This window comes from Massilia cavernae (assembly GCF_003590855.1).
GTDB lineage: Bacteria > Pseudomonadota > Gammaproteobacteria > Burkholderiales > Burkholderiaceae_D > Telluria_A > Telluria_A cavernae.
In genome coordinates this window covers 114,956-155,652 of sequence record NZ_QYUP01000119.1, presented here as the reverse complement: position 1 = coordinate 155,652, position 40,697 = coordinate 114,956, and the positions used below count along the sequence as shown (strand labels likewise).

The window sequence follows — 40,697 nt, the reverse complement described above, 5'->3', positions numbered from 1 at the left end:
GGGTCATCGCGCGCCAGCATCCGGGCGAAACGATGGCGGAATGGTTCGTCGAAGGCATGCTGGACGCCCTGCTCGACCCGGCCGATCCGTTCGGCCGCCAGCTGCTGAAGGAATCGGTGTTCTACGTGGTGCCGAACATGAACCCGGACGGCTCCGTGCGTGGCAACCTGCGCACCAACGCCGCCGGCGCGAACCTGAACCGCGAGTGGAATACGCCGACGATGGAACGCAGCCCTGAAGTCTTCATGGTCAAGGAAAAGATGAAGGAAACCGGCTGCGACCTGTTCCTCGACGTGCATGGCGACGAAGGCCTGCCTTACGTGTTCGTGGCGGGCAGCAGCGCGCTGCCGACCTTCACCGCGGAACAGCGCGCGGCGGAGAAGAAGTTCTCGGACGACTTCAAGATCGCCACGCCCGACTTCCAGGACGTGCACGGCTACGGCGAAACGCCTTACACCGCGGAGACCATCACCATGGGCTCGCCGCACATCACCCACGCCTTCGGCTGCCTGTCGCTGACGCTGGAACTGCCGTTCAAGGACAACGCCAACGATCCTGACGCGCAGACCGGCTGGGACGGCGCGCGCAGCGCCCGCCTTGGCGCGGCCGTGCTGCAGCCGATCCTGCAATCGCTGCGTTCGCCAAAGTAAGCCCCGCCGCCCGCAACAAGTAAAACGCCCCGGACCAGCCGGGGCGTTTGCGTTCTGCGTGGACCGCTTACTTGCCGCGGCTTGCGCGGATCATGAAGTCCTGCAGGCTGGCTTCGGACACCGAGGCCCACATGTTCTGGTCGCGGCGGAAGCGCTTCCATGGTTCGTAGATCTTCTTGAACTTCGCGTTCTTCGCGGCTTCTTCATCCATCACGATGGTCGCCTGCTTGTAGCACGCGTCCATGATGTCCTTCGAGAAGGTGCGCAGCTTGACGCCGTTCTTCAACAGGCGCGCCAGCGCAGCCGGGTTCTTGGAGTCGTACTCGGCCTGCATCACCACGTGCGCTTCGTAGGTAGCCACTTCCAGCGCCGCCTGGTATGCCTTCGGCAGCTTTTCCCATTCCTTCACGCCGACGTAGAACGAGAAGTTCGCGCCCGCTTCCCACCAGCCCGGCGAGTAGTAGAACGGGGCCACCTTGATGAAGCCCAGTTTTTCGTCGTCGTACGGGCCAACCCACTCCGCCGCGTCGATCGTGCCTTTTTCCAGTGCGGGATAAATGTCGCCGCCGGCCAGTTGCTGGGGCACCACGCCCAGGCCGGACAGCACCTTGCCGGCGAAACCGGCAACACGCATCTTCAAACCTTTCAGGTCGGCGACCGATTTGATTTCCTTGCGGTACCAGCCGCCCATCTGGGTGCCCGAGTTACCGCCCAGGAAGTTGACGATGCCGTAGCCACGGAAGAATTCGCGGGTCAGCTCGCGGCCGCCGCCCTGGTCGAACCAGCAGGTGTGCTGGCGCGAAGTCAGGCCAAACGGAACGGCGCAATCGAACGAGAAGGTGGCGTCCTTGCCGAAGTAATAGTAGGAAGCGCTGTGGCCCATCTCGACCGTGCCGGCCTGGACCGCGTCCATGACCTGCAGGCCCGGCACGATTTCGCCGCCGGCGAAGGTGCGGATGTTGAATTTGCCACCGGTCAGCTGCGATACGCGCCTGGACAGCGTGTCGGAGGCGGCGAAGATGGTGTCAAGCGACTTTGGGAAGCTGCTGGCGAGGCGCCAGTTAATGGTAGGCAGCGACTGCGCGAGCGCAGGGGAAACGACAGCAGCGGCCGACGCGCCCACCGCAGCCTTCTTGATAAAGGAACGACGTTCCATGTTTTCTGTCTCCTAAAGTTTTTATATCACCGGCAATAGACCAGCTCAGACCTAGTGTATTGCCCAAGGAATAAGCTTGCAACGAAAATATGGAAGCGCAGCAAGTGAATGGCAAAGGCGTGGCTTTCCCTTACGCATAGCTTACATTTGCACGCTTTTGTGGCCTTAAAACAAAAAACGGCAAGCCCTGGAAAGGTACTTGCCGCTTGATTGACCGGATAAAACAGGAAACTCAGCTTCCCGCCACCACCATCTTCTCGAGCAGGATCGATCCGGTCGACTTGTTCCCGCGCGTGAGCACATCGCTGCCGATGCCGACGATCTGCTGGAACATATCCTTCATATTCCCCGCAATCGTGATCTCCTCGACCGGATACTGGATCACGCCATTCTCCACCCAGTAGCCGGACGCACCGCGCGAATAGTCGCCGGTAACGTAATTGGTCCCCTGCCCCATCAATTCGGTGACCAGCAGCCCGGTTCCCATCTTGCGCAGCATGCCCGCGAAATCGTCGCCCTTCTTCGTCAGCGACGACGACATGGTCAGGTTATGCGAGCCACCGGCATTGCCGGTGGTCTTCATGCCCAGCTTGCGCGCCGAATACGACGACAGGAAGTACCCCTGCAGCACGCCGTTTTCAACCACGTTGCGGCGTACCGTACGCACGCCTTCTTCGTCGAACGGCGCCGAACCGATGCCGCCGATGACGTGCGGGTCCTCGACCACCTGGATATGCGAGGGGAAGATCGACTGCCCCAGCGAATCGAGCAGGAAGGTCGACTTGCGGTACAGCGCACCGCCGGACGTGGCCTGCACGAAGGAGCCCAGCAGCCCGGCCGCCAGCGGCGCCTCGAACAGCACCGGGCAGGTGCGGGTGTCGAGCTTGCGCGCGTTCAGCCGCGCCAGCGCGCGTTCGGCGGCATAGCGGCCGATGGCTTCCGGTTTGGACAGTTTTTTTGGATCGCGCACCGAGGAATACCAGTCGTCGCGCTGCATCTTGGCGCCCTTGCCGGCGATCGGCGCCACCGACATGGTGTGGCGCGAGAATGGGTAGCCGCCGGCGAAGCCGCGCGAATTGGCGGCCACGAAGTGCGACTGCTGCACGTAAACGCTGGCGCCTTCGCTGTTGGTGATGCGCGGGTCGACCTCGAAGGCCGCCGCTTCGGCGCGCTGGGCCAGCGCCACCGCCTCTTCGGTGGAGATCAGCCACGGATAGCACAGGCGCAGGTCGCGTGGGCTAAGTTCGAGCATGTCTTCGTCGGCCAGGCCGGCGCAGTCGTCTTCGGCGGTGAAGCGGGCGATGTTATACGCCGCTTCGACGGTGGCGCGCAGGGCGGCCGGGGAAAAATCGGAGGTGCTGGCATTGCCGCGCTTCTGGCCGATGTAGACCGTCACGCCCATGCCCTTGTCCTTGTTTTGCTCGATCGTCTCGATCTTGCCGCGGCGGACCGAAACTGATAGTCCGCTGCCTTCGCTGATCTCGACCGCGGCGTCGGTGCCGCCCTGTTCCCGGGCAAAGCCCAGGACATCCTGCGCGAGTTGCTGAAGCTGGTCCTGGCTATGGATAAAGACGGAATCGTTCATGTCGTGTTTTTCTCGGCTATCCGGTTAAACGGGTATGATAGCAGTCGTTTACTGTTTTTACCGGGAGGCCGTGCGCCTGCCCTTATTCCCTATCATGCCAAATCCAAACCGCGGTGCCTGCGGGTTCCAGTCCAATGAGTTCGAACAAGAGTACGAACGCCCATCCAAATCTGAGCTGAAGCGCCAGATGAGTGAGCTGCAGAAGCTTGGCGAAGACCTGGTGGCCGAACCGCGCGACCGCGTCAAGCGCGTGCCGATGCCGGACGACGTCAAGGATGCGATCCTGATGTGCCAGACCATCACCAACCACGAAGGCCGCCGCCGCCAGATGCAGTTCGTCGGTAAAAAAATGCGCACGCTGGACGAGGAAGAAGTCGCCGTCATCCGCCGCACCATCGAAAGCTGGAAAGGCCTGTCGAAAGCCGACACCGCCGCCCTGCACGCGCTCGAACGCCGCCGCGACAAGCTGCTGGCCGACGACAACGCCCTGACCACCCTGCTCGCCGAACATCCCGAACTCGACATCCAGCACCTGCGCGTCCTGATCCGCAACGCACGCAAGGAGCAGGCCGAGAACAAGCCGCCGAAGGCCTACCGCGAGATCTTCCAGATCCTGAAGGACCTGTCGAAGAAAGGCGCTGCGGCGCAGGCTGGCGATGACGATGGCGAGGGCGAACCTGAAGATGACGAAGCAGACGACGAATAACGACGAGCTGGTGATCGGCCTGGTGTCGGTCTCTGACCGCGCCAGCGGCGGCGTGTACGAGGACAAGGGAATTCCCGCGCTGTCCGACTGGCTGGCGCAAGCCATCACCACGCCCTACCGCATCGAGCCGCGCCTGATCCCCGACGAACGCGCGCAGATCGAAAAGACCCTGGTCGAACTGGTCGACGCCACCCGCTGCCACCTGGTGCTGACCACCGGCGGCACCGGCCCGGCGCGGCGCGACGTCACGCCCGAAGCCACGCTGGCCATCGGCACCAAGGAAATGCCCGGCTTCGGCGAGCAGATGCGCCAGGTCAGCCTGCGGTTCGTGCCGACCGCGATCCTGTCGCGCCAGGTCGCCGTCATCCGCGAAATTCCCGACCACGCGGCGCTGGTCATGAACCTGCCCGGCCAGCCGAAGGCCATCAAGGAAACGCTGGAAGGCCTGAAGGACGCCGACGGCAAGCAGCTGGTCGGCGGCATCTTCGCGGCCGTCCCCTACTGCATCGACCTGATCGGCGGCCCCTACATCGAAACCGACCCGGCGGTCTGCCAAGCCTGGCGCCCGAAGACGGCGCAGCGCCCGGCCCCGGCACCACAAGAAGAGAACTGATGAACGAACTGCTTGAACATATCGAGATCGAGACCGCGCCCAATCCGCAGGTAGCGATCATCTGGATGCATGGCCTGGGGGCCGACGGCAACGACTTCGTGCCGCTGGTGAACGAGCTTGACCTGAAAGGCCTGCCGGGCATTCGCTTCATCTTCCCGCATGCGAAGGTGATGCCGGTGACGATCAACAACGGCTACGTGATGCGCGCCTGGTACGACATCGTCGGCACCGACATCGCGCGCCGCGAGGACGAAGGCGGCCTGCGTTCGTCGCAGCTGGAAGTCGAAGCGCTGATCGCGCGCGAAAAGTCGCGCGGCATTCCGGCCGGCCGCATCATCCTGGCCGGTTTCTCGCAGGGCTGCGCGATGGCGCTGCAGACCGGCTTGCGCCACACTGAAAAGCTGGGCGGCCTGCTTTGCCTGTCCGGCTACGTGCCGCTGTCGGCCAAGCTGCCGACCGAACGCAGCGCCGAAAGCCTGCAAACCCCGATCTTCCTGGTGCACGGCCGCCACGACGGCGTGATCCCGATCGCGCGCGCGGAACAGTCGCGCGACCTGCTCAAGTCGATGGGTTACCAGGTCGAGTGGCACGAGTACATGATGCAGCACTCGCTGTGCCTTGAAGAAGTCAACGACATCGGCGCCTGGCTCAAGAAAGTCATCGGCCCGTCACCAACCACCTGAAGGCAGCACATGAAAAAAACCGGACTGGCAAAAGCCGACGCCAAAAAATTGATGGGCAAGATGGCCGCCCCGGGCGTCACCGGTTTTGGCAACGCCGACAGCGCGGCGCTTGACCGGCGCGAACAGCGCAAGCGCGACCAGGCCCTGGGCCTGGTGCCGTTTGCGGTCAAGCTGAATGGTGACTTGATCCAGCAGATCCACGCGCTGGCGAAGGAACGCGGCACCGACCTGAACGAGACGGTCGCGGACATCCTCGCCAAGGGCCTCGCGGCCTGACCGACAGGAGAACACCATGGCAAAGAAAAAAGAGGAACTCGACGAAGAAACGATGGCGCTGATTAACTGGTGCATCGAAGTCGAGGGATTCCTGGTGGCCGGAGGCGCCACCGTGGAACAGGCCCAGGAGCACATCGAAGAACAGATCGAGTGGTTCACCGACCAGTTCTACGACGGCCTGACGCCGGAAGAAGCGGCCAGGGAAGCCCTGGCGTGAGACCTTAGCCTGATAATTTAGAAGTCTTCCCACTCCTCGCCGGCAGCTCCCGCTGCCGCCAGGCGCTTTGGCGCGGCCTTCTTCGCCGGTGCGCGCACTGCCTGCTGCGCTACCGGGCGCACTGGCGCCGCCTTCGGCGCCTGTTGCGCCTGCTGCACATCCAGCTTGAACACGCTGACCGCGTGGGTAAGGCTGCCTACCTGGTCGCGCAGCGACTGGGCCGCGGCGGCGGCTTCCTCCACCAGCGCGGCATTCTGCTGCGTGACCGAGTCCATGTCGCTGATGGCCTGGGCCGTTTCGTTTCTAAGCAGCAACGAAAACTGCTTGCAAGCTTTCGCGTGGCGTGCCAACGACGCTGTCAGTTTGCTATCACGCGCTCAAGGAAGGCGATGCGCGGGCGCGGCGGGAGCGGCCGTCCGGGCCGCGTTCATCACCATCGCGAGGAAGGTGTAGTAGCCGTTGATGGCCATCAGGTCGACCACGCCGCGTTCGCCGAACAGCGCCAGCGCGCGCGCATACACCGGGTCGCTCACGCGCTTGTGGCGATTCAGCTCGAGCGAGAAGCCGTACACCGCCGCTTCATCGTCCGCCAGAGCGCGCGGCGGCCGTCCGTGCGCGATATCATCGATGACGCCGGCGGCGATGCCCGCCTCCAGCGCGATCGGCGCGTGGATCGCCCACTCTACCTGCTGGTCCCAGTGGTGCGCCACCACCAGGATGGCCAGTTCGGACAGGCGGGTGCCGATGGCGCTGCGGTAGCGCAGGTATTCGCCCAGGCGCTGGGCGTGGTCCATCAGCTCGGGACTGCGCAGCAGCGGCACGAAGGGTCCGTACACTGCGCCGCGCGGACCGGCGATGAGCGCCTGCGCCGCGGCCTGCTGGGCGGCGCTCATGTGCTGCGGATCGATGGGGCCGAGCCTGTCCTGGGTCATGTGAACCTTCGCTGTGGTGACCGAAAAAATATTCGCATAGCTTCCGGGAAAAATCAAAAGAATCGGGCCGCTTCAAGATTATTGTCATCCATCAATCATTTTCAACACCGTGAGGATCCCAGATGACCAACATCATCCACCGCAATCTCCGGCAAAGCCCGCCCGTCGCTGTCAGCGCCAGCGGAATGATCGTGCGCGACCAGCGCTGCAACAGCTACATCGACGCCAGCGGCGGCGCCGCCGTGTCGTCGCTGGGGCACGGCCATCCCGACATCCTGGAGGCGATGCACCGCCAGATCGATATCAACGCCTACGCCCACACCGCGTTCTTCACCACCGAGGTGGCCGAGGAACTGGCGGCGCGGCTGGTGGCCGGCGCGCCGGAAGGGCTGACCGAGGCCTATTTTGTGTCGGGCGGGTCGGAAGCGATGGAGACCGCGATGAAGCTGGCGCGCCAGTACTTTGTCGAAAGCGGTGAGCCGCAGCGAACAAAGTTCATCGCGCGGCGCCAGAGCTACCACGGCAACACGCTTGGCGCGCTGGCCGTCGGCGGCAACGAATGGCGCCGGCGCCAGTTCGCGCCGCTGCTGATCGACGTGCCGCGGGTGGCGCCTTGCTACGAATACCGCGACCGGATGGAGGGCCAGACCCAGGCCGACTACACTGCCTCGCTGCTGCGCGAGCTGGAAGCGAAGATCGTCGAAACCGGCCCCGAGAACGTGATCGGCTTCTGCGCCGAGCCGGTAGTCGGCGCGACAGGGGGAGCGATACCGCCCACGCGCGGCTACTTCCAGGGCGTGCGGGCGCTGTGCGACAAGTACGGCGTGCTGTTCATCGCCGACGAAGTGATGTGCGGGATGGGCCGCACCGGCACCATGTACTCGATTTCGCAGGACGGCGTGGCGCCGGACATCATCACCATCGGCAAGGGGCTGGGCGCGGGCTACCAGCCGATCGGCGGCGTGCTCGCGCAAGGCAGGCTGGTCGACCGGCTGCGCCAGGGCAGCGGCATGTTCCAGCACGGGCACACTTACATCGGGCACCCGGTCGCGGCGGCGGCGGCGCTGGCGGTGCAGAAGGTGATCGAGCGCGACGGCCTGCTGGCGCAGGTGCGCACGCGTGGCGAGACCTTCATGGGCATGCTGAGGAATGCGTTCGGACGGCACCCGCACGTGGGCGACATCCGCGGCCGCGGGCTGCTGCTGGCGCTGGAGCTTGTGGAGGACCGAGAGACCAAACAGCCGTTCGCGCCGGAGCGCAAGCTGCATGCGGCGGTGAAGGCGTGTGCGATGGCCAATGGGCTGATGGTGTACCCGATGGGAGGAACGATCGATGGGCAGAATGGCGACCATATCCTCCTTGCGCCGCCGTTTATTGCGAGCGACGCGGATCTATCGGAGATTGTTTCGCGCCTTGTGGAATCGGTGGATGGGGCGTTGAGACAATCGTCGCCGCGTTAACGACAAACGCGTAGGGCGGATAAGCGCATGCGCATCCGCCTTGCAAGCGTCACGTTGACGCAAACACGGCGGATGCGCGCATGCGCTTATCCGCCCTACGTTTATATCTTGAACGCGACCACTTCCTGCTGCTGCTCCCCCAACCCCGGAATCCCCAGCCTGATCTTGTCGCCGCGCTTGAGGAAGCGCTGCGGCTTGCGCGCATAGCCCACACCCGGCGGCGTGCCGGTCGCGATCAAATCCCCCGGCTCCAGCGTCATGTAGCGCGACAGGTAGCTCACCAGTTGCGCGATGGTGAAGATCATCGTGCCCGTGTTCCCGGTCTGCATGCGCTTGCCGTTCAGTTCCAGGTACAGGTCCAGGTCCTGCTCGTCGTAGATCTCGTCGCGCGTCACCAGCCACGGTCCCACCGGGCCGAAGGTGTCGCAGCCCTTGCCCTTGTCCCACTGCGGCCCGGCCTCGAACTGGTAGGCGCGCTCGGACACGTCGTTCACCACGCAGTATCCCGCCACGTATGTCAGCGCATCCTCCTCGCTGACATGACGCGCGCGGGTGCCGATCACCACGCCCAGCTCCACCTCCCAGTCGGTCTTCTTCGACCCCGGCGGCAGCATGACGTCGTCGTCCGGGCCGGACAGGCAGCTGGTCGCCTTCATGAACACGATCGGTTCCTTCGGCTCCGGCAGACCGGTTTCGGCGGCGTGGTCCGAGTAGTTCAGGCCGATGCCGATGTATTTGCCGATGCCCTTGACCGGCACGCCGAAGCGCGGATTGCCGCGCACCAGCGGCAGCGTCTTGTAGTCGATCTTCGCCAGCTTGCGCAGCGCGGCAGCGCCAAGCACCGAGGCGTCGATGTCGCCAACCGCTGCGGACAGGTCGCGCAGGCGGCCCTCTTCGTCGAGCATGCCGGGCTTTTCCTTGCCCGGGCGGCCGTAACGCACAAGTTTCATTATTTGTGTTCCCTAGTTTTTACCGTTGATTTCGCTCGGCGTCCTGACATCGTCGCCCAATACGTCCTGCACATACAACATCGACACCAGCACCGCCAGCACCGCGGTCAGCGGGGTCGCCAGCGCCACGCCGGCCAGGCCGAACAGGGCGCCCAGCATCACCTGCATCGTGATGGTCAGCGCCGGCGGCAGCGATACCGTCCTCTTCTCCACCAGCGGCTGCAGCAGGTAGCCTTCGGCCAGCTGGATAAACGCGAACAGGCCGACAGTGTACAGCGCCAGCTCGGGGCCGATGGTCATGGCGATCAGCACGCCCGGCACACCGGCCATCAGCGGACCAAGGTAGGGAATGAAATCGAGCAGGCCGGCGATGATCCCGAGGATCAGCGCCAGCGGCACGCCGAGCAGCGACAGGCCGACGGCGGTGGCGGTACCGACCAGCACCATCGAGCAAGCTTTGCCGAACAGCCAGCGCGACAGGGTGGTGCCGATTTCGTCCAGCACTTCGCGCGCGCGGGCGCGCTTGTCCTTGGGGACCAGCGTGACCATGCCGTTGATGTACACGTAGGGCGAGGCGGCGAAGTAGATGCCGACGAAGGTAATGATCAGCACATTGCCCATCGCGCCGAACACGCCGGAGAAGAACAGACCGGCGCGCGGCAGCATCGAGGCAATGGACTCGCGCAGCTGCCCGGCCGACGGCATTTCGCCCACGATGCCCCTCAGGAAGCTGTAGCGCTCCAGCGATTTCTGCACCTGTTCGAGCGAACGCGGGACCATCGCGGCCATCTTGTCGGCCTGTTCGGAAATCGACGGCGCGATCAGCCATCCGCCGCCGCCGATGATCGCCAGCAGCAGCACCACCACGATGCCTAACGCCACTTGGCGCGCGACCGGCAGCTTCGATGCCAGGCGGCGGCTGGCGTCGTATAGCAGCAGCGCGAACAGGATACAGGCGAAGATCAGCAGCAGTGCGCCGGCCGCGAACCATACGGCCGCGAGGACCAGGATGAACACCAGCCCGAGGCCGTCCACCAGCGCCACCCGGTGCAGGAATTTGCGCTCGCTGCGGTCTTCGCCGCCCTTGTCGCGGTCTTCGGAAATGGAGGTTTCGTCGTCCATGGTCTATCGCAATGTCAGCAAGTAGGCGGAGATGTCGCGCGCATCGGTTTCGGTCACGTCCAGCACGGGCATCGGTGTCTGCGGATCGCCGGCCTTGGGGTCGCGGATCCAGCGCATCAGGTTTTCCTGGCTGGGTCGCAGGCGTCAGGCGCGCTCTATTGAAAAAATGCCATTATTTCTTCTTGTATTATATATATCCATCAGGCGTTCGCAGGATCCAGCCGTGCGCGTGTTTTCGATGACGATCGCAGGGCCGGCCGCGGCCATCCTCCGCGCCTTGAGCCTTGCGGCGCTGCTGGCGGCAGCCGCGTTTGCCGCGTGTGCCGGTTTGTTGTGGATGGCGCTGCGGAGGGTGCGCGCGGCCGGTGGCGATCCGGCATTGCACGACTGGGCGGCTTTGGGGGCCGGCATCCTTGCGCTGGCGGGGATAACATGGACCACCGTTCCCCTGTTCCTGCTGGATGGCTGCGGCTGACGCTTATGCTTCGCTGGCGCCGAGGTCCATCGTCACGGCGCCGGATGCGGCCGGCCGGCGCGCCATGAAGAACCTGAACAGCCCGGGTAGCTGGACTGCCACCAGCGCGCCAAACGCCACCTGGTAGGCCAGCGCGGGATAGCGCCCGGCCGCATCCGGCGCCCACATCCCGACCAGCAGTCCGAAGCCCGCCTGCACCAGGAAGGCGCCGACGAAGATCAGGAGGTTGAGGCAGGTGGCGGCACGCCCCGTCAGTGTCGGCGGCATGCTTTGCGCGACGATGGCGTATTCGATGCCGGTGATGGTGCCGATCAGCGTGAACAGCACCGACAGCAGCTGGAAACTGGGCTTCCAGTTGCAGACGATGGCGACCTGCACCACGACGAACAGCGCGATGCCGACGCCGGCCACGTCGAGCGGCTTGATGCCGCGCTTGCCGGCCCATTCCGTCACCATGCCCACCGCGATCGCGCCGAAGATCACCGCCGCCATCGACAGGTACAGCAGGTAGGCCACCGCGGCGTCCGGGAAACGCGCGACGTCGGACAGCCAGCGGCCGATCCACAGTCCCTGGATGCCGAAGAAGACAGCATGCGGCGCCAGGATCAGCGAAATCGTCTTGCGGAAGGCAGGGTCGCGGTAGACGTCGAGGATCGACTGCACCGTCGGCGCCCTGGCCTTGCCCGGCTGCACAGTGCGCGGGGACAGCGCCCAGATCAGGCCGGCGGTGCAGGCCACGCAGGCCGCCAGCAGGATGAACAGGCCGCGCCAGTCGGTGTACTGCAAGGCCATGCGCACCGGCGTGGTGGCCGATGCCGCGCCCAGGCCGCCGACCGCGATCAGGTAGCCCTGCACCGACGGCAGCCGGGTTGGCGTGATCCAGGTGGAGATGGCCTTCACCGCCGACATGAAGCAGCCGCCCAGGCCGAAGCCGATGATGGCGCGCGCCGCCACCAGCTCGGCGAAGCTGCGGCCGCAGGCGAACAGCAGGATGCCCGTTGCTGCGACCATCAGCAGCACCAGCTGCACCTTGCGCGGACCGTAGCGGTCGAGCGCTATGCCGACCGGCAGCTGCACCAGCGCGAACGAAACGAAGAAGGCGCTGGTCAGCAGGCCAAGCTGGGCCGGGTTGAGCGCCAGCGACGCGACCAGGTCGGGCGCCAGCACCGCGTTCACGGTGCGCAGCAGCGCCGACAGGTAGTGCCCGAGCGCGAACGGCAGGAACACGTAGAAGAACACGGCGATGCCAGATAGCCGCGTTCCTTGCTGGTCGGCGCCCATGGCTGGCAGGCTCCGTTCAGGCGGCCGAGTGGGTGCTGCCGCAGGACTGGCCGCCTTGCGCGCGCTGCGCAGCCACCGAGATCGGGATCACCTTGGCGGGCGGGGCGCGGTGGCCGTGCTCGTCGCCGCCGGTCTCGAAGAAGAACTTCTGCTTGCCGAAGGCCGGCACCAGGTGGTCGAGCCAGGTGGCGTTTGGATCGTACTTGGCGAAGAAGGGCTTGCGCACCCAGTCCGGATTGCGGGCCTGCAGGAACTGCAGCGCGAACAGCTTTTCGCCGTTGATGCTGACCACGCCATCGATCACCACCTTGCCGGGGAAGGCGCTCATCGACGGCCCGCGCACGGTACGGGACAGGCCCGACACCATCTGGTACGCCGCCTGGAAAATCTCGTGCGCGCGCGCCAGCGGCAGCGCGAAGTATTCGCTCGGGCCGGTGTCGCGCTCGACGAACATATAGTACGGAATCGCGCCCAGGCGCACGCCGGTGGTCCACAGCTCGGCCCAGCTCCTGGGGTCTTCGTTGATGTGGCGGATCAGCGGACCTTGCATGCGCAGCGTGGCGCCGGTGGAGACGATGCGCTTGACGGCGCGCTGGGCGATCTCGCTGCGCAGCTCCACCGCATGGTTGTAGTGGCCCATGATGGCCAGGTTCTTGCCCGCGGCGACCACCCGCTCGAACAGGCGCATCAGGTCGTCCGAGTCCTTGTCGGTGACGAAGCGCTGCGGCCAGTAGGCGACCGACTTGGTGCCGAGGCGGATGTTCTGGATGTGCGCCAGTTCGGGCGCCAGCAGCGGCTCGATGAACTGGGCCAGCGAGCGGGTATTCATGATCAGCGGGTCGCCGCCGGTGATCAGGACGTCGGTGACGTCCTTGTGGTCCTTCAGGTAGGACACCAGCTCGCCGGTCTCGCGCGCATCGAACTTCATGTCGTCCATGCCGACGAACTGCGGCCAGCGGAAGCAGAAGGTGCAGTAGGCGTGGCAGGTCTGGCCCGAACTGGGGAAGAACAGCACGGTCTCCTTGTACTTGTGCTGCAGGCCCTTGAGCGGGGCGTCGTTCACGCGCGGGACGTTGTGGGTCATCTGGCCGGCCGGGTGCGGGTTCATGCGCATGCGGATGGCGTGCACTTCCTTCGCGATCGCGGCCTCGTCCTTCTTGTACAGCACCAGCTCGCGCAGGGTCTCGTATTCCTGGGCGCGCAGCATGTCGCGGTGCGGGAACACCAGGCGGTAGATCGGGTCGTCCGGGATATTGCTCCAGTCGATCAGCTGTTCCAGCACGTATTCGTTGGCACGGAAGGGCAGCACGTGCGAGACAAGCTGCACGGCTTCCTGCAGCTCGGCCGGCATCCATTGCCACTGGCGCGCCTGGGAAATGGTCTGGCGCGTGTAGGGCTTGAATTTGGCTGGCAGGGTTTCGGTAGTCACGGCAATCTCCTGGTTGGATGGGGAACGTGGATCTCTACCGTAATTCCTAAGCAGGTAGGAATTGACGGCGCGGAGACCATCATAGACTTGCGTTCCGGCAGGTAAATTGCCAAGCATCAATTGAACTGCGGGAAGATTTTTGTCTGGAACAAGTGCTGTGGGGAAACTGAGTGGGCACATTGCGCCCGCGCGCGTGCCGCGATTGCGTTACCGCAAAAACACGCCTGTGCGTGAGCGTAGATTACGCAATGCACCTATGCAACATTTAGCCCACGCATCATTACGAGAGGAAATCGCCATGAAACTGTTCGTCACCGCAACTTCCCTGTGCCTCGCCCTCGCCGCCGGTACCGCCTTCGCTGCCGAGCCAACCGAGAAGGACGCCATCGCCATGGTCGACCGCGGCGCCGCCCTGATCAAGTCCAAGGGCAAGGACGAAATGATCAAACAGATCAACGCCAGGCACCCGGACTTCGTCCAGGGTTCGCTGTACATCGACATGCGCGACCTGAAGACCGGCATCGTGCTGGCGCACCCGATCAACCAGTCGATCGTCGGCAAGGACCTGACCGACGTGCCCGACGCATCGGGCAAGAAGTACCGCCGCGAGATCATCGAGCTGGCCGCCAAATCGAACAAGGGCTGGGTCGATTACCAGTACAAGAATCCGACCAGCGGCAAGATCGAGCCGAAGACCACCTACATCCAGAAGGTCGGCGACGTCGTGCTGGAAGCGGGCATCTACAAGAAGTAGGCAGCCGTCATAAAAAGCATCATGCGGGCGGGCGACTGCCCGCTTAACGTTTTACGGGGGAAGCATGCTGAAAAAACTGCGGATTGGCCCGAAGCTGCTCCTGGCCCCGGGCGTGGTGCTGGTGCTGCTGATGCTGCTGTCGGCCGCCTCGTACTATGGCATGGTGCGCCAGAACGCATCGCTGGAAAACATGGTGCAGGTGCGCGCGGCGCGCCTGAAGGCGGCGGCCGACGTCTCCGGCGACGCCAAGCATGCGCACGCCAACATCTACCAGCTGCTGGCCTGGATCAACGGCAGCTTCGCCAGGAACCGGCTGGACGCGCTGGTCGGCGACATCAACACGCGCCACGCCGCCATCGGGGCGCAATTGAAGGCGCTGGCCGGCGTGTCCGGCCCGGCCGAACGCAAGCTGGTCGACGCTTCCGTCAAATCGCTGGCGGCCTACAAGAAGAGCGTGGCCGAAACCATCGAACTGGCCCAGGTCGACCAGTCGATCGCCACCAATTCGATGCAGAAGGCCGAGAAGGAATTCGGCTCGCTCAATGGCCAGCTGGCGCAACTGGCCGCGCTGGAAAAGAGCCTGAGCGAGGCAGCCTACGCCGCCGCCAGGAGCGAATTCCGCACCTTCGGCGTCACGATGGCGGCGCTGGTTATGCTGTCAATCGGCCTGTCGCTGCTGGTGACGATGCTGGTGCGGCGCGGGATGCTGCGCGACATACGCGCGATCGCCGACACCGTGGGCGAACTGGCGCAGGGCCGGCTGGCGGTAGGCGTGGGCAGCGACGGACGCGACGAGATCGCCGATACCTCGCGCGCGCTCGACCACACCATCGGCAACCTGAACCAGACCCTGCGCACGGTGCTGGCCTCGGTGCGCTCGATCGACACCGCCTCGCAGGAAATCGCCGCCGGCAACCAGGATCTGTCGACCCGCACCGAGATGCAAGCCGGCTCGCTGGAGCAGACGGCCAGCGCGATGGAAAGCCTGACGCTGGCGGTGAAGGAGAACGCCAGCAACGCGCGCATGGCCAACGAGCTGGCGGCCAGCGCGGCAACGCTGGCGGAAGGCGGCGGCAAGGCGGTCGACCGCGCCGTCGCCACCATGGAGGGCATCAAGGCCAGCTCGCGCAAGATCGTCGAGATCATCGGCGTCATCGACGGCATCTCGTTCCAGACCAATATCCTGGCCCTGAACGCCGCGGTGGAAGCGGCGCGCGCCGGCGAGCAGGGCCGCGGTTTCGCGGTGGTGGCGTTGGAAGTGCGCACGCTGGCGCAGCGCTCGGCGGCGGCGGCCAAGGAGATCAAGGCGCTGATCGCGGCCTCGGTATCCATCATCGACGGCGGCAGCGCCTCGGTGAACGAAGCCGGCAGCAGCATGGGCAATATCGTGGCCTCGGTGCGCCAGGTGAACGAGATCATCGAGCGCATCAGCGTGGCCAGCTCGGAGCAGGCCGAGGGCATCGCCGAGGTCAATCACGCGGTGGGCCAGATGGACGACATGACACAACAGAACGCGGCGCTGGTCGAGCAGGCCGCCGCCGCCGCCGAAAGCCTGCACCAGCAGGCCGTCACGCTGGCAAAGGCGGTCTCGGTGTTCAAGATAGACGCCAGCGCGGACGGCGCCGGCTTCCACGATCCGGAGGAACGGCGCTCGCCGCGCAGCCCGATGCGCGCTGGCCCGGTGCGCAATATCGGAGCCGAGCCGGCTGGCGCCGAACGGCCCGCGGCGCGGCGCAGCGGTGCCTGATGGCGGCTAGCGGAACGGGCGGCTGACGAAGCGCGAGCCGGCCAGCCCGAACCGCCACGGCACTTCCATCGCCTTCGAAATCCCGATACGCGGCCCCGCGATCACTTCCGCAGCTTCAGCCGGCGCGGCCAGTTCGAACGGCGGCAGCGCTAGCGGCAGTCCGTCATGCGCGCGCGTGACGCCCAAGGCCTGGCACAGCTTTCCCGGACCGGAACACAGCAGGCGTACGTCATCGGCGCCGCGCCGCTTGCGCATCGCGTCCAGCCCTTCCGTTGGCTCCAGCGCGCGGATCAGCACTCCCGCACCATGGCCATGCTCGCGGCAGACGAAGTTGAGGCACCAGTGGATGCCGTAGGAGCGGTAAACATAGGCGTGGGCCGGTTCGCCAAACATCGCGAAGTTGCGGTCGGTGGGACCGGAAAAGGCATGCGAGGCCGGGTCTTCGCGGTCGTAGGCTTCGGTCTCCACGATGCGCCCGCCGACGCCGTCGACCAGCACCGTCACGCCGATCAATTGCTGCGCCACCTGCTCGGCCGGCGCCGAAAAGTCTATTCCTGCAAGAATGAATTTCATGTAAAGATTTTATATTGATATCGCCCGGCTCCCATATCCAATCCGAATTGCGACACTTTGCGTGCCATCGTGCAACGACGGCTTGCTTGGTTTATCATTTCCATCTTTGAAGCATGCATAAGCGGCATCCCTGCCGCGACACCCCATGAGCAATGTAAGAGCCCAGGCAGCACCAGCCGCGGACCCGGTGGACGAGCTGATCAAGTCGATCCGGATCCCGCCCCGCCCCAGCCTGCTGGCCGACATGCAGCGCGAGATCGCCGCCGACGATCCGTCGCCGGAAGCGATCGGCCGCATCGTCGCGCGCGATGTCGGCATGTCGGGCGCGCTGCTGAAACTCGCCAACTCCTCGTTCTACGGCGGCAAGCGCAAGGCCAAGTCGGTCGAACAGGCGATCCTGTTCCTCGGCATTAACCAGGTCGCGGCGCTGATGACCGGCCTGCTGGCGCGCCAGGCGATCGGCGGCGACAACACTGCCCTGGCCAGCTTCTGGGACCTCTCCGGCCGCCGCGCCCAAGCCATGGTGTACCTGTCGCGCCGCCTGCGCATCGGCGCGCCCGACGTGGCCCATACCTTCGGCCTGTTCTGCGATACCGGAGTACCGCTGCTGATCGACCGCTTCCCCGGCTATGCAGCCACCTTCGCCGCCGCCGCGCAGGACACCGCGCGCCCGGTCACCGCACTGGAGGACGAGCGCCACAGCACCAACCATGCCGCCATCGGCTGCATCCTGGCGCGCAACTGGGGGCTGTCGAACGACGTGTCCTGGGCCATCCTGCACCACCATGACTACAGCGTGCTGGAAGACAGCGCCACCGACGACGCGGTGCGCTCGCTGGTCGCGCTGTCGCTGCTGGCCGAATGCGCGATCCAGAAATACCAGGGCCACGCCCACTGCGTCGAATGGGACAAGGGCGGCGAGCGCGCCTGTGCCTACCTCGGCCTGTCCGGCGACGAAACCGCCGAACTGCTGGACGAGCTGCACGAATCCTTCCACGCGGAGCACTAGGACAGCTGGTCTTTACATTCACCGCATCGAGGAAGATACTTCAGGAAACGATGCGGCGGACAACACATGCCGCGCGTGGTACCCGATAGAGGCGCGACATGAAGTTTCTGGCAACAATTACCCCCAGGCTGGCGGCGGTGCTGCTGGTCCCGCTCCTGCTGTCCGCCTGCGCCGCCGTGCAGCTGCCGGCGCCGATGCCATCCACCGAACTGTTCGCCGACGCGAAATTCAAGCCGGCCTCCGAGCCGGTCGGCGCCGCCGGCCTGTTCGACCTCAGCCCCGCCATGCGCCAGTACGTGCACAGCCCCGCGTTCGCGGCGCACGTGCGCAGCAAGGGCGCCCAGCACGGCCTGGTCGACGCGCTGTACCAGAAGGGGGAGCTCAAGCTCGAATACGAATCCAGCAAGACCCGCACCGCCGCCGAGACCTTCGAGGCGCGCGCCGGCAACTGCCTTTCCCTGGTGATCATGACTGCCGCCTTCGCGCGCGAACTTGGCCTGCCGGTGCAATACCAGAACGTGATGGTGGAGCAGACCTGGAGCCGCAGCGGCAACCTCTACTTCGGCAGCAACCACGTCAACCTGACCCTCGGCGAAAAGCTGACCGAGTTCCTGCGCACCTACCAGACCTCCAGCACCACGCTGACGATCGACTTCCTGCGGCCGAAAGAGGCAGAGCGCTTCCACACCCATCCGCTGGAAGAGCAGGACATCGTGGCGATGTACATGAACAACCGCGCGGCCGAAGCGCTGGCCCAGGACCGCATCGACGACGCCTACTGGTGGGCGCGCGAAGCGGTGCGCACCAACCCGCGCTACATCACCGGCTACAACACGCTGGCCGTGATCTACCAGCGCCGCGGCGACAACGCGCTGGCCGAACGGGTGTTCGTCACCGCCCTCCAGCGCGAGCCGGAAAACACCGTCGTCATGCACAACATGATCCAGGTGCTGGCGTCGCTGGGCAAGGACGGCGAATCGAAGGCGCTCAAGGCGCGCCTGGCGGCGATCGAACCGTTCCCGCCGTTCTACTACTTCAACCAGGGCATCAAGGCGATGGAAAAGGCCGACTACGAGCTGGCGCGGACGCTGTTCGCGAAAGAGGTCAAGCGCGCGCCCTTCTATCACGAGTTCCACTTCTGGCTGGCGATCGCGCACTGGCGCCTGGGTGAAGGCAAGCGCGCGCAGGATGAACTGAAACTGGCGATGGATACCAGCACCACTAGCTCGTCGACGCAGCGCTATTCGGCCAAGCTGAGCCAGTTGCGTTCGGGCGCGACGATTCGTGTGCGAGCGCATTAGGCGCGCCAGAGGAGTAGGGGACCCAGACTTTCAAGCAACAGTTGAGCAAATGCTGCGCGATCAACGGCGCACATTGTCATTGCCTCGGCAATCCTTGGCCGATATTTTGCACAATTTGCGCGCCGTCACGCCGAATCGAAATTCCATTGCGCCGCGAGTCTCCAAGGACTAGGATGTGTATATATTCAAAGTGACATACACATCATGCGAACAAATATTGTAATCGACGACAAATTGATGGAGGACACGCTCCGGCTGACGGGCTTGAAGACCAAACGTGAAGCCGTGGAACTTGGATTGCGCACCGTACTACGGCTGCAGCAACAGGAAAAGATACGGCAATTTCGTGGCAAGTTGGCATGGGATGGAGACCTTGATGCCATGCGGGTTGACAAGTGATCCTGGTCGATTCAAGCGTTTGGATTGACTACTTCAGGGGCGAATCGACGCCTCAGACCGACGCACTGGATGCCATGCTTGGCAACGAACCAGTCGCCATTGGCGATCTTATCTTGACTGAGGTGCTGCAAGGTTTCAGGACAGAGCGCGATTTCAACCGGGCGAAAGAAATGCTGACTTCGCTGATCGTGATCGATCTTGGCGGGCAAGCCGTCGCGCTTCAGGCCGCCAGGAATTTTCGCACATTGCGTTCGCTCGGCGTCACTGTACGCAAGACGATAGGCACAGTCATTGCCACCCGCTGCATGGAAGACAAGCACCACTTGCTCTATAGCGACAGGGATTTCGATCCATTCGTAGTTCATCTTGGTCTGCGGTCGGCGCTCCCATGAACATGCTCATGCAGGTCCATTAAACTACGCCAGCTGGCCAGTTTCTGTTCAAATGAAAGCGATGCATGTGCCGGCGACGTCGACGGCAACACTACCGTCCGATAGCCCCGCTCAGCAAACTGCTGCGCGAACTTGCCCGACGTCTGGCCATTGAAGCCCACGGTTTCCAGCAACGGACACAACTCGCGCAGCCGGGCGAAATCGTTGGCGGCGGGTTTGCGGATGGCGGAATCCAGGCTGCCTTCGCGTTCGCATGTACCCAGCACATCCCACAGGCCGATCCGGTGCGACAGCAGGCGCGGTAGCCGCTGCGCGTACGGCAGCGAAACCAAATCTTCCTCCGTCAGCGCCGACAGGATCGGCCATAACGCGTTGCGCGGATGCGCGTAATACTGCTGCGCGGCCAATGACGCTGCGCCGGGAAAACTTCCCAGGATCAGGATGCGGACATGCTCGTCGGCGACGGGCGCCAGTCCGGTAAGTGTAGGGTCGGCAACGGTAGGCATTTGGCCAGCATCATAATCGATCCGCCAACAGCCCGGGCCAGTGTAGAATCCCCAGCAAAACCATACCTACAGCGGAGACCCAGCGATGCAACAAACCGGCCAGCCACGCCAGATCGACACCCTGCTCGCGCAGTACGGCGAGAGCCACCGCAATCCAACGAACGAACTGATCCACTTCGTGTGCGTGCCGGTGATCGTATTCACCCTGCTCGGCATCGTCTGGTGGATCCACCCGATCGCCGCGGTGCTGGTGGTGGCCGCCGCGATGTATTACTACGTCAAGCTGTCGAAGCCGTTCGCCATCGGCATGCTGGTCATGTCGCTGCTCATGCTCGCGTTGCTGAGCCTGCTTCCTCCCGCCGCCGTGCTGCCGCTGTCGATCGCGATCTTCGTGCTGGCATGGGTCGGCCAGTTCATCGGCCATGAGATCGAAGGCAAGAAACCGTCCTTCCTCGACGACCTGCGTTTCCTGCTGATCGGTCCGCTGTTCGTGCTCAGTTTCCTGTACCGCCGCCTGAAGCTGGCCTGGTAATTCCTGCATGCCGGGAGCTCACGCGCTCCCGGATATATCCAGCAGGAAATCATGATTGACCGTATACTTTCGGGATGTCCTCCCCTCTCCTCTTCGTCCTCGCATCCCTGATCTGGGGTTCGACCTTCTTCGCCATCACCTTGCAGCTTGGGGAAGTCGCGCCCGCGGTGTCGGTGTTCTACCGTTTCGCGCTGGCGTCGGCGACGCTGTTCGCCTTGTGCCTGGCGCGCGGCCACAAGCTGCGCATGCCATGGCGCGCCCAGCGCTGGAGCATGCTGCAGGGCTTCTTCACCTTCGGCCTGTCCTACGTCTGTACCTATCAGTCCGAGCAATACCTGGTGTCGGCGCTGGTGGCCGTGCTGTTCGCGCTGATCGTGTTCTGGAACCCGATCTGCAGCCGCTTCGCCTTTGGAACGCCGATCGGCTGGCCTACCTGGGCCGCGGGCGTGGCGGCGACGGCGGGCGTGACGCTGCTGTTCTACCCCTCGATCTCCCACTCGTGGCAGGACATCGCGTCCGGCGGCAAGGGCCACTTCCTGCTGGGGCTGATCCTGGCGCTGACGGCCACCATCTCCAGCGCGGTCGGCAACATCATGGTCGTCAAGCTGCGCGAACAGACGGGCAACCTGATGCTGACGATGGCCTGGTCGATGTTCTGGGGCAGCTCGATGGTGGCGTTGTGGGCGCTGGCCAACGGCGAATCGTTCACCCTGCCGAGCGCGCCGCGCTACTGGCTGGGCCTGCTGTACCTGTCGATTTTCGGTTCGGTAGTCGCCTTCATGGCCTACTTCACGCTGATCAACCGCATCGGCTCGTCCAAGGCGGTGTACATCGGCGTGATCACGCCGGTCATTTCCGTGCTGCTGTCGATCAAGCTCGAGGGATACCGCCCCGGTCCGAGCGAATGGATCGGCATGGTCATGTGCCTGGCTTCCGTCGCCTGGGTGATGCGCGCGCCGGCGCCGCAGCCCGCCAAAACAATCAATATGTCTACCGTACCCGAGGTCCCATGACTGCTCCAAACGCCTTTTCCATCCGCCCGGCCCAGCCGTCCGACGTCGCCCACATCCACGGCATGATCGTTGAACTTGCCGTCTTCGAAAAGCTCGAACACCTGGTCGTCGCGACTGAAGAACTGCTGCATGAAGGCCTGTTCGGCGGCCGTCCTGCAGCTGAAGCCATCGTCGGCGAGGAGAATGGCGAAGTGGTCTGCTTCGCCCTGTTCTTCCATAACTTCTCGACTTTCCTGACGAAGAAGGGCCTGTACCTGGAAGACCTGTATGTGAAGCAATCGCACCGCGGCAAGGGGTTCGGCAGCCAGATGCTGGTGAAGCTGGCGCAGATCGCTGTCGAACGGAAGTGCGGGCGCTTCGAGTGGTCGGTGCTGGACTGGAACGAACCGGCCATCCAGTTCTACAAGGCGATGGGCGCGGAACTGCTGCCGGACTGGCGCACTTGCCGCGTCACCGGTGCTGCGCTGGCACAGCTTGCGGCGCCTGAAAACGCCGGATAAGGATACGACAGGCAAGAAAAAACCCACGGGGCGAAACCACCGTGGGTAAACCCAACTGGTTAGGATGGGAGGGGAGACTTGAATCAACGCCTTCACTATAGTGGCGCGATGGCGAAGATTCGTAATTCCTTACAATTTCTTACCTGTGCAATGTTTCGGGAAACAGTGCATACCCCCGATAATTACTCATCCATACGATTTGATGTTGAGAAGTATCAAAAGGTATTCAACTTGCCTGCCCGGACAGTGCCGCGGCATGGATTGAATCCAATGCCGTAGGACAGGTCGGCCGGCCGGGCGATGTCCCACAGCGCGAAGTCGGCCTTCTTCCCTATTTCCAGCGAACCTATCTGCTCGTGCAGCCCGAGCGCGCGCGCGGCATGGATGGTCACACCGGCCAAGGCTTCCTGCGGCGTCAGGCGCCACAGGGTGCACGCCATGTTCATTGCCAGCAGGATCGACGTCATCGGTGAGGTACCGGGATTGCAATCGGTCGCCACGGCCATGCGCACGCCCGCTTCGCGCAGTGCCGCGACCGGCGGTGGCGTGCTATCGCGCAGAAAATAGTAAGCGCCAGGCAGCAGCACCGCCACCGTGCCGGCGGCGGCCATCGCGGCGATGCCCTCCAACGTCAGGTGTTCGAGGTGGTCGGCCGACAGCCCTTGGTAGCGTGCCACCAGCTGGGCGCCCTGCTGGTCGGACAGCTGCTCGGCATGCAGCTTGACCGGCAGGCCCAGCGCATCGGCCGCGGCGAATACGCGCTCGGCCTGCTGGTTGGTGAAACCGATGCGTTCGCAGAAGGCGTCGACCGCGTCGGCCAACCCCTCCTTTACAAGCGCCGGCAACATGCGTTCGCAGATGGCATCGATGTATTCGTCCGGGCGGCCGGCATATTCGGGCGGCAGCGCGTGCGCGCCGAGGAAGGTGGTGGCCACGCTTACCGGCAGCATCTCGGCCACGCGCCGCGCCACGCGCAGCATCTTGGCTTCGTCCTCCAGCGTCAGCCCGTAACCGGACTTGATCTCGATGGTGGTCACGCCCTCCTTCACCAGGCTCTCGACGCGCGGCAGGCTTTGGCGCAGCAGTTCGTCGGGCGAGGCCGCGCGCGTTGCGCGCACCGTGGACATGATGCCGCCGCCGGCGCGCGCGATGTCCTCGTAGGTGGCGCCGTTCAGCCGCGCCTCGAATTCGTCGCTGCGGTTGCCGGCATGGACAATGTGGGTGTGGCAGTCGACCAGCCCCGGCGTGAGCCAGTTGCCGTCGCCGTCATGGACCCGCTTGGCCTTGTACGGTTCTTCGCCGCGCTTGCCGATCCAGGCGATGCGGCCATCCTTGACGGCGATGGAGGCGTCGCGAATCTCGCCATAGCCGCCGGCCATCGTGGCCAGGTGCACATTCGTGAACAAGTCATCCCAGGGGTGGCTCATGGATCCCTCAATCGATGAAAATGTCGACCACCAGTACCGTGGCCCGCCCTGCTTCGAGCTTCCATACGGTGTCGGTGTCGAAGACGACCGCGTCGAAGCGAACCATCCCGATGCGTTCCGAGTCGCTGCAGACCGACAGGCTCTCGCCGTCGGCCAGGAACAGGATGGTGACGTCGCCGCGCGGTGCGAATTCGCAGATGCCGTCCAGCGTGCGCCGTCCAAGGCGGTGATGGCAGCGCGAGCGCCGCGTCATCACGTTGAAGTCGGTGGTCGGCCCGTTGGCGACGGTTGCCACCACCGACGACTCGCCCGCGAATTCCACCACCGGGTCATCCTCGCTGAGGAAGAAACGGCGCTCGCCGTCGAAATCGAGGTTGGTGCCCGCCCCTTCGATCAGCGCCAGCGTGCGGTCGATGCCCGGGAAGACCGAGAACGGCCCGTCCTTTTCGATGGTGGCGAGGCTGATGCGCCAGTCGAATTCGTCGAAGGCCGCCTCCGGCGGGAACACGGCGATCTCGGTGGTGGAGCCGCCGCCGTTCTTCCATGGCGAGGGTTCGAGGCTTGCAAACGGTATCAGCACGGTCATGATCGTAGCCTTCGCAGTTCGGTTAGCGTCTGCTTGTAGCGTTGCGCAATCGCCGCCTGCGCAACGTGCGTGTGATTGCGCACGACCCAGCGGCCGCCCGCCATCACGTCCTTCACCAGGTTGTCGTTGCCGCAGAAGACAAAGCTTCCAAGTACATCGGCTGCGGCTATTCCGTCGAGGTTCGGATGTCCCTCGTCCAGCACCAGCAGGTCGGCGCGCAGTCCCGGCGCCAGCGCGCCGACCGGGCGGCCGGCGGCCAGTGCGCCGCCTTGCAGGGCGCCCTGCCACAGGAAGTCGCCGACGCTGCGCTGGGTGCTGGAGGCGGCGACGTTGCGGCGCTGGTGCAGCAGCCGCTGGCCGTATTCCAGCCAGCGCAGTTCTTCCACCGCGCTTTGCGAGATGTGGCTGTCGCTGCCCACGCCGAAGCGCCCGCCCGCGGCGAGGAAAGGCGCCAGCGGAAACAGGCCGTCGCCGAGGTTCGCTTCGGTGGTCGGGCACAGGCCGGCCACCGCGCCGCATGCGGCCAGCCCCGCCGTCTCGGCCTCGTCCAGGTGGGTCGCATGCACCAGGCACCAGCGCGCGTCGAGTTCCACGTTGTCCATCAGGTAGCGCACTGGCCGCGCGCCGGTAGCGGCCAGGCTTTGCTGCACCTCGCCCTGCTGCTCGGCGATGTGGATGTGGACCGGGCGTTCTTTCGGCAAAGCCGCCAGCACTTCGCGGACCTGCCCTATCGAGGCGGCGCGCAGCGAGTGCGGCGCCACCCCGATTTCGACCTGGCCGTCGCGCAGCGGCTCGAGCGCCTCGATGATGCGCAATACGTCGGCAGCATCGGTGCGGAAACGCTCCTGTTCCGGCCTGAGGGGCTGCGCGCCGAAGCCCGCATAGCTGTACAGCACCGGCAGCACGGTCACGCCGATGCCCGCCGCATGCGCGGCCGCGACGATGCGTTCCGCCGTTTCCGCCGGCCGGCCGTACATCTGCCCCTGCGGGTCGCGCTGCACATAATGGAATTCGCAGATCGACGTATAGCCGTGGCGCAGGCACTCGGAAAACAGCTGCGCCGCGATCGCTTCGATGTGTTCGGGCGTGATGTTGTGGGCGAAGCGGTACATCAGGTCGCGCCAGGTCCAGAAGCTGTCCGGGCCGTCGCCGGCGGTTTCCGTCAGCCCGCCCAGGGCGCGCTGGAAGGCGTGCGAGTGCAGGTTGACCATCCCGGGCAGGACATACTGTGCCTCGTGTTCGCCATCGGCCAACTCGCTGCCAGGCGTGACCGCGACGATGTCGCCGCCGGCGTCCCACTGGATGCGGACGTCGCGCTGCCAGCCATCGGGCAGCAGCGCGTTGCGGGCGAACAGTGTGCTCATGCGCGCACCCAGTTGACCGCCGCTTCCATCATCTGCTGCAGCACGACCTGCACGTCGCGTGCATGGCCGGGACGGTAGGCGAACGGCGCGCATTCGTCCATGTACAGGTACTGGCACATCTCCAGCTGGATCGCGTGCACGTTGCCGGCCGGCCGGCCGAAGTGGCGCGTGATATAGCCGCCCTTGAAGCGGCCGTTGACCGCGACGGTAAAGCGCTCCTGCGCCTTCGCCACGCCGACCACGGCCTGCTCCAGGCCCGGGTCGCACGACTCGCCGCTGGCGGTGCCGAAATTGAGGTCGGGCAGCTGGCCTTCGAAGAAGCGCGGCACCCTTGACGCGATGGAGTGCGCGTCCCACAGCACGACCTTGCCGTGGATCGCCAGCAAACGGTCGAGTTCAGCGCGGACCTGCGCGTGGTAGGGGCGCCAGTAGCGTTCGAGCCGCTCGCGCACCTCGGCTTCGTCCGGCTCCATGCCCGCCTTGTACAGCGGCTCGCTGCCGAAGGTGTCGACCGGGCACAGGCCGGTGGTATCCATGCCCGGATACAGGTTGGTGTTCTCGGGCGGGCGGTTAAGGTCGATCACGTAGCGCGACCAGCGCGCCGAAATGGTCGACGCACCCATCGCTTCGAGGAAGTCGTACAGCTCGACCAGGTGCCAGTCGGTATCGGGCCGCACCAGCGCCTCGGGCGACAGGCGGGCCGCGATGGCGTCGGGGATGTCGGTGCCCACGTGCGGCATCGACACCAGGAAGGGAAGCGTGCCTGCCTTGAACTGAAAATCCATCCTCTGGCTCCTGTCCTATGACTCTCAGTTGTACAACGACGCGAACAATTCCTTGCACTGCGCGCTCAGCTCGCCGCGGATCACCATCTGCTTGGCTGCCTCGATATCCGGCGCGAAGAAGCGGTCGGTATCGAAGAACGGCACCTTCTGGCGCAGCTGCGCGTACACGCGCTCCAGGTGCGGCGACGACGTCAGCGGATGGTGGAAGTCGATGCCCTGGGCCGCCGCCAGCAGTTCGATGCCGACGATGACAGCCGTATTGTGCGCCATATCGTCAAGACGGCGCGCAGCGAAGGTAGCCATGCTGACGTGGTCTTCCTGGTTGGCCGAGGTCGGCAGGCTGTCGACGCTGGCCGGATGCGCCAGCGACTTGTTTTCGGACGCCAGCGCGGCGGCCGTCACGTGGGCGATCATGAAGCCCGAATTGACGCCCGGCTCGCGCACCAGGAACGGCGGCAGGCCGGACAGGGTGGCGTCGATCAGCAGCGCGATGCGGCGTTCGGACAGTGCGCCGATTTCGGCGATGGCCAGCGCCAGCGTGTCGGCGGCGAAGGCCACCGGCTCGGCGTGGAAGTTACCGCCTGAGATGATCTCGTTGGAACCGGCGAAGATCAGCGGATTGTCGGTGACGGCGTTCGCCTCGATCAAGAGGGTGCGCGACACGTTGTTGACCAGGTCCATCACGGCGCCCATGACCTGCGGCTGGCAACGCAGGCTGTACGGGTCCTGCACGCGCTCGTCGCCGACCAGGTGCGAGGCGCGGATCGCACTGCCGGCCATCAGGCTGCGGTAGATGCTTGCTGTGGCGATCTGGCCCGGCTGGCCGCGCACTTCATGGACGCGCGCGTCGAACGGCGCGTCGCTGCCCTTGGCGGCGTCCAGCGACAGGGAACCGGCGACGATGCCCGCTTCGAGCAGGCGCTCGGCCATGAACAGGCCGTGCAGCGCCAGCGCGGTCGAGGTCTGGGTGCCGTTGATCAGCGCCAGGCCCTCTTTCGCCGCCAGCACCACAGGTTCGATGCCCGCGTTCTTCAACGCGTCCATCGCGTCGACCAGCTTGCCTTCGACGCGCACCTGGCCTACGCCAAGCAGCGCCAGCGTCATGTGTGCCAGCGGCGCCAGGTCGCCCGATGCGCCGACCGAGCCCTTGGCCGGGATGGCAGGCATGATGCCGGCGTTGTACAGCGCGATCAGCGAGTCGATGATCAGCGGGCGCACGCCGGAGAAGCCGCGCGCCAGGCTGCCGATCTTCATCAGCATCATCAGGCGCACCACGGCATCCGACAGCAGTTCGCCGGTGCCGACCGAGTGCGACAAGATAAGGTTGCGCTGCAGTTCTTCCAGCTTTTCATCCGGGATGCGGGTCTTGGCCAACAGGCCGAAACCGGTGTTGATGCCGTAGGCGGCCTCGCCCTTGGCGACGATGGCTTCGACCGCGGCGCAGGACGCGCGGATTACCGGATACGCGGCTTCGGCCAGCGTTACTTGCGACGGTGCGGCCCATGCGGCGCGCAGGTCGGCCAGCGTCATTGCGCCGGGCTTCAGGGTCCAACCCTTGTTCGATTCGTGGTTCATTGTCTGGTCCGCTTACTTAATCATGGGAAGGTTGATGCCATTGCGCTTGGCGCAGGCGATGGCGATGTCGTAGCCGGCGTCGGCGTGGCGCATGACGCCGGAGCCGCTGTCATTGACCAGCACGCGCGCAAGGCGCTTGCCTGCGGCGTCGGAGCCGTCGGCGACGATGACGACGCCCGAGTGCTGCGAATAGCCCATGCCGACGCCGCCGCCGTGGTGCAGCGACACCCAGGTGGCGCCGCCGGCGGTGTTCAGCATCGCGTTCAGCAGCGGCCAGTCGGACACCGCGTCGGTACCGTCGCGCATGCTCTCGGTCTCGCGGTTCGGGCTGGCCACGGAACCGGTGTCGAGGTGGTCGCGGCCGATGACGATCGGCGCCTTCAGTTCGCCCGTGCGCACCATCTCATTAAAGGCCAGGCCGGCGATGTGGCGTTCGCCCAGTCCCAGCCAGCAGATACGCGCCGGCAGGCCCTGGAAGGCGATGCGCTCGCGCGCCATGTCCAGCCAGCGGTGTACCTGCGCGTGGTGCGGGAACAGCTCCTTGATCTTGGCGTCGGTCTTGTAGATGTCTTCCGGATCGCCCGACAGCGCCACCCAGCGGAACGGGCCGCGGCCCTCGCAGAACTGGGGACGGATGTAGGCCGGCACGAAGCCCGGGAAGGCGAATGCGTCCTTGACGCCTTCGTCCAGCGCCACCTGGCGGATGTTGTTGCCGTAGTCGACCGCCTTGACGCCCATCGCGTGGAAGTCGAGGATGGCCTGCACGTGCACCGCGCACGACGCCGCGGCTTCCGCCGTCAGGCGGGCGTGCTGCGACGGGTCCTTCTGCGCCGCCTTCCATTGCTCGACGGTCCAGCCGCGCGGCAGGTAGCCGTTGATCAGGTCATGCGCCGAGGTCTGGTCGGTCACCAGGTCGGGCGCGATGCCGCCCGCCTTGGCGCGCCTGACCAGCTCCGGCAGCACATCGGCCGCGTTGCCCAGCAGGGCGATGGACACGGCTTCGCGCTGTCCGGTGTGGTGCTTGATCAGCGCGATGGCGTCGTCGATGTCCTTGGCCTGCTTGTCGACATAGCGGGTGCGCAGGCGGAAGTCGATGCTGCTTTGCTGGCATTCGATGGTGAGCGATACCGCGCCGGCGAAGGTGGCGGCCAGCGGCTGCGCGCCTCCCATGCCGCCCAGGCCCGCGGTGAGGATCCAGCGTCCGCCCCAGTCGCCGCCGAAATGCTGGCGGCCCGCTTCGGCGAAGGTCTCGTAGGTGCCCTGCACGATGCCCTGGGTGCCGATGTAGATCCAGCTGCCCGCGGTCATCTGGCCGTACATGAACAGGCCCTTGCGATCGAGTTCGTTGAAGTGCTCCCAGTTGGCCCACTTCGGCACCAGGTTGGAGTTTGCGATCAGCACGCGCGGCGCGTCGGCATGGGTCTGGAAAACGCCGACCGGCTTGCCCGACTGGATCAGCAGGGTCTGGTCGTCTTCCAGCTCGCGCAGCGAAGCGAGGATCTGGTCGTAACAGGCCCAGTTGCGGGCCGCGCGGCCGATGCCGCCGTACACCACCAGGTGCTTCGGGTTTTCCGCCACTTCCGAGTCCAGGTTGTTCTGGATCATGCGGTAGGCGGCTTCGGTCAGCCAGCTCTTGCAGGACAGCTCGGTGCCGCGCGGCGCGCGGATCTCGCGGCTGGCGTCCCAGCGCGGATCGTTGTCCAGGTTGATCGAATCGGTGCTCATCGCGACTCCTTGAATCAGTTGAGGGGGCGTGCGCCAGCTCGGCGCACGCCATTGGATCCTCAAAGGATAAGTTGTCTATACAAGATAGTCAAATCATTTATTTTGATCGTTTGGGCCTTTGCCATATACCTGTTTGCCGCCGACCCAGGTCTGCAGCACGGCGGTCTTGTGGATGTCCTTCGGCACCATCCTGAACAGGTCCTGGTCGATGACGATGAAGTCGGCCCACTTGCCGGTTTCGAGCGAGCCTAGTACTTTTTCCTGGTGCGCGGCGTAGGCTGCGTCAAGGGTGAAGCAGCGGAACGCCTCCTTCAGCGTCATCGCCTCGTTGGCGTACCAGCCGCCGGCCGGCTTGCCCGCCGCGTCCTGGCGGGTGACGGCGGCGTGGATGCCGAAGAACGGGTTCGGCGATTCGACCGGGAAGTCCGACCCGCAGGCGATGCGCGAGCCCTGGTCCAGGAAGGTGCGCCAGGCGTAGGCTCCCTTGATGCGCTGCGCGCCCACGCGCTGCTCGGCCATATTCATATCCGAGGTGGCGTGGGTCGGCTGCATCGACGGCACGATGCCGATGGCCTTGAAGCGCGCGATGTCGTCCAGCGTGACGACCTGCGCGTGCTCCATGCGGTGGCGCATCGGGGCGGTGGCGGTCTTCGGCAGCAGCTTCTGGAAGGCGTCGAGGATCTGGCGGTTGCCGGCGTCGCCGATGGCGTGCACATTGACCTGGTAGCCGGCCCGCATCGCCTTTTCCATCAGGCCGGCCATGTCGGCGTTTTTGCGGAACAGCAGGCCGTGCGACTTCGGTTCGTCGCTGTACGGCTCGATCAGGGCGGCGCCGCGGCTGCCCAGTGCGCCGTCGGAATACATCTTCACGGCGCGCAGCGCGTACAGGTCGTTCTTGTACGATTTGAGCGGGCCTTTCTTCGCCAGCTGGTCGAAGTCTTCGCCGACGTCGCCGATCATCCCGTACACGCGGGTGGTCAGCTTGCCGTGGTCGGCGTAGTCGCGGTACAGCATGTCCTGGCCGACGCCCATGCCCGCGTCGTGCACGCTGGTCAGGCCCATCCTGGCGATCATGGCGAGCGAGCGGTCGAGCAGGTGGCGCGCCTCGGCCTCGGTCTGCTTCGGCATGACCTTGGCGACCAGGTCCTGGGCAGCGTCGACCAGCACGCCGGTGGCTTCGCCGTTCGCGTCGCGGATGATCGTGCCGCCGGCCGGGTCCGGCGTGTCCTTGGTGATGCCGGCCAATTTGAGTGCGCGGGTGTTGGCCCAACCCGCGTGGCCGTCGACCCGGTCAAGCAATACCGGGCGGTCCGCGACCGCGCCATCGAGTTCGGCGGCGGTCGGGAAGCGGCCCAGCTTCCAGTTCTCCTGGTTCCAGCCGCGCCCGCGCAGCCAGGCGTGCCCCGGATTGGCGGCGGCGTATTCGCGTGCGGACTTCAAGGCGCCGTCCAGCGAAGTGCTGGCGGAGAGGTCGAGCTGGGTGACCATTTCACCCAAACCGAACACGTGGCCGTGCGCGTCGATCAGGCCCGGCAGCACGGTCTTGCCCTTCAGGTCGATGTGGCGCGCGCCGGCCTTCGCCTTTGCCGCCACTTCCTTTGCGCCGCCCACCGCGATGATCTTCCCCTTGTCGTCGAACGCCAGCGACGAGAACTTGACCAGCTCGTTTTTGGCGTTGAGGGTGTAGCCGTTGGCGTTGTCGATGACGGTGTCGGCATGGGCCGGGGCCAGCGTGGCAAGGACGGCCAGGACAAGCGCGGAACAGCGCAGGGGAATGAAGCGCATCGGTCTCTCCAGTGATTGTTTTCGATAACAGGAGTGTAGCGAATTCCCCGGCGGCGGCGCGGGATTATTCGGCGTCGTGGAAGATGGTCCCGAGCGTGTGGCGCAGGCCGGAATGCAGGCGGCTGACGCCGTGGCGCATATTGACGCGGTAGACGCCGCGCGTGCCGTTGACAGGCCGGTGGTGCACCGGAAAGATCACCGCGTCGCCCTGCCGCAGCGGCACCACTTCGGCGCGCGACTGCATGCGCGGGCGCTGCCCGGTGAGCACGAATTCGCCGCCGGTGAAGTCCTCGCCCGGCTGCGACAGCAGCACCGCCACCTGCAGCGGGAACACGTGTTCGCCGTAGAGGTCCTGGTGCAGGCAGTTGTAGTCGGCCTCGCGGTAGCGCAGGATCAGCGGCGTCGGCATCGTAGCCTTGCGCGAAGGCGGTGCATTCGTCGCGCGCCAGCATGCCGGGAACGATGGCGCAGCCATGCGCATCGAGGTCGCCGGCGATACGCTGCCAGTCCAGCTGCGCAGCGTTCATTGTGCGCTTTCGCGCTCGAGCAGCGCCTTCTTGCGCTCGACGCCCCAGCGGTAGCCGGAGATGCTGCCGTCGTTGCGCACCACGCGGTGGCAGGGAATCGCCACCGCCACCGGATTGGCCGCGCAGGCGCCGGCAATGGCGCGCGCGCCGGATGGAATGCCGACGCGCGCGGCCAGTTCCGCATAGCTGACGGTCGCGCCGGACGGGATCTCGCGCAAGGCCTGCCACACGCGCTGCTGGAAGGCGGTCCCGCGCACGTCGAGCGGCAGGTCGAGGCCGATGGCGGGCGCTTCGACGAAGCCAACCACGCGCGCCACGGTCTGTTCGAAGTCCGTTTCCGCTCCGAGCAGTTCGGCGTTCGGGAACCGGTCCTGCAGGTCGCGCGCCAATGCGTCCGGGTCGTCGCCCATCAGGATCGCGCAGATGCCTTTGCCGGTGGCGGCGACCAGGATCGCGCCCAGCGAGCATTCGCCAATCGCAAAGCGGATCGATGCGCCGCTGCCGCCGGCCTTGAATGTCTTGGGCGCCATGCCGAGCACCTGGGCCGAGGCGGCGTAGAACCGGCCGCTGGAATTGAAGCCGGCCGCATAGATGGCGTCGGTGACGGTGCCCTCGCCCGCCAGTTCGTCCTGCACGCGGCGCGCGCGCTGCCCGGCCGCGTAGGCCTTCGGCGTCAGTCCGGTGTGCGCCTTGAAGACGCGGTGGAAGTGGAAGCGGCTCATGCCGACGGCGGCCGCCAGGCTGTCGAGGTCGGGCGCCTCGCCGGCCTCGCCGATGATGCGGCATGCCTGGGCCACCGCCTGGGCGTGGCGTTCGGCCAGCGGCGGCTGGTCCGGCTTGCAGCGCAGGCAGGGACGGAAGCCGGCCTGCGCGGCCGCCTCAAGGCTGTCGTGGAAGGCGACGTTCTTGCGCAGCGCCGGGCGGGCGGCGCACGAGGGGCGGCAATAAACCCCGGTGGTGCGCACGGAATAGTAGAAGGCGCCGTCGGCGCCGCTGTCGCGCTGGCGCACGGCTTCCCAGCGTTCGGCCTCGCTGGCGTAAGGGGTCATGCTCATCTCGGCTTTCATGTCGGGCTCCTGCACTTGGATGGCTGTATCATCGCGCAGTGCGCAAGGGCGGTCATCCCGCTGCTTGCTTTTGAATTCGGCGGCTGCCGCGGTGCTAGAATCGGTTCTTTGAGCCGGCCTTCGGAGAGTAGTTTGGAAGAACAGATTGCGCAAGACAGTACGCCTATTTTCCAGCGTATCAAGGATTACCTGCTAAGCGAAATCGCCTCGGGCCGCTGGAAGGAAGGCGACGTGGTGCCGTCGGAGCAGGCGCTGGTGCGCCAGTTCGGCGTCTCGCGCATGACGGTCAACCGCGCCGTGCGCGAGCTGACCGCCGAGCAGGTGCTGACGCGCCGCCAGGGTTCCGGCACCTTTGTCGCGGCCCGCAAGGTGCAGGCCACGCTGGTCGAGATCCGCAACATCGCCGACGAGGTCCGCGCACGCGGGCATGTCCACCGCAGCCAGCTGCATGTGCTCGACCAGGCCAGGGCCGCGGACGCACTGGCACTGCAGTTCGAGCTCCCGCCCGGGCAGCAGCTGTTCCATTCGGTGATCGTCCACTTCGAGAACGACGTGCCGATCCAGGTGGAAGACCGCTGGGTCAACCCCGCCTGCGCGCCCGACTACCTGGAGCAGGACTTCCTCCACACCACCCCCAACCAGTACCTGATGGCGGCGGCGCCACTCGAGCTCGCCACCTACAGCATCGAAGCGCTGCCGGCGCCGCGCGCGGTGGCCGAGATGCTGGCGATCGATCCGCGCACCTGCTGCCTGGTGCTCAAGCGCCAGACCCGCGGCCTCGGGCAGGTGGCGTCGGTCGTCACGATGTGGCATCCGGGCCACCTGTACCAGTTCGCCGGCCAGCTCGGCTGAAATATCCTTTCATCGCTAGCAAATGCATGAAATTTAATTTCATGCATGCTGCATACTGCGTATTTTCCCGACAACATATCGCTCTGCTTTTTGATACGATGATTGCTATCCGGACCTTACATAGCCGATAATTGTTTTGGTTCTGAAGTAACCATAACTATAACAGCCATGTGATACCGATGAGCGAGACGACCCAGGTCGGCCAGCCCGGTCCGCGCGCGCGCGTGATGCTGGTGGACGACGATCCCTTCATGCTGGACATGCTCGCCGACATGCTCGACGAACTGGGTAGTTTCGACGTGGTGCGCGAAACCTGCGCCAAACGCGCCCTGCGCGTCCTCACCGCCAGCGCGCCCGACCTGCTGATCTGCGACCTGTCGATGCCCGACATGGACGGCATCGAGTTCCTGCAGGCGGCCGCAAGCGCCGGCTTCAAGGGCGGCGTGGTGCTGCTGTCCGGGCTCGATACGGGCGTGCGCAACGCGGCCGAAGGGCTGGCGCGGGCGCATGGACTGCGCGTGCTGGGCTCGTTCAAGAAACCGGCCAGCCTCGACACCTTGCGCGCGGCGATCGAACCCATCTTGCATAAGGACGATACGGGCGCAGGCTAAAACGGGCTGAACTAGATTTCATCAGGGCCGGAGCACTAAAAGTCGTTAACAAACAATGAGTTGCTGCAGGGCACTGTAAACAAGGTGAAACAGTGTTTACTCTTTGGATGTGGCATTTCGCGAAGATGCCAGCGCCGTTCACGGACCTGGCGACCCCCCTTCAGCGCTCGTTGCGCGGCGGATCGATGAAGCCGACAGGAGGGGAACCGGACGCCCGGTTGCGCCCTTTGCGGTCGCCCTGTTTCCAGGCCGCTACCGGGCGATGGTCCAAGTGCTGCCACGTTATAGGGGCTTTTTTTTGCGCGTAAAAATTCTCGAGGGAAGCAGGCCGCCGTCACACTACCAGCACCCGGCGCGCCAAGGTTGGCCAGATCGGCAAAATTTGACTTGATCTGTTCTTGGTACGCATCCTCGAGTGGCATACGCCATGCGGTGTCGCCGGTGGCTCGGCCCGACGCCAACAACTCGTCCGCCAGCGCATCGTGCAGCATATCGCTACGTGCGAACAGGCCAGAATTATGCTGGCCCAAAGCCACCACGCAGGCACCCGTCAGGGTTGCGATGTCGATCACCGCACTCGGGCGGAAGCGCTCGGCGTATGTCAATGCGTCGCACAGTACGAGGCGGCCTTCGGCATCCGTATTCTGAACCTCCACGGTCAGTCCATTCATCGACGTCACGATATCGCCAGGTCTGGTCGAGCTCCCGGAAGGCATGTTTTCGCAAGCTGCGATCAGGCCGATGACGTTAAGCTTCAATCCCAGTTCGCCGATGGTGCGGAACGTGCCCAGCACCGCAGCGGCCCCACACATATCGTATTTCATCTCGTCCATGCCGGCGCCGGGTTTTAGCGAAATGCCGCCAGTATCAAAGGTGATCCCCTTCCCGACCAGGACCACGGGCGCCTCGTTTCGCGCGCCACCCATATGCCTGAGCACGATGAACTTCGGCGGCTCCGTGCTTCCGTTCGTCACGGACAGGAAGCAGCCCATCTTGAGCTTTTCGAGCTGTTTTCGCTCGTGGACTTCGACATTGAATCCGTGTTCCCCGCCCAACTGTTTCGCCGCAGTGGCCAGATAGCCCGGCGTGCAGATGTTGGCGGGAAGATTTCCGAGTTCCTTGCACAGATCGATGCCGTTGGCGATCGCGACCGCCTGCGCCAGCGCGGCCTTGGCCGCAGCGCTGGCGGGCACTTCAAATACGATCTTCCGCACGCCCGCCGTAGGCGGGTCCTTGCGGCTTTTCAGCGCATCGGTACGGAAGCTGTTTTCGCGCGCCGCCATCACCACGCAGCGCAGCGCCCAATGCAGGTCGCGACCGGCCACGTCCCCTAGCGGCAGGGCCATCGTCGCCTGCGCGGCGTTGATCGACGCCAAGCGCTTGACCGCCGCGTGCACCGCTGCAACGAAGCTCTTTTCGGCGATCGGTCCTTCTTGCCCGACGCCGATCAGCAGCACGCGCTCGACGCCAGCGCCGGCCAGGCCGCGCAGCAGCAACGTTGTACCGGGCTTTCCGCTGATGTCGCCGGACTTCAGCGCCTGCGCGATCTCGCCATGCCGGTCGAGCGCCTGCGCTGCCGCCGACAGTTTCATATTCTCGAAGACCGCCACGACGACGCAAGCGCTGCGAGCGTTGAGCTTGATGCTAAATTCCATAGGATGTTCTCGGTTGATGGTCATAGCTGCGTGCGCAGCGCGAACAGCTCGGGAAACAGGACCACGTCGAGCATCTTGCGCAGGTAGCGCGCGCCTGCAGTGCCGCCGGTACCGGCCTTAAAGCCGATCACGCGTTCGACCGTCGTCACGTGACGGAAGCGCCACAGGCGAAATGCGCTTTCGAGGTCGACCAGTTTTTCCGCCAACTCGTAGAGCGCCCAGTACTTTGCCGGATCGCGATAGACCTCGATCCACGCTGCTTGCACCGATGCGTCGGCGATGGTTGGCACGGTCCAGTCCCGGTCCTGGCGTTGCGGGGCGATCGCGAAGCCCGTGCGTGCCAACAGCAGGACCGACTCGTCGTAGAGCGAGGGCAGGCGCAGCGCGCGATCGAGTTGCGCGAACGCGTCCGGTGTGCTCACGTGCACGTCGAGCAGGGCTGCATTTTTATTCCCCAGGATGAATTCGATCTCGCGGTACTGGCGCGACTGGAAACCCGAGGACGTACCGAGGTAGGGGCGGATCGCCGTGTACTCCGGTGGTGTCATGGTCGCGAGCACGTCCCACGCATGCACCAGCTGATCCATGATGCGGGCCACGCGCGCAAGCATCTTGGCGGCCGGAGCCAGCTCGCCGGCATGGATGTTGGCGCGCACCGCATGCAGCTCGTGCAGCATCAACTTCATCCACAATTCGCTCGCCTGATGCTGGACGATGAACAGCATCTCATCGTGCTTCGGAGAGCGCAGCTGCTGCGCCGCCAAGATGCGGTCCAGCGCAAGGTAGTCGCTGTAGCTCATCGATTTGCTGAAGTCCATCTGTGCGCCGTGCCAGTTCCCGCCAATTTCATGTTCGTTCATCAACGCCTCCTCAGGTGACCGCGTCGCGCACGGCCGCAATTTCATAGGCCTGTTCGCACAGGGTCTGTTTCAGAATGTCAACCGCATCCCATACGTCCACGAACCTGGTGTACAGCGGCGTCAAACCAAAGCGCATGATGGCCGGCTCGCGATAATCGCCAATCACGCCGCGATCGATCAGCGCCTTCATGACGGCGTACCCGTGCGGATGCGTGAAGCTGACATGGCTACCGCGCCGCGCATGCGCGCGCGGGGTCACAAGGCCGAGTTGCTGATCGCCGCAGTGCGCTTCCACGAGGTCGATGAACAGATCGCTCAGCGCCAGCGATTTGATGCGAAGCGCTTCCATTGAGGTGTGCGCGAACACGTCCAGCCCGCATTCGACCAACGCCAGCGACAGCATGGGCTGGGTACCGCACAGGGCGCGGCCGATGCCTTGCGCCGGCACGAACGTGGGCAGCATCGCAAACGGCTCGCTGTGGCCCCACCAGCCCGACAACGGTTGCTCGAATTCTGCCTGGTGCCGCTTCGGGACCCAGATGAAGGCGGGCGCGCCGGGACCGCCGTTCAGATATTTATACGTGCATCCGACCGCGAAGTCAGCGCCGTGCGCATGCAGGTCGACCGGCACGGCCCCTGCGGAATGGGCCAGGTCCCACATGATCAAGGCGCCCTGCGCATGCGCGTGCGCGCTCAACGCGGCCATGTCGTGCTGGTAGCCGGTGCGGTAGTTCACATGGGTCAGCATAACGACGGCCGTATCCGCATCGATGGCGGCGCGCAGATCGGCGGTCGAGTCCACCAGTCTGAGCGCATAACCGCGCCCAAGCCAGCCGGCCAGTCCCTGTGCCATGTAGACATCGGTCGGGAAGTTGCTGCGCTCTGTGACAAGCACGCGCCGCTCGCTGCGGCTTGGGTTCTGCGCCTGTATGCGCACGGCCGCCGCGAGCGCCTTGAAGATATTGATCGAAGTCGTATCGGTGACGACCACTTCACCATCATGCGCACCGATCAGCGGCGCGAGGCGGTCGCCGAGCCGTTTGGGCAGCTCGAACCACCCTGCGCTGTTCCAGCTTCGGATCAGGCCAGTGCCCCATTCGCGGACGATGACGTCCTCGGCCCTGGTCAGCGCCGACTTCGGGCGCGCGCCCAGTGAGTTGCCGTCCAGGTAAATCACGCCCTCGGGCAGGTCAAAATGCGCGCGCAACGGCGCGAGCGCGTCCCTTGCGTCGAGAGCGACGCAGTCATTACGTGTGTGCATGGGCAGCCTTCTAGAATTGGGTGGTGATCGCGTCGACCACGTTGTAGTCGTCATCGACAATCGGCATCCAGCGCCATTTGTCGAACGTGGTGCATGGATGGGAAATTCCAAGTGCAACCATGCTGCCCACAAGCAGCGGGACGTCGTCGCCCGCATCCCAGCGCAGGAAGGCATGCTGGTCATTGAGCGCGCTGATGGTGTAGGCATGCGATAGGGGCCGCGGCACATCGCCCGGTTCGCGCACGCAGGCGAGCGGCATCGGCATCTGGAGATCGAAGGACAGGTCGCGCTTACCGACCGCGAGGATCGCCAGGCCGGGCTCCGGCAAGGACTGCACCGAGGCCCACACCTCCAGCGCCCCATGCAAGGCATCGTCGCAGCCGATGCGTTTGCAGAGCGACGCCGTCATTCCCTGGTAGAACGCATGATCGGACACGATATAGCACCCGGATCGTAGCAGCGCACGCACGGGCCGCGCCAGCCTCGGCTTCAGGTTGGCGACGACCATATCGAAAACGGCGGAGCCGCCGGCCGAGACGATCACCTCGTCCTGCACGAACCATCCCAGTCGTTCACATTCGCTCGCGAGGTACTGCACCCGTTCCAGCAACGCGGCCACCTTGTCGGACTCGGCCCGCTCATCGCTTCCGAAGGAAGGGCCTTCGAAACACTCGACACCGCACAGGCGCAGCGCGCTGCTGGCCGCTGCCGCTCCGGCTAGAGCGATGGCATCGGCATGGGTGCGGCACCCTGTCCGCCCGCCAACGATGCCGATTTCGAGCAGCACGTCGAAGGGCCGAGCATCCGGACGCCGGGCATGCCATCGCTCAATCAGCTGCAACTGGGCGAGCGAATCAAGCAGGAAGTAAATCGTCAGTTCCGATTCGGCGCCCAGCATCGCGGCGATGGTCCCGAGGTCGCTCGCCGTATATACCTGGTTGGCCAAGATGCAGCGGCGCGCGCCGGCTGCCACGCCGACCCGCAATTGCGACACGGTCGCAAAACTCAGGCCCCACGCGCCGGCGTCGAGCTGCCGCTGGAACAACTGCGGCGACATCGTCGTCTTGCCATGCGGGGCGAGATCGATGCCATGCTGGCGCACGTACGCCTGCATCCACGCGATGTTGCGCTCGAGAGCAAGCTGCTTGATGATTGCCATCGGCAGCGGCAGATCGCCCCTGAGCAGGTTCCAGCCCTGCGTGCCGATGTCCGAGCGGCGCAGCGTGCCGGCCTGGTGCGGGAATCCCTTGTAGGAGTAGTCGAGGATGGGGTCGATGAGATCATGCATTTGCTTCGCGCCTCCCCGCTGCCACGCCTTCATGGCGTTTCAGGCCCGTCGCGCTGGCGAGCAGCACGCAGAGGCATGCCGTCATGCTCGCCAGCGGCGCGGCCACGGTCAGCACGCCCAGGCGTGCCGCAACCTCAGGGCCGATACTGGCCGCGCCCGGCGTTATGTGCACCAGCGACAAGCCACCTCCCGCGGCGATGCCGCCGATGGACTGGCCCAGCTTCTCGGCCGAAAAAAGGATGCCGAGATACAGTCCGAGGCGCCCTTCGCCAGCCCCTCCCACCGAAGCGAGCTGCATGCCGGTGGTCGCGATCAGCACGGTCATGACGCCTCCGCCGAAGCCGAACAGCGCGCAGGAGGCGATCAGCAAGGCGTCGTCGGCGCGCCAGATCGCCATCCCGACCAGGAGCACGCCCGCGATGCTGACCGTCAGCGCCAGCAGCATCGCCGCCGTGGTGCCGAGCCTCCGGAACACGGCCGGCGCCACTGCGACGCCGCCCAGCAGCGCGAGGAAAATCGGAACCAGTAAAACGGACAGCCGCTCCGGCGGCGCATAGAGCAGGTACTTGTTCACATAGGGCAGCAGCGAGAGGAAGCTGCTCGAACCGATCCCGATCAGCACCAGCATCAGCGCAATGGCGTAGAAGGCGCGATTGGCGACGGTCGCGCCCAGGTCCCGCCACAAGCTTTCAGCGGCGACCCGATGATGGGCGGCGCCTGCGCTGCGCAGCGGCGTGCCGCGCGCGGCATGGCAGCACCAGAGCAGCGCGGCGGCAGCCGCCAGCCCGAGCACGAGCGCCATGACGAGGTAGCCGCGATGTCCGCCGCCGCTGGCGGCAATCAGCAGGGGCGCTCCACCCGCCACGCCCAGGCCCGCGAGCGTGGAACCGAAGGCGCGCGCCGACAGCAGCGAGGCCTGAGCCGCCGGCTCCTCGCTCAGGTCGCCGGCCAGCGCGGTGTGGGCGACCGAGAACGCCGTGACGGTGTAGGACTGCACGATCAATAGCGCGGCATAGAACAGCGCCAGCGTCGCCGGCGGCCACTTCGGCAGGGGAAGAAACAGCAACA

41 protein-coding genes and 2 pseudogenes (1 of these 43 cut by a window edge) are annotated in these 40,697 nt (G+C 65.1%); 19 read left to right on the top strand and 24 right to left on the bottom strand.

Annotation, left to right across the window (positions count from 1 at the left end; all coding sequences use genetic code 11):
- Positions 1–650: M14 family metallopeptidase (locus D3872_RS14545; protein ID WP_147373888.1), on the top strand; the 650-nt coding region annotated here is incomplete at its 5' end.
- A 67-nt stretch (positions 651–717) separates the two neighbouring features.
- On the opposite strand, the gene D3872_RS14540 is transcribed toward D3872_RS14545, so the two are convergent.
- Both D3872_RS14540 and pmbA read right to left on the bottom strand, forming a co-directional pair.
- Positions 718–1,806: a TRAP transporter substrate-binding protein gene (locus D3872_RS14540; RefSeq protein WP_119811472.1), complete on the bottom strand. Its 1,089-nt coding sequence runs from the start codon at positions 1,804–1,806 to the stop codon at positions 718–720.
- Between the two features lie 232 nt (positions 1,807–2,038).
- A complete protein-coding gene (gene pmbA, locus D3872_RS14535; protein ID WP_119811471.1) occupies positions 2,039–3,391 on the bottom strand; it encodes a metalloprotease PmbA in 1,353 nt (450 codons plus the stop codon).
- Positions 3,392–3,485: 94 nt separating this feature from the next.
- Between pmbA and yjgA the strand changes: the two genes are divergently transcribed.
- The 5 genes from yjgA to D3872_RS14510 are packed head-to-tail and all read left to right on the top strand — an operon-like array spanning position 3,486 to position 5,886.
- Positions 3,486–4,097, top strand: coding sequence for a ribosome biogenesis factor YjgA (gene yjgA / locus D3872_RS14530; RefSeq protein WP_119811482.1), 612 nt, complete (start codon positions 3,486–3,488; stop codon positions 4,095–4,097).
- Positions 4,075–4,710 carry a molybdopterin adenylyltransferase gene (gene mog, locus D3872_RS14525; protein ID WP_119811470.1) on the top strand — a complete coding sequence of 212 codons (636 nt, stop codon included), beginning with the start codon at positions 4,075–4,077 and terminating at the stop codon, positions 4,708–4,710. Before yjgA ends, mog begins: the two co-directional genes overlap by 23 nt.
- Positions 4,710–5,393 (top strand): alpha/beta hydrolase, encoded by a 684-nt coding sequence (locus D3872_RS14520; protein WP_119811469.1) that lies wholly within the window; start codon positions 4,710–4,712, stop codon positions 5,391–5,393. Before mog ends, D3872_RS14520 begins: the two co-directional genes overlap by 1 nt.
- A gap of 9 nt (positions 5,394–5,402) precedes the next feature.
- Positions 5,403–5,669: a hypothetical protein gene (locus D3872_RS14515; protein WP_119811468.1), complete on the top strand. Its 267-nt coding sequence runs from the start codon at positions 5,403–5,405 to the stop codon at positions 5,667–5,669.
- A gap of 16 nt (positions 5,670–5,685) precedes the next feature.
- Complete coding sequence (locus tag D3872_RS14510; protein WP_119811467.1) at positions 5,686–5,886, top strand: hypothetical protein; 201 nt, start codon at positions 5,686–5,688, stop codon at positions 5,884–5,886.
- 17 nt (positions 5,887–5,903) lie between these two features.
- Here the strand turns inward: D3872_RS14510 and D3872_RS14505 are convergent, their stop codons facing one another.
- Both D3872_RS14505 and D3872_RS14500 read right to left on the bottom strand, forming a co-directional pair.
- On the bottom strand, positions 5,904–6,200 hold the full coding sequence (locus D3872_RS14505) for a hypothetical protein (RefSeq protein ID WP_119811466.1): 297 nt from the start codon (positions 6,198–6,200) through the stop codon (positions 5,904–5,906).
- Positions 6,201–6,263: 63 nt separating this feature from the next.
- On the bottom strand, positions 6,264–6,818 hold the full coding sequence (locus D3872_RS14500; RefSeq protein WP_119811465.1) for a carboxymuconolactone decarboxylase family protein: 555 nt from the start codon (positions 6,816–6,818) through the stop codon (positions 6,264–6,266).
- A 122-nt stretch (positions 6,819–6,940) separates the two neighbouring features.
- On the opposite strand from D3872_RS14500, the gene D3872_RS14495 reads away from it, so the two are divergent.
- The gene (locus tag D3872_RS14495; protein WP_119811464.1) at positions 6,941–8,278 is read left to right on the top strand and encodes an aspartate aminotransferase family protein; all 1,338 of its coding nucleotides are present in this window, start codon (positions 6,941–6,943) and stop codon (positions 8,276–8,278) included.
- Between the two features lie 101 nt (positions 8,279–8,379).
- On the opposite strand, the gene D3872_RS14490 is transcribed toward D3872_RS14495, so the two are convergent.
- Positions 8,380–9,228 carry a fumarylacetoacetate hydrolase family protein gene (locus tag D3872_RS14490; protein ID WP_119811463.1) on the bottom strand — a complete coding sequence of 283 codons (849 nt, stop codon included), beginning with the start codon at positions 9,226–9,228 and terminating at the stop codon, positions 8,380–8,382.
- 12 nt (positions 9,229–9,240) lie between these two features.
- A complete protein-coding gene (locus D3872_RS14485; protein ID WP_119811462.1) occupies positions 9,241–10,350 on the bottom strand; it encodes an AI-2E family transporter in 1,110 nt (369 codons plus the stop codon).
- Positions 10,351–10,573: 223 nt separating this feature from the next.
- Here D3872_RS14485 and D3872_RS14480 point away from each other — a divergent pair, with 223 nt between their 5' ends.
- Positions 10,574–10,825: a hypothetical protein gene (locus D3872_RS14480; protein WP_147373887.1), complete on the top strand. Its 252-nt coding sequence runs from the start codon at positions 10,574–10,576 to the stop codon at positions 10,823–10,825.
- Positions 10,826–10,828: 3 nt separating this feature from the next.
- Here the strand turns inward: D3872_RS14480 and D3872_RS14475 are convergent, their stop codons facing one another.
- Both D3872_RS14475 and D3872_RS14470 read right to left on the bottom strand, forming a co-directional pair.
- Positions 10,829–12,106, bottom strand: coding sequence for an MFS transporter (locus D3872_RS14475; protein ID WP_119811459.1), 1,278 nt, complete (start codon positions 12,104–12,106; stop codon positions 10,829–10,831).
- A 16-nt stretch (positions 12,107–12,122) separates the two neighbouring features.
- Positions 12,123–13,535: a KamA family radical SAM protein gene (locus tag D3872_RS14470; protein WP_370660970.1), complete on the bottom strand. Its 1,413-nt coding sequence runs from the start codon at positions 13,533–13,535 to the stop codon at positions 12,123–12,125.
- Between the two features lie 298 nt (positions 13,536–13,833).
- Between D3872_RS14470 and D3872_RS14465 the strand changes: the two genes are divergently transcribed.
- Together D3872_RS14465 and D3872_RS14460 are read left to right on the top strand one after the other, a co-directional pair.
- Positions 13,834–14,289, top strand: a complete 456-nt coding sequence (locus D3872_RS14465) for a cache domain-containing protein (RefSeq protein WP_119811455.1) — start codon at positions 13,834–13,836, stop codon at positions 14,287–14,289.
- A gap of 64 nt (positions 14,290–14,353) precedes the next feature.
- A complete protein-coding gene (locus D3872_RS14460) occupies positions 14,354–16,036 on the top strand; it encodes a methyl-accepting chemotaxis protein (protein WP_119811454.1) in 1,683 nt (560 codons plus the stop codon).
- Positions 16,037–16,042: 6 nt separating this feature from the next.
- Here the strand turns inward: D3872_RS14460 and D3872_RS14455 are convergent, their stop codons facing one another.
- A complete protein-coding gene (locus tag D3872_RS14455) occupies positions 16,043–16,609 on the bottom strand; it encodes a DNA-3-methyladenine glycosylase (RefSeq protein WP_119811452.1) in 567 nt (188 codons plus the stop codon).
- A gap of 145 nt (positions 16,610–16,754) precedes the next feature.
- On the opposite strand from D3872_RS14455, the gene D3872_RS14450 reads away from it, so the two are divergent.
- The 4 genes from D3872_RS14450 to vapC all read left to right on the top strand — a co-directional run bounded on the left by D3872_RS14450 (position 16,755) and on the right by vapC (position 19,710).
- Positions 16,755–17,618, top strand: coding sequence for an HDOD domain-containing protein (locus tag D3872_RS14450; protein ID WP_119811450.1), 864 nt, complete (start codon positions 16,755–16,757; stop codon positions 17,616–17,618).
- A 98-nt stretch (positions 17,619–17,716) separates the two neighbouring features.
- Complete coding sequence (locus tag D3872_RS14445) at positions 17,717–18,919, top strand: tetratricopeptide repeat protein (RefSeq protein WP_119811448.1); 1,203 nt, start codon at positions 17,717–17,719, stop codon at positions 18,917–18,919.
- Between the two features lie 204 nt (positions 18,920–19,123).
- Positions 19,124–19,318 (top strand): type II toxin-antitoxin system VapB family antitoxin, encoded by a 195-nt coding sequence (locus D3872_RS14440; protein ID WP_119811447.1) that lies wholly within the window; start codon positions 19,124–19,126, stop codon positions 19,316–19,318.
- Positions 19,315–19,710, top strand: a complete 396-nt coding sequence (gene vapC / locus D3872_RS27635; protein ID WP_119811445.1) for a type II toxin-antitoxin system VapC family toxin — start codon at positions 19,315–19,317, stop codon at positions 19,708–19,710. The genes D3872_RS14440 and vapC overlap by 4 nt, the downstream gene beginning before the upstream one ends.
- On the opposite strand, the gene D3872_RS14430 is transcribed toward vapC, so the two are convergent.
- Positions 19,680–20,216: a DNA-deoxyinosine glycosylase gene (locus D3872_RS14430; RefSeq protein WP_119811444.1), complete on the bottom strand. Its 537-nt coding sequence runs from the start codon at positions 20,214–20,216 to the stop codon at positions 19,680–19,682. The genes vapC and D3872_RS14430 overlap by 31 nt on opposite strands.
- Positions 20,217–20,301: 85 nt before the next feature.
- On the opposite strand from D3872_RS14430, the gene D3872_RS14425 reads away from it, so the two are divergent.
- The 3 genes from D3872_RS14425 to D3872_RS14415 all read left to right on the top strand — a co-directional run bounded on the left by D3872_RS14425 (position 20,302) and on the right by D3872_RS14415 (position 22,261).
- Positions 20,302–20,748 carry an Mpo1 family 2-hydroxy fatty acid dioxygenase gene (locus tag D3872_RS14425; protein ID WP_119811442.1) on the top strand — a complete coding sequence of 149 codons (447 nt, stop codon included), beginning with the start codon at positions 20,302–20,304 and terminating at the stop codon, positions 20,746–20,748.
- 74 nt (positions 20,749–20,822) lie between these two features.
- On the top strand, positions 20,823–21,761 hold the full coding sequence (locus D3872_RS14420) for a DMT family transporter (protein ID WP_119811440.1): 939 nt from the start codon (positions 20,823–20,825) through the stop codon (positions 21,759–21,761).
- Complete coding sequence (locus D3872_RS14415) at positions 21,758–22,261, top strand: GNAT family N-acetyltransferase (protein ID WP_119811438.1); 504 nt, start codon at positions 21,758–21,760, stop codon at positions 22,259–22,261. The genes D3872_RS14420 and D3872_RS14415 overlap by 4 nt, the downstream gene beginning before the upstream one ends.
- Before the next feature lie 215 nt (positions 22,262–22,476).
- Here the strand turns inward: D3872_RS14415 and hutI are convergent, their stop codons facing one another.
- From hutI to ada, 9 genes and pseudogenes are all read right to left on the bottom strand, one after another.
- Positions 22,477–23,688 (bottom strand): imidazolonepropionase, encoded by a 1,212-nt coding sequence (gene hutI / locus D3872_RS14410; RefSeq protein ID WP_119811437.1) that lies wholly within the window; start codon positions 23,686–23,688, stop codon positions 22,477–22,479.
- Positions 23,689–23,695: 7 nt separating this feature from the next.
- The gene (locus tag D3872_RS14405; protein WP_119811435.1) at positions 23,696–24,274 is read right to left on the bottom strand and encodes a HutD/Ves family protein; all 579 of its coding nucleotides are present in this window, start codon (positions 24,272–24,274) and stop codon (positions 23,696–23,698) included.
- Positions 24,271–25,638 carry a formimidoylglutamate deiminase gene (locus D3872_RS14400; protein WP_119811433.1) on the bottom strand — a complete coding sequence of 456 codons (1,368 nt, stop codon included), beginning with the start codon at positions 25,636–25,638 and terminating at the stop codon, positions 24,271–24,273. Before D3872_RS14400 ends, D3872_RS14405 begins: the two co-directional genes overlap by 4 nt.
- Entirely contained in the window at positions 25,635–26,423 is a 789-nt protein-coding gene (hutG, locus tag D3872_RS14395; RefSeq protein ID WP_119811431.1) for an N-formylglutamate deformylase, read from the bottom strand. The genes D3872_RS14400 and hutG overlap by 4 nt, the downstream gene beginning before the upstream one ends.
- A gap of 24 nt (positions 26,424–26,447) precedes the next feature.
- The gene (hutH, locus tag D3872_RS14390) at positions 26,448–27,998 is read right to left on the bottom strand and encodes a histidine ammonia-lyase (RefSeq protein ID WP_119811430.1); all 1,551 of its coding nucleotides are present in this window, start codon (positions 27,996–27,998) and stop codon (positions 26,448–26,450) included.
- Between the two features lie 12 nt (positions 27,999–28,010).
- A complete protein-coding gene (gene hutU / locus D3872_RS14385; protein WP_119811429.1) occupies positions 28,011–29,723 on the bottom strand; it encodes a urocanate hydratase in 1,713 nt (570 codons plus the stop codon).
- Positions 29,724–29,816: 93 nt separating this feature from the next.
- Positions 29,817–31,508, bottom strand: coding sequence for an amidohydrolase (locus D3872_RS14380; protein WP_119811427.1), 1,692 nt, complete (start codon positions 31,506–31,508; stop codon positions 29,817–29,819).
- 64 nt (positions 31,509–31,572) lie between these two features.
- A pseudogene (locus D3872_RS14375) lies at positions 31,573–31,914 on the bottom strand (2OG-Fe(II) oxygenase); the annotation flags it as partial.
- A 117-nt stretch (positions 31,915–32,031) separates the two neighbouring features.
- Positions 32,032–33,102 carry a bifunctional DNA-binding transcriptional regulator/O6-methylguanine-DNA methyltransferase Ada gene (ada, locus tag D3872_RS14370; RefSeq protein WP_229459328.1) on the bottom strand — a complete coding sequence of 357 codons (1,071 nt, stop codon included), beginning with the start codon at positions 33,100–33,102 and terminating at the stop codon, positions 32,032–32,034.
- A gap of 132 nt (positions 33,103–33,234) precedes the next feature.
- On the opposite strand from ada, the gene hutC reads away from it, so the two are divergent.
- Together hutC and D3872_RS14360 are read left to right on the top strand one after the other, a co-directional pair.
- On the top strand, positions 33,235–33,954 hold the full coding sequence (gene hutC, locus D3872_RS14365) for a histidine utilization transcriptional repressor HutC (RefSeq protein WP_119811425.1): 720 nt from the start codon (positions 33,235–33,237) through the stop codon (positions 33,952–33,954).
- A 179-nt stretch (positions 33,955–34,133) separates the two neighbouring features.
- Positions 34,134–34,565 (top strand): response regulator, encoded by a 432-nt coding sequence (locus tag D3872_RS14360; protein WP_119811424.1) that lies wholly within the window; start codon positions 34,134–34,136, stop codon positions 34,563–34,565.
- Between the two features lie 138 nt (positions 34,566–34,703).
- Here D3872_RS14360 and D3872_RS14355 read toward each other — a convergent pair.
- From D3872_RS14355 to D3872_RS14335, 5 genes and pseudogenes are all read right to left on the bottom strand, one after another.
- Positions 34,704–36,220 (bottom strand): annotated as a pseudogene (locus D3872_RS14355) (leucyl aminopeptidase).
- 20 nt (positions 36,221–36,240) lie between these two features.
- Positions 36,241–37,080, bottom strand: a complete 840-nt coding sequence (kynA, locus tag D3872_RS14350; RefSeq protein WP_119811422.1) for a tryptophan 2,3-dioxygenase — start codon at positions 37,078–37,080, stop codon at positions 36,241–36,243.
- Positions 37,081–37,090: 10 nt separating this feature from the next.
- Positions 37,091–38,341 (bottom strand): kynureninase, encoded by a 1,251-nt coding sequence (gene kynU / locus D3872_RS14345; protein ID WP_119811421.1) that lies wholly within the window; start codon positions 38,339–38,341, stop codon positions 37,091–37,093.
- 10 nt (positions 38,342–38,351) lie between these two features.
- Entirely contained in the window at positions 38,352–39,629 is a 1,278-nt protein-coding gene (locus D3872_RS14340) for an alanine racemase (protein WP_119811481.1), read from the bottom strand.
- Positions 39,622–40,697: the 3' portion of an MFS transporter gene (locus tag D3872_RS14335; protein ID WP_182915809.1), read on the bottom strand. Its footprint extends 307 nt past the window's final position; only the last 1,076 of its 1,383 coding nucleotides appear in the window; its start codon lies beyond the right edge, outside the window — the gene reads right to left on this strand; its stop codon occupies positions 39,622–39,624. Before D3872_RS14335 ends, D3872_RS14340 begins: the two co-directional genes overlap by 8 nt.

Coding starts and splice junctions, on each gene's coding strand:
- D3872_RS14520 (WP_119811469.1), top strand. CDS start 4,710: ATGAACGAACTGCTTGAACATATCGAGATCGAGACCGCGCCCAATCCG.
- D3872_RS14500 (WP_119811465.1), bottom strand. CDS start 6,818: ATGACCCAGGACAGGCTCGGCCCCATCGATCCGCAGCACATGAGCGCC.
- D3872_RS14460 (WP_119811454.1), top strand. CDS start 14,354: ATGCTGAAAAAACTGCGGATTGGCCCGAAGCTGCTCCTGGCCCCGGGC.
- kynA (WP_119811422.1), bottom strand. CDS start 37,080: ATGAACGAACATGAAATTGGCGGGAACTGGCACGGCGCACAGATGGAC.
- D3872_RS14400 (WP_119811433.1), bottom strand. CDS start 25,638: ATGAGCACACTGTTCGCCCGCAACGCGCTGCTGCCCGATGGCTGGCAG.
- D3872_RS14440 (WP_119811447.1), top strand. CDS start 19,124: ATGCGAACAAATATTGTAATCGACGACAAATTGATGGAGGACACGCTC.
- D3872_RS14455 (WP_119811452.1), bottom strand. CDS start 16,609: ATGAAATTCATTCTTGCAGGAATAGACTTTTCGGCGCCGGCCGAGCAG.
- D3872_RS14490 (WP_119811463.1), bottom strand. CDS start 9,228: ATGAAACTTGTGCGTTACGGCCGCCCGGGCAAGGAAAAGCCCGGCATG.
- D3872_RS14510 (WP_119811467.1), top strand. CDS start 5,686: ATGGCAAAGAAAAAAGAGGAACTCGACGAAGAAACGATGGCGCTGATT.
- D3872_RS14415 (WP_119811438.1), top strand. CDS start 21,758: ATGACTGCTCCAAACGCCTTTTCCATCCGCCCGGCCCAGCCGTCCGAC.
- pmbA (WP_119811471.1), bottom strand. CDS start 3,391: ATGAACGATTCCGTCTTTATCCATAGCCAGGACCAGCTTCAGCAACTC.
- D3872_RS14485 (WP_119811462.1), bottom strand. CDS start 10,350: ATGGACGACGAAACCTCCATTTCCGAAGACCGCGACAAGGGCGGCGAA.
- ada (WP_229459328.1), bottom strand. CDS start 33,102: ATGAAAGCCGAGATGAGCATGACCCCTTACGCCAGCGAGGCCGAACGC.
- hutG (WP_119811431.1), bottom strand. CDS start 26,423: ATGGATTTTCAGTTCAAGGCAGGCACGCTTCCCTTCCTGGTGTCGATG.
- D3872_RS14380 (WP_119811427.1), bottom strand. CDS start 31,508: ATGCGCTTCATTCCCCTGCGCTGTTCCGCGCTTGTCCTGGCCGTCCTT.
- D3872_RS14495 (WP_119811464.1), top strand. CDS start 6,941: ATGACCAACATCATCCACCGCAATCTCCGGCAAAGCCCGCCCGTCGCT.
- mog (WP_119811470.1), top strand. CDS start 4,075: ATGACGAAGCAGACGACGAATAACGACGAGCTGGTGATCGGCCTGGTG.
- kynU (WP_119811421.1), bottom strand. CDS start 38,341: ATGCACACACGTAATGACTGCGTCGCTCTCGACGCAAGGGACGCGCTC.
- D3872_RS14420 (WP_119811440.1), top strand. CDS start 20,823: ATGTCCTCCCCTCTCCTCTTCGTCCTCGCATCCCTGATCTGGGGTTCG.
- D3872_RS14425 (WP_119811442.1), top strand. CDS start 20,302: ATGCAACAAACCGGCCAGCCACGCCAGATCGACACCCTGCTCGCGCAG.
- D3872_RS14540 (WP_119811472.1), bottom strand. CDS start 1,806: ATGGAACGTCGTTCCTTTATCAAGAAGGCTGCGGTGGGCGCGTCGGCC.
- D3872_RS14515 (WP_119811468.1), top strand. CDS start 5,403: ATGAAAAAAACCGGACTGGCAAAAGCCGACGCCAAAAAATTGATGGGC.
- hutH (WP_119811430.1), bottom strand. CDS start 27,998: ATGAACCACGAATCGAACAAGGGTTGGACCCTGAAGCCCGGCGCAATG.
- hutI (WP_119811437.1), bottom strand. CDS start 23,688: ATGAGCCACCCCTGGGATGACTTGTTCACGAATGTGCACCTGGCCACG.
- D3872_RS14450 (WP_119811450.1), top strand. CDS start 16,755: ATGAGCAATGTAAGAGCCCAGGCAGCACCAGCCGCGGACCCGGTGGAC.
- yjgA (WP_119811482.1), top strand. CDS start 3,486: ATGCCAAATCCAAACCGCGGTGCCTGCGGGTTCCAGTCCAATGAGTTC.
- D3872_RS14340 (WP_119811481.1), bottom strand. CDS start 39,629: ATGCATGATCTCATCGACCCCATCCTCGACTACTCCTACAAGGGATTC.
- D3872_RS14475 (WP_119811459.1), bottom strand. CDS start 12,106: ATGGGCGCCGACCAGCAAGGAACGCGGCTATCTGGCATCGCCGTGTTC.
- D3872_RS14430 (WP_119811444.1), bottom strand. CDS start 20,216: ATGCCTACCGTTGCCGACCCTACACTTACCGGACTGGCGCCCGTCGCC.
- D3872_RS14445 (WP_119811448.1), top strand. CDS start 17,717: ATGAAGTTTCTGGCAACAATTACCCCCAGGCTGGCGGCGGTGCTGCTG.
- D3872_RS14465 (WP_119811455.1), top strand. CDS start 13,834: ATGAAACTGTTCGTCACCGCAACTTCCCTGTGCCTCGCCCTCGCCGCC.
- D3872_RS14405 (WP_119811435.1), bottom strand. CDS start 24,274: ATGACCGTGCTGATACCGTTTGCAAGCCTCGAACCCTCGCCATGGAAG.
- D3872_RS14360 (WP_119811424.1), top strand. CDS start 34,134: ATGAGCGAGACGACCCAGGTCGGCCAGCCCGGTCCGCGCGCGCGCGTG.
- hutU (WP_119811429.1), bottom strand. CDS start 29,723: ATGAGCACCGATTCGATCAACCTGGACAACGATCCGCGCTGGGACGCC.